Here is a 55137-nt window from a genome sequence, read left to right on the forward strand (position 1 = left end):
GAGCGCCTCAGACGGAGGCGACACCCAGGCCCGTCGCCACACCGGAGGCGACGGGCCAGGCCCCGCCGGAGGCGACGGACCGCCGCCAGACTCCCCGCCGGGCGACAGCCCCAACCGCCCCCGGCACCCGCCCACTCGGCCGTCAGCCTCCACCGACCCCGGGCAGTCCCAGCCGCCCGGCGCCACAGCACCGGGCACCGCCGGAGGCGACGGGCCAGGCCCCGCCGTCAAGCGCCCCGCCCGACCGACCACCTCATCCCACCCCGCCGTCCAACACCCACCGCCACTCAGCCACAGCAACCGCCGAAACCGGACCGCCCCCAGCCCTCCGGGCAGACCCCACCCCCGACAACCGCCCTAGCCGACCTCGGCGTCCAGTGCCCGCCGCCACTCGGCCACGGCCGCCGCCGAAACCGGTCGGTCCCAGCCGTCCGGGCGAGCCGCGCCTCCGATGTGGAAGGCGTCGACGCCGGCGGCGTGGAGGGTCGGTACGTGGGTGAGGCGGAGGCCGCCGCCGACCAGGATGCGCGGTTCGTAGCCGGGCTCGCCGGCCCGGCGGGCCTCGGCGAGGAGGGTGGGGAGGCCGTCGTCGACGCCGGTCGGGGCGCCTGCGGTGAGGAAGGTGTCGAGGCCGGGGAGGCCGTCGAGCTGCTTGCGCAGGGCGTCGCGGTCGGCGCAGTGGTCGATCGCGCGGTGGAAGGTCCAGCGGCAGCCGTCCAGTGCGGTCGCCACGCGCCCCACAGCCGTCAGGTCCACTCCGCCGTCCGTGTCGAGGAACCCGAGGACGAACTCCTCGGCGCCCGCGGCCCGCATCTCCCCGGCGAGCCGGACCAGCCGGTCGACGTCACCGGCCGCGAACCCGGCGGCCGGCCGCAGCATCACGCGCAGCGGGATGTCGACGGCGGCCCGGATCACGGCCACCGTGCCGGGCGAGGGGGTGAGCCCGTCGGCGGCGATGTCGGTGACCAGTTCCAGCCGGTCCGCGCCTCCGGCCTGGGCGGCGACCGCGTCCTCGACGCCGAGGGCGATCACCTCCAGGACTGCACGCTCGCTCATGGGACCCCATTCGTCGTCGGGCGCCTACAGGTCTAGTCCAATCTAAGCCTACGCCGACCACGCCTGTACGGGGCACCGATGCGGCATCCATACACCCGTACACCAGGGGTCCCACCCCTCCCCCTCCCCCTCCCCCCTCCCCGATCCCTCCGGAGGAGAGACCGGGCCCCGGCGAGACAATGGGCCCATGGCCGACCTCGACGCCCTCCGTACCCGTTTCGCCCGCGCCCTCGAAGGCGCCCGGGGCCCCGAGACCGCCGGTCCCGGCCCCGACCCGACCCCCTACGCCGACAACCTCCTCACCCGCTGGCAGGAGCCCCAGCGCCGCTATCACACCCTCACCCACCTCACCGCGGTCCTCGACCACGTCGACGTACTCGAACGGCACGCCGCCGACCCGGACGTGGTCCGCCTCGCCGCCTGGTTCCACGACGCGGTCTACCTGCCCGACCGCTCGGAGAACGAGGAGCGCTCGGCCCGGCTCGCCGAGCGGGCCCTCCCCGAGGCCGGGGTCGGGGCGGAGCGCACCGCCGAGGTGGCCCGTCTGGTCCGGCTCACCGTCACCCACGATCCGGCGGACGACGACCCCGACGGCAAGGTCCTGTGCGACGCGGACCTGGCGATCCTCGCCGCGCCCCCGTCCGGGTACGCCGCGTACACGGCCGCGGTGCGCGAGGAGTACGGCTTCGTCCCCCCGGACGCGTTCCGCACGGGCCGCGCCGCCGTACTGCGCCAACTCCTCGCTCTCCCCCGCCTGTTCAGGACCCCGTACGGGGAGCGGGAGTGGGAGGCGACGGCCCGCTACAACCTCGCCGCCGAGCTGGAAATCCTGTCGCCCTGAGACACCGGCCGCCCTACCCTGCAGGGCATGCGAGACATGGGCGGGGAACGGGTGGAAGAGGCGGTCGCGGGCGCCGTGGCGCTGCTGCGGACGGCGACGGACCGGGACTGGGCGGGGGTGCGGGCGGGGCGCCTGGACTGGGACTGCCACGGCGCCGCGCTGCACATCGCCTCGGACCTCCTCGCCTACGCGGGCCAGCTGGCCGGACGCGCACGCGCGCAGCAGGCGTGGGTCCCCTTCGAGATCACCCTCGACGAGGGCACCGACCAGGACGGTCTGCTGGACGTCGTCGAGACGACCGGCGCGCTGCTCGCCGCCGCCGTCCGCACCGCACCGCGGGAGGCGCGCGCCTTCCACCCGTTCCCCTTCCGCAGCGCGAACCGGGAGGGCTTCGCCGCGATGGGCGTGGCCGAGGTGCTGCTGCACACGCACGACATCGCCGAGGGGCTGAACCTGGCGTACGAGCCGTCCGCCGAACTCGCCGAGTACGTCCTCACCCGCCTCTTCCCGCACGTCCGCCCCGGCCCCGACCACTGGCGCACCCTGCTGTGGGCCACCGGCCGCGGCGAGCTGCCCGGCCGGGTCCCCGTCACGGAGTGGCAGTGGTCCAACGATCTCGTCGTCCCCACCGGCCGGCTCACCCTGCGAGGCGTCACACCCGCGGCCGCCGCCGACCTGCGCGACGGGGGCGACGGCGGCTTCGACTGGTCGGCGGGCGGCCCCTTCGAGGGCACGCTGGAAGCCGCCGGGATGACGCTGAAGGCCTACGAGGCGGGGGTGCATCGCCCGGAGTTCGGGCTGTTCGTCCTCGTCCGGCGGGAGGACGGCCGCGCGGTCGGCGGCATGGGCTTCCACGGCGCCCCCGACGAGGACGGCCGTGCGGAGATCGGCTACGACCTGGTGGAGGTCGCCCGCGGCAATGGCTACGCCACGGAGGCGCTGCGCGCGCTGGCCGACTGGGCGCTGGCCCGGGAGGACGTACGGTCCCTGTTCGCGACCGTCGAGGGCGACAACGCGCCCTCGCAGGCGGTGCTCGCGCGCGTCGGGTTCACGCAGGTGAGCGAGGAACTCGACGAGGAGGGGCTGTTGGCCTACGAACTGCGCGGCTGACTCCACCTCTTCGGCCTGCGCAACCCCGCCCCGTACAGCAGCCGCACCACCTCGCGGCTGCTGACCTCCACCGCGCCCGCGGCCACCGCGTCGGCGTAGTGGTGCGAGGGAAGGTCGTAGTGGTCCCGCTCGAAGGCCCGCCGGGGGATGCCCAACTCCTCGGCGAACACGTGCAGTTCGGCGAACGAGACATCGCTCACGAGGTGGGACCACAGACGCCCGTGGCCCGGCCAGGTGGGCGGGTCTATGTAGACCGTCATGAGGACGGCGTCCCGCCGGTCTCCGGCCCGTCGGCCGTGGAGCCACCCGCCGTCGAACCGCCCGTCGCCGAGCCGAGCGAGCCCACCGCGGCGACCTTCACCCCCGCCTTGTGGCACACCCAGTGCGGGTCGGGGCCGAGCTCCGGCTCGATCTCCAGCGCGTGCGGGTCGCCGGCGCCGCACACCGGGCACAGCGGCCAGCGGCCGTACCGCTCCAGCAGCGCGTCCTGGACGTCCTGGGCGACCAGCCCCGACACGAAGGCCACGCCGTCCGGCCACTGCTCGACCCACCAGCGCCGCTGCACGACGGAGTCCTCGACCATGGACACCACGTCCGGGGCGGCCACCTCGCTCGCGGCCAGGTCGGCGAGCACGAGGGCGCGGGCCGCGTGCAGCGCCTGTTCCAGGGGGCTGACGGGGTCGCCGGTGGGATCGCCGACGGGATCACTGGTGGGGGCCATGCACCCATTGTGCGCACTCTTGACCACCACACCGAAACGAAAATATCTTTCACAAGTGACTCTGAAAGTGAAGGAAATTTTCGTGCAGGAAATTTTCGGGAACAGCCTCGCCGCCAAGGTGCGCACCCTCGGCCCCTCGATGACCCGTTCCATGCAGCGCGTCGCCGAGGCCGTGGCGAGCGACCCCGCGGGCTGCGCCGCCCTCACGGTCACCGGCCTCGCCGAGCTCACCGGCACCAGCGAGGCCACGGTCGTGCGCACCTCCCGCATCCTGGGCTACCCCGGCTACCGCGACCTCCGCCTCGCCCTCGCCGGCCTCGCCGCGCAGCAGCAGTCCGGCCGCGCGCCCGCGATCACCACGGACATCGCGGTGGACGACCCCATCGCCGACGTCGTGACGAAACTCGCCTACGACGAGCAGCAGACCCTCGCCGACACGGCGGCCGGTCTCGACACCGTGCAGCTCGGCGCGGCGGTGTCCGCGCTGGCGGGGGCGCGGCGCACGGATGTGTACGGGGTCGGGGCGAGCGGGCTGGTCGCCCAGGACCTCACCCAGAAGCTGCTGCGGATAGGGCTCATAGCCCACGCCCACAGCGATCCTCACCTCGCCGTCACCAACGCCGTGCAGCTGCGGGCGGGGGACGTGGCGATAGCGATCACCCACTCCGGGTCCACCGGGGACGTCATCGAGCCGCTCCGGGTCGCCTTCGAGCGCGGGGCCACGACGGTGGCGATCACCGGGCGGCCGGACGGGGCGGTGGCGCAGTACGCCGACCATGTGCTGACCACGTCCACGGCTCGGGAGAGTGAACTTCGACCGGCGGCGATGTCCTCGCGGACGAGTCAGCTGCTGGTGGTGGACTGTTTGTTCGTGGGGGTGGCGCAGCGGACGTACGAGACGGCGGCTCCGGCGTTGTCGGCGTCGTACGAGGCGTTGGCCCATCGGCACCGGCGATAGAAGCCCTCCAGGTACGACAACACACGCACATCGGAAAGAGCCGCCTCTCACCATGACCTCCACCTCCGATCCCCGTGATCTCCAGGCCCAGTTGGAATCCCTCACCACCGAGGCCTTCCGGCCGGAGCTCGCCGATATCGATCAGTTGGACACGCTCGACATCGCCCGGCTGATGAACTCCGAGGATGCCGCCGTGCCGACGGCCATCACGCAGCAACTCCCCGTCATCGCCGCCGCCATCGACGCCGTCGCCGAGCGGATGGGCCGCGGTGGGCGGCTGGTCTACGCGGGCGCGGGCACCGCCGGGCGGCTCGGTGTGCTGGACGCGTCCGAGTGTCCGCCGACGTTCAACACGGACCCCTCCCAGGTGGTCGGGCTGATCGCGGGCGGCCGGGAGGCCATGGTCACGTCGGTCGAGGGGGCCGAGGACTCGGCGGAGCTGGCGCGGGCCGACCTCGACGCACTCGCGCTGACACCGGAGGACACGGTGGTCGGCGTCTCCGCCTCGGGACGCACCCCGTACGCCATCGGGGCGGTGGAACACGCCCGTGCGCGGGGCGCGTTGACGATCGGGCTGGCCTGCAACGCGGGCAGTGCGCTCGCGGCGGCGGCCGAGCACGGCATCGAGATCGTCGTCGGCCCCGAACTGCTCACCGGCTCGACCCGGCTGAAGGCGGGCACGGCACAGAAGCTGGTCCTGAACATGCTGTCGACGATCACGATGATCCGGCTGGGCAAGACGTACGGGAACCTGATGGTCGACGTGCGCGCCTCCAACGAGAAGCTGCGCGCCCGGTCCCGCCGTATCGTCGCGCTCGCCACCGGCGCGGCGGACGACGAGATCGAGCGGGCCCTCGCCGCCACCGACGGCGAGGTGAAGAACGCCATCCTGACCCTCCTCACCGGGGTCGACGGCCCCACGGCCGCACGCCTCCTGGCAGACGCCGACGGCCACCTGCGCGCGGCACTCGCGGCGGCAGCCCGGTAGCCGCCTCTCCGCTCCCGCCAACTGGGGCTGTTAGCTTGGGCGTTCGGCCATGGGGAGGAAGCGGATGAAGGTCTCGACCACGTTCCGGATCGGCGGGGACCTGGAGGTACGGCGGCTCGGGTTCGGGGCGATGCGGCTGCCGACCGAACCGGCGGCGGACCGGGCCGCGTCCGTCGCGGTGGCCCGGCGGGCCGTGGAACTGGGCGTCACCCTCATCGACACCGCCCACCTCTACGGCTGGGGGGCCAACGAGGAACTCGTCGCCGAGGCCCTCCACCCCTACCCGGCCGACCTCCTCGTCACCACCAAGGTCGGCGTCCGCCAGACGGAGTCGGGCGACTTCTCCTACGACGCCCGCCCGGACTCCCTGCGCACCCAGGTGGACGAGGCCCTGCGCCGGCTCCGCGTCGACCGCGTCGAACTCCTCCAACTGCACCGCATCGACCCGGACACCCCGCTCGCCGACCAGCTCGGCACCCTGGCCGACCTCCGCGCGGAAGGCAAGGTGGGCAGGATCGGCCTGTCCGAGGTGACGGCCGCCGAGCTGGACGAAGCCCGGTCCATCACGGACATCGCGAGCGTCCAGAACCGCTACAACGTCCTCGACCGCGAACACGAGCCCGTGCTCAGGGCGTGTGAGGCGGCCGACATCGCGTTCCTGCCGTGGCGCCCGCTGGCCCCGGGGGCGGCCGGGAAGGAGCCCGTGATCGCGGCGGTGGCGGCCGAGTTGGAGGCGACCCCGACCCAGGTCGCCCTGGCCTGGCTGCTCGCCCACTCACCGGTGATCGTGCCGATCCCGGGCACGGCGAGCATCGGTCACCTGGAGGAGAACGTGGCCTCGGCGGACCTACGACTGGCCCCGGACCAACGTGCCCGCCTGGACGCCCTGTTCACGGCGAACGAGGGGAGCCAGGAGGACCGAGGGGACCGAGGGGACCAGACGAACTAGGCGGTCGACCCGGTCAACAGGGCAGCCGGCCCTCCTTGTTCACTCTCCGCACCCGCGCCCGCAGAACCTCCTCCTGCGGCGCGGGCCCCGTCGAATCCGGCGGACAGTCCCACTCCCGCCCTCCGGCGACGGGCCGCAGCTGTACGTTCCCGCCGACGTGCCCCATCACCTCGCCGAGCCTCCCGTCCCGTACGTCCCGCACATGCATCCCGATCGCGGGCCGCTCCCCGTGCAGCACGGAGGCCAGCCGCTCGGCCGTACGGACATTGCAGCGCCCCAGCTCGACCAGGGCGAACGGCTCGTCGCTCGCGCCGGTCACCGGATCGACGCGCAGGGACGGCAGGACGATGCCGACGCCCACGAGAGCGTCCCGCAGCAACTCCAGGACTTCTTCGGTCGGCCGTACCGTCATCTCTCTCTACCTCCACACAGAGTTGGTGATTTACAACACAGCGTGGCGGCTAGCTCTCTAGCCTGGCCATACCGGACGACCCAACATCGCGATCCTCCGAATGGGAGTGGCCATGACAGGAGCGAAGGACCTGGACCCCTCTTCGTCACCCCGCGCCCTGCTCGGCGCGGAACTCCGTCACTCCAGGGAGAAGGCCGGGCTGAGCCAGGAGGAACTGGGAGCACGGCTGTTCGTGAGCGGCTCGTTCATCGGCCAGCTGGAGGCGGCAACACGGCGTCTGTTGCCGGAGTACGCGCGGCTGCTGGATGAGGCGCTGGGGACGAAGGACTTCTTCCTGCGGAACTGCGGGGCGTCGGCCAAGTCCCGTTATCCCGAGCACTTCGCCCAGGCGGTGGAGGCAGAGGCCCTTGCAACAACGATCCGCCAGTACATGCCGTCACTGATCCCCGGGCTGCTCCAGACTCCCGCGTACGCCCGGGCTGTATGCCGCGCATACGACCCGACGGGATCGGAGCAAAACATCGACAAGTTGGTGGCAGACCGGCTGGAGCGGACCCGTCTACTCGACGACCCAACAGGGCCGATGTTGTGGATGGTGCTTGACGAGGCGGCGCTGCGCAGGGAGACCGGCGGCCGGGCGGTGATGGCGGAAGCTCTGCGCCACATCATCAAACTGATCAACCGGAATCGGGTCATCGTGCAGGTGCTGCCGTTCAGCTCGGGTGCGCACACGTTGATGGCGGGCTCGCTGAAGCTGATGGAGTTCGATGACGCCCCTCCGCTGGTCTACTACGAAGGGGTCGGCTCTGGACGGTTGGAGGACGACCCGGCAACCATCGCCCGCCACCGGCTGCTTTTCGAACTCGTCGCAGCCGCCGCTCTTCGGCCAGAGAAGTCCCTGGCTCTGATCGAGACGCTGGCGCAGGATTACGCCCATGAGGAACTTCCCTGATTACGACCTGGACGCGGCGACCTGGCACAAGTCGAGCTACAGCGATGGCACCGGCGGCGACTGCCTCGAAGTAGCCCGCTGGCGGAAGTCGACGTACAGCGGCGGCAGCGGCGACAACTGCCTCGAAGTCGCCGACGGCAACCCCACCCTCGTCCCCGTCCGCGACTCCAAGAACCCCCACGGCCCGAAGCTCGTGTTCCGGGCGGAGCCCTGGGCGGCATTCGTCGCGGCGGTCATCGAGGTCAGGATCTGACCTATATCGCTCCTAGCGTGCCCCCATGACCGACACCACGCATGACACGACCCACGACACCGCCCACGACCTCGCCGCCGACGAGCGCACCGACCTCCTGGAAGCGCTGGCCCATCACCGGCACTTCCTGCGCTTCACCACCCGCGATCTCTCCGACGAGCAGGCCGGGCAGCGGACCACCGTCAGCGCGCTGTGCCTCGGCGGCCTGGTCAAGCACGTCACGTCGGTGGAGCGGAACTGGGCGGGCTTCATCCTCAACGGCCCCTCGGCCATGGGCGACTTCACGGCCATGACCGAGGCCGACTGGGCCCGGCGGGCCGACGAGTTCCGGATGCTGCCCGGCGAGACGCTGGCCGGCGTGCTCGCCGACTACGACGAGACGGCCCGCCGAACCGACGAACTGGTCGCCTCCCTGGCCGACCTGAACGTCACCCACCCGCTGCCCAAGGCCCCGTGGAACAAGCCCGGCGGTCGGTGGTCGGCCCGCAGGGTGCTGCTACACATCGTCGCCGAGACCGCCCAGCACGCCGGTCACGCCGACATCATCCGCGAGTCCCTGGACGGCGCCAAGAGCATGGGCTGACCGGTCCCGAAGCTCAAGCCACCAGCCCCGAGCCCTCATTGCTTGGAATGGGTGGAGGGCCTCAACCCACCCTCCCACCCAGCGTGTTGACTTGACGCGTCCGGCTTGCCACGCAGAGTCACGATCGTCTAGCGTGCCCGGATAACGAGACAGAACAGCCCCCGCCAGGTGCAGCAACACCTGGCGGGGGCTTGACCAACGCGATCGAAGGCTGGTCCGATCCCATGGCTGACGCCAATCCTAGTGCTGCCGCCCCGCCCGCGCACGCCCTCTCCCACCCCTCGGCCAACCCGGGCTACGGCAAACGCTCCGCCCCCGGCCAACGCCCCCGCACCGCGTACGACTTCGCCGACCTCCCGCCCCGCGAAGCCGCGATCGCCGCGTACGTCGACCGCTTGCCCGACGGCGCCGACATCTCCGTAAAGACGCTGGCCAAGCACCTGCCGTACGGACAGTGCGCGTTACGCGCGGCCCTCAACCGGCTTCAGGGGGCAGGGCACTTGCGCCGAGGCCGCGAAACCCTGGCCGCGTCCGACGGCAGCACCCGCTGGATCACTCGATCGTGGTTCTCCCGGACCGCACGCGACGATGACTGGTGGGCGGGCTTCACGCGGGGCGACGTACCGCGGGAGCGGCAACCGGACCCGCCCCGCCGGACCCGTTCCCGCGTCCACATCCTGCTGGCCGCCCTCGGCCGTACGAACCCCGCGCTGTCGCTCTCGCAGGCCGACTGCGCGAACCTGGCGCCGCTGGTGACGGAGTGGTTCGCGCGAGGGGCCACGGACGAGGCGGTCGTCCAGGCCATGACGGCAGGCCTGCCCACCCCGGTCCACCACCCGGCCGGCCTCCTCCACAGGCGCCTGACCACGAAACTCCCAGCCGAGCCCGCGCCACCGTCCCGCCCTCCCCTGCGCGTCCTGGAGTGCGCGAAGTGCGGCATCCCGGACCGCCCGGAGGCCCTGCCGGGCGGTGTCTGCGGCGCGTGCCGGGGCCAGGCTGCGCCCGCCCGGCCCACCGGGCGTGGGCCGGCCCCGACGGTCCGCACACACGCCGCCGCGGTCCGCGCGGCGATGGTTCCCCGCTCGGAACGGCCACGCGTATGACGACGACTCACCGCACACAGTCGCAGGTCTGTACAGTTTTACTCATGGAGACGTATCCACTCGTGGAAGCCCGCAACCAGCTCGGCCAACTGGTCGGCCGGGTCCGGCACGGCCAGGAGCACATCCTGATCACCGAGTACGGCAAGCCCGCCGCCGCGCTCATCCCGATAAGCGAGCTGGAAGAGTTGCAGCGGCTGCGCGACGAGGCGGACATCGCCGAAGCACAGGCCCGTGAGGCGGCTGCGTCCGGTCCTGCCCTGACCCACGACGAGTTCATGGCTCAGCTGGAGGCAGCGGATCGGCAGGAAGCCGCCTCGTGACGCATACGGTGGTCTGGGAACACCACGCCATGAGCGAGTTCCGGCAGCTCCGTGCCGTCGATCCCGTGGGCGCCAAAGCGACCGCCTCGGCGGTGAGCGCACTCGCCGACGATCCCCGTCCGGAGGTGGCCCGAGCCCTCGGTGGTTCCGGCTGTTACCGGCTGCACATCGGAAGTCGGCGCGTGTTGTACCGACCGGACGGCGACACCGTGACCGTGTACGTACTGAAGGTCGGCCGCAGCAGCTGATGCATCCGCCGCCTCAAGGCCCCCGCGACAACCGGAGCCGCACCCCATGAACCACGCCCAGCGCACCGCCCTAGGCCGCGCCCTCCGGGTCCTCGGAGAGCACGGTGACGCCCTCACCGGCGACACCCCCGACGCCCGGCTGCACGAGGTCAAGGCCGACCTCAAGCGGGCCCTGGACCTGCTGGACGACAGCGTCAGCGGCGCCGCGCCCACCACCCGGTGCCACGAGCACCCGAACGGCCCGGTCGACGAGAACGCGCCCGACCTGTGCCTGCTGTGCGAGACCCGGCGGCGGGCGGCCCGGCGTTCCGAGATCAACGGGCCCGCGCACACCCGGCCCGCCGACACCACCCCCTCCCGGTACGGCGTACGGGAGGACCGGCCGCAGCCCCAGCAGCGGTGGCTGCCGGAACTGTGGAACGGCCAGGTGTGGCAGCTGTGCGGAACCCCGCGCCGGGACCGGCACGAGGCCGAGCTGTACATCGCCGCCCAGCGGCGCGGCCCCCGCCCCGCCATGGCCTACCGGCTGGTGCACGAGTTCACCGACTACGAGGTGCTGCGGGTCTGGGGCACCCCGGTTCGCGTCGACATCGAACCGCTCGGGAACCTGTAGGACGCCCATGGCCTCTTAGCTCAACTGGCCTTGAAAAAGGCAGGAGTTACCTGAGGTTCGGCTAAGACGGAACCCGGACATTCACAGGATCGTTCGAGGACCGAACCCGACCTAGTCTCCTCGATGTCAGCGGGAAACACCCCGCACCCGACAGTTGATGGAGACCCGATGCGCTCGCGACTCGCCACCCGTTCCGCCCGTCTCGCCCTGGCCGCCGCAGCCGTGACCGCGCTCGCCGTCACCACCACCGCCTGCGGCCCCGGCGACGTGGCCGCCACCAGCCCCACCCCCGACGCCACCGCCTCCGGCGGCTCGGGCTCCACGACCGGCGGCTCCGCCCCCGACTCCACTCCGGGCTCCACCACGGGCGGCTCGTCCGGCGACCAGGCCTCCGCCGACAAGGCCGCCGACACCGGCGCCGACACCGACGCCACCGTCGACACCGATGACGCCAAGAAGGACTACTACGGGCAGTCCTGCGGCTCCAGCGACCTGACCTTCACCCTGAGCTCGAAGGACCAGAAGGGCGGCTACCTGCTCATCACCGCCAAGGCCAGGCCGGGCATCACCTGCTACCTGGAAGGCACCTACGCCGAGGCCCAGTTCGGCTCCGACGTCGATGCCGTGGCCGTCCCCGAAGCGCGGTCCGTCACCGGCACCGTCAAGGTCTCCGGCTCCACCGTCGCCTACATCGGCATCAACCCCAAGACCACCAACACCGACTACGGCAAGGAGTTCAGCACGCTCTCCCTCGGCATCCTCGACGACACGAACGACCCCGCCGGTCTCGACGTCCCCGCCGGGATCCTCGTCGACAAGCCCTCCATCACCAACTGGACCGCCAACGCCGCCGCGGCCGTCCCCGCCGGCTGACCGGTCACTTCAACAACGGCAGCGCGGCGAACTCGTACCCCTCCCACAGCCGCCTCGACGCCTCCTCCGGATACGCCCTGACCTGCGGATCCGCGTCCAGCACCTGCACGAGCCGGGCCTCGGTGCCATAGGCCGGCCAGCCCGGGTCGCCGGTCCTCGCGAACGCCGTCCATGACTGCCGGAACCGGGCCGACAGCGCCTCCGCCTCCGGCGTGACCGCCCCGCCCGCGAACAGCAGCAGGCCGAGATCGGCGCCGAACGTGCCGAAGAGCAGCGGGATGTCCAGGCCGTGACAGGCGCCCAGGACACCGCCGTCGGCCGGCGCGGGCCAGGTCAGTTCGTAGACGTGGGCCCGGCCGCCGCCCGCGACCTGTGCCTCGGCGAGATGGAGGGTCGGCATGCCGAACAGCCAGTCGGTCTGGACCCGCTCGAACAGCTCACCCGGCGTGGCGCCCGGGAAGGCCGCACGGTAGCCGTCCGCTCCCGCCGCACCCGGCGCGAACATCCGCAACGCCCCCTGCGCCTGCTCCTCCGTGATCTTGCCGAGCATCCCGCCCAGGGCGAGGAAGAGCCGGAACTCGTCCCGGTTGTGGCCGACGACCAGCTCCACGTCCCGGCCCGCCCCGGCCTTCAGCGCCTCCCAGGGCGTGACCGGCAGGACCTCGCCGTCGACGACCGGGGAGAACGGGGTGACCGTGGGCGCCGCCCGGCCCCACCGGTCGGTGTACTGGCGCATCTTCGCGCCCAGCGCCTCGCCCGCGGAGGTCAGCGTGCGGGGGTCGATCGCGGACAGGTCGGCGACCGTCGGACGCAGGCCCGCCTCCGCCGCGATGGCCGCCCCGATGTCCCGGGCCAGCGCGTCGGAGAAGTACGTGCCCGGCACGCTCTGCGCGATGGCCCGCCGGAACAGTCCGGAGGCCCTCGGCATGGCCATGAGGGCCGCCACCGATCCCGCGCCGGCCGACTCCCCGAAGACGGTCACCTGACCGGGGTCGCCGCCGAACGCCGTGACGTTCTCCCGTACCCACTCCAGGGCGGCCACCTGGTCGAGCAGGCCCCGGTTGGCGGGCGCGCCCTCGATGCTCGCGAAGCCCTCGATGCCGACCCGGTAGTTGAGGGTGACGACCACGACATCGCCGTCCCGCGCGATGCGGTGGGCGTCGTAGCCGGGGCTGCCCGTGTGACCGAGCTTGTAGGCGCCACCGTAGATCCACACCATGACCGGGCGGAGCGCGGCCGGGTCCGGGGCGGGCGTCCAGACGTTGACCGTCAGCCAGTCGTCGCCCAGCGCGCCCGGCAGCGGGCCGCCGCCCAGGCCGCCCGTGTCCTGCGGGGGCGGCGGACCGAAGGCGTACGCCTCACGCGTGCCGTCCCACGCCTCGGCCGGGCGCGGCGCCTGGAACCGGGCCTCCCCGACCGGCGGGGCGGCGAACGGGATACCGCGGAAGACGGTCAGACCGTCCTCCCGGCGCCCGCGCACCGCGCCGGCCGCGGTGCGGACCACAGGGTCTCGGGGCTCGGTTGTCGTCACAGGGGCACTCCTCGCCTGACGGTCGATACTTGCGTAGCTTAATCATTGCTTTCGCCTACGAATTTGTCAGCCGTGACGTTCCAGAAGGGTCCGCACCCGCTCCTCCCCCAGCTCGTACACCGTCTCGTGCGCCCGTGGGTCCGGGGCGTGGAGGGTGTGGAAGAGCGGGCCCGTCGGTCCGCCCAGCTCCACCAGGGACGCCGAGGCGCCGCGCACGGCCCGTTCCGTGCCGGGTGCGGTCGTCAGGTCGATGCGGTTGACCACGCCGGGGGTCACCCAGACCGGCACGGACGCCAGGAACCCGAAGAGCTGGAGATGGAAGTGGCCGGTGAGGACGGCCTTGACGTCACTCCCCCGGATCACCGCCGCGAGGTCGTCCGGGTCGCGCAGGCCGAAGGCTCGCTGGGTCGGGACGTCCAGCGTGATCGGGGGGTGGTGGAAGGCGAGGATCGTGCCCTGCGGGGCGGGGTGCCTCAACAGGGTCCGCAGCCAGTTCAGTTGGGTCTCGCCGAGACGGCCGTACACCTTCCCCGGCACCAGTGAGTCCAGCGTGATGAGACGCCATCCGCCGACCGTGCTCACCGCCGCCCGCTCACCCGCCCCGGAATCCTCCGGCTCCAGGACCCCATCGGGCGCGGGATGCCCGCTGCCCAACACCTCGGCGAACGCCCGGCGTTCGTCGTGGTTGCCGGTCGTGTAGAAGACCGGGGCGCCCAGCGAGTCCGCGAAGTCGCCGATGAGCCGCCGCAGCGTCGTGTACGCCTCCACCGAACCGTCGTCGGCGAGATCGCCGGTGACCACGACCGCGTCGACGCCCTGCTGGTGGCGGAGCGCGGTGAGCATCAGACGCAGGGAGCCGGTGGCGTCGACGTCGTCCCGGCCGAGGTCGCCGGGGCGCTTCAGGTGAGTGTCCGAGAGATGAAGAATCCTCATCTCCCGGACACTACCGCCGCGTTGACGCCGAGCTGAAGACCGGCGTCAGCGCACGGTCAGCTCAGGGACTTCAGCGCCGCCGCGTCGTACGGCTTCAGCTCCTCGAAGCGGTCAGCGAGGACCTTGGCCGCCCACTCCGGGTCCTGGAGCAGGGCGCGGCCCACGGCGATCAGGTCGAACTCCTCGTCCTCCAGCCGGTCGAGCAGGTCGTCGATGCCCTTGGTCGGGGCGCCCTCGCCCTGGAAGCCCTTGAGGAAGTCGCCGTCGAGGCCGACCGATCCGACGGTGATGACGGGCTTGCCGGTGAGCTTCTTGGTCCAGCCGGCCAGGTTGAGGTCGGAGCCGTCGAACTCGGGGAGCCAGTAACGGCGGGTGGAGGCGTGGAAGGAGTCGACACCGGCCGCGGCGAGCGGGGCGAGGATCGCCTCCAGCTCCCCGGGGGTCTCGGCGAGCCGGGCCCGGTAGGCCTCCTGCTTCCACTGCGAGTAGCGGAAGATGATCGGGAAGTCGGCGGAGACGGTCTCGCGGACCGCCGCCACGATCTCCTCGGCGAACCGGGCACGGGCCACCGGGTCGCCGCCGTAGGCGTCGGTACGGCGGTTGGTGCCCTCCCACAGGAACTGGTCGACCAGGTAGCCGTGGGCGCCGTGGATCTCCACACCGTCGAAGCCGATGCGCTCGGCCGCCGCGGCGGCCTCGGCGAACGCGCCGATCACGTCGTCCAGGTCGCGCTGGGTCATCGCCCTGCCGGTCGCCTCGTCCGCGCCGATGCGCAGACCCGAGGGGCCGACCGCGGGGGCGTCGGCGTAGGGCGGCTGGCCCTGCTCCCGGACCATGCCGATGTGCCACAGCTGCGGCACGATGGTGCCGCCCGCCGCGTGCACGTCCGCCGCGACCTTCGCCCAGCCCGCGAGCTGCTCCTCACCGTGGAAGCGCGGGATGTCGTCGCTCTGCCCGGCCGACTCGTGGCCCACATAGGTGCCCTCGGTGACGATCAGGCCGACACCCGCGGCGGCCCGGCGCGCGTAGTACGACGCCACGTCCGTGCCGGGGATGCCCCCCGGGGAGAACTGGCGGGTCATCGGCGCCATCGCGATGCGGTTGGGCACGGTGAGGCCGTTGATCGCGATCGGCCGGGAAAGAATGCGGGCCGCGCGGGAGGTGGACTCGACGGATGTGGCGGTCACGTGGGGGACTCCTAGGGATGGACCGGTCGGTATGTGCATACGCATATACGGTACGTAGGTCTCAACCGGCCCACCGGCCACGGCATTCCGCCCCTATTCCGGCCCCGCTGTGATCCCGAACACGCCCGAGGGCGGTACCCCCTGTTTCCAGGGGGTACCGCCCTCGGTCAAGAACCCTCGATCAACCCTGAGGTCGATCAGAAGTCCATGTCACCGCCCGGCATGCCGCCCGGAGCGCCGCCGCCACCGGCGTTCTTCTCCGGCTTGTCGGCGATGACGGCCTCGGTGGTGAGGAACAGCGCGGCGATGGAGGCGGCGTTCTGCAGCGCGGAACGGGTCACCTTCGCCGGGTCGATGATGCCCTCGGCGATCATGTCGACGTACTCGCCCGTCGCGGCGTTCAGGCCCCAACCCACGGTGAGGTTGCGGACCTTCTCCACGACGACGCCACCCTCAAGACCACCGTTGACGGCGATCTGCTTGAGCGGAGCCTCCAGGGCGAGCTTCACGGCGTTGGCGCCGGTCGCCTCGTCACCCGTCAGTTCGAGCTTCTCGAACACCGCGGAGGCCTGGAGCAGAGCCACGCCGCCACCGGCGACGATGCCCTCCTCGACGGCCGCCTTCGCGTTGCGAACGGCGTCCTCGATGCGGTGCTTGCGCTCCTTGAGCTCGACCTCGGTCGCGGCACCGGCCTTGATGACGGCCACGCCGCCCGCGAGCTTCGCCAGGCGCTCCTGGAGCTTCTCGCGGTCGTAGTCCGAGTCGCTGTTCTCGATCTCGGCGCGGATCTGGTTGACCCGGCCCTGAACCTGCTCGGAAGAGCCGGCACCGTCGACGATGGTGGTCTCGTCCTTGGTGATGACGACCTTGCGGGCCTTGCCCAGGAGGTCCAGGGAGGTGTTCTCCAGCTTGAGACCGACCTCCTCGGAGATGACCTCGCCACCGGTGAGGATGGCGATGTCGTTCAGCATCGCCTTGCGGCGGTCACCGAAGCCCGGGGCCTTGACCGCGACGGACTTGAAGGTCCCGCGGATCTTGTTGACGACCAGGGTCGACAGGGCCTCGCCCTCGACGTCCTCGGCGATGATCAGCAGCGGCTTGCCCGACTGCATGACCTTCTCCAGGAGCGGGAGCAGGTCCTTGACGGAACCGATCTTGGAGTTGGCGATCAGGATGTACGGGTCGTCGAGCGACGCCTCCATACGCTCCATGTCGGTGGCGAAGTACGCCGAGATGTAGCCCTTGTCGAAGCGCATACCCTCGGTGAGTTCCAGCTCCAGACCGAAGGTCTGGGACTCCTCGACGGTGATGACGCCTTCCTTGCCGACCTTGTCCATCGCCTCGGCGATGAGCTCGCCGATCTGGGTGTCGGCGGCGGAGATGGAGGCCGTGGAAGCGATCTGCTCCTTGGTCTCGACATCCTTGGCCTGCTCAAGAAGGGCACCGGAGACGGCCTCGACGGCCTTCTCGATACCACGCTTGAGGGCCATCGGGTTGGCGCCGGCGGCTACGTTGCGCAGGCCCTCCTTGACGAGAGCCTGGGCGAGCACGGTCGCCGTGGTCGTTCCGTCGCCGGCGACGTCGTCCGTCTTCTTGGCGACTTCCTTGACCAGCTCTGCGCCGATCTTCTCGTACGGGTCCTCGAGCTCGATCTCCTTGGCGATGGAAACACCATCGTTGGTGATCGTGGGCGCGCCCCACTTCTTCTCTAGGACGACGTTGCGGCCCTTGGGGCCAAGGGTGACCTTGACGGCGTCGGCGAGCTGGTTCATCCCGCGCTCGAGACCGCGCCGTGCCTCCTCGTCGAACGCGATGATCTTGGCCATGTGAAGTGGTCCTCCCGGACAGGGGGTGGATTTCTCCGGACCGCGCTGGCGCCCGCGACGGACGGCCTGCCTGCCTCGTGGTTCCTTGCCCCACCCGGCCTGCGGGCCTCACCGACCCGGTCCTCGTTGTCACTCTCACCTTCAGAGTGCTAACGCCAATGATTAGCACTCGCCCCTGCCGAGTGCAAGCGCCTCTCGAAGGTCGGGCCCCCACCACAGGCCTGTCACAGGCCGGGCGCGGACCGGGCGCGGGCCGCATTCAGACCGGGCGCAGGCCGGGCGCGGGCCGCGTTCGGACCGGGCGCAGGCCGGGCACGGGCCGCGTTCGAACCGGGCGCAGGCCGGGCACGGGCCGCGTTCGAACCGGGCGCAGGCCGGGCACGGGCCGCGTTCGAACCGGGCCCCGACGGGGTTCGGACCGGGGTCAGACCGGGCGCAGGCCATGTTCAGGCCGGGCGCGATCCGTGTTCGGACCGGCTTCGGACCGGGGTCAGACCGGGCGCGGGCCGTGTTCAGGCCGGGCGCGATCCGTGTTCGGACCGGCTTCGGACCGGGGTCAGACCGGGCGCGGGCCGTGTTCAGGCCGGGCACGGGCCGCGTTCGGACCGGGGTCAGGCCGGGCACGGGCCGCGTTCAGGCCGGGCACGGAAGGGGCGCGGACCGTCTTCAAGCCGGGCACGGGCCGCGTTCGGACCGGTCCCGACGGGGTTCGCACCGGGATCAGACCGGGCGCAGGCCATGTTCAAGCCGGGCGCGAACCGTGTTCGGACCGGGTCCCGACGGGTTCGGACCGGGGTCAGACCGTGTTCGGACCAGGGTCAGACCAGGCGCAGGCCGGGCTCGGAGCGGGCGCAGACCTGGGGCAGACCCGGGTTCGGGCCGGGCTCGGACCGGGTTCGGGCATGACGGAGGGCTCGTAACCCATGACTCCCCATGGGATACGAGCCCTCCGGTATTGAACAGAAGAACGTCGCTGTCAGTCGGCGCGTGCTTCAGCCGGCCGCGAGCCGGACCATATCCGCCTGCGGCCCCTTCTGGCCCTGCGAGATCTCGAAATCAACTCGCTGACCCTCTTCCAGGGTGCGGTAGCCGTCCATCTGAATCGCGCTGTAGTGGACGAAAACATCCGCACCACCGTCGACCGCGATGAAGCCGTACCCCTTCTCCGCGTTGAACCACTTGACGGTGCCCTGAGCCATGCCTAACTCCCCTATTACTGGCCCTTGCACAGATCCGCACTTCGCGGATCCGGGTCAGACCTCACCCCCCACATGGTTGGGGGCGTGCGCCGGAACGCGTCGACCGCGGCCGAATGTATCTGCCCAACTGCCGTCTGCAACAGGTCAATCGGACGAGAATTCTGGACGCGCAGGGTCCGGAATGTAGCGAGAATTCGCCAGAATTGGGGGCAAGTCGGGCCCCACAAAAACCACAAAAGCCGCGAAAGAAGCGCACACTTTGGCCACTTCTTATCGGGCGCACGGTGGAAACAAGGGCATCCGACCCGGAGATCGGCATCGCGTTCCCCAACTGTACCGCGCTCAACCACATTGAATTGCCCCCTCCGCTTCTCTCACGGAGGGGGCAATTCGATGAACGCTCGGTAACCGCCGTTACCGAAGGTAATGATCAGCCGCCGGCAACGGCCGGAATGATGGACACACCGGCCCCCTCGGGGGTCGCGGTCTCCAGTCCCTGCTCGAAGCGCACATCGTCGTCGTTCACATACACGTTGACGAACCGACGCAGCTTGCCCTGATCGTCGAGAACCCGGGCGGCGATCCCGGTGTGGTTCTTCTCCAGATCGGCGATGACGTCGGCGAGGGTCGCGCCCTCGGCGGTCACTTCGGCCTGGCCGCCCGTGTAGGTGCGGAGAATGGTGGGGATGCGGACGTTGACGCTCACGATGGAACCTCCGGTCGGGTAAGGCGTTTCAGGGGCGCGCGGGGCTGTGCGGGATGTGCGGGCGCCGCCGCGTGGGCGCGACCGGCCCCCACCGGCCCGCGGACGAGAACGGCTACGCGAGGCCGGCCTCGTGGAACGAGTCGAGGTTGGGGCGGATGGTCGCGGAAAGACCCGTACCCGCCACCGCGTCCAGCGTCTTCAGCCCGTCGCCGGTGTTCAGCACCACGGTGGTCTTCGTCGGGTCGAGCAGCCCGCTCTCGATCAGCTTCTTCGTGACACCGACCGTCACGCCACCCGCGGTCTCCGCGAAGATGCCCTCGGTCCGGGCGAGGAGCCTGATCGCGTCCACGACCTGCTCGTCGTTCACGTCCTCCACCGCACCGCCGGTCCGACGGGCGATGTCCAGGACATAGGGCCCGTCCGCCGGGTTGCCGATCGCCAGCGACTTGGCGATCGTGTTCGGCTTCTGCGGCCGGACCACGTCATGTCCCGCCTTGTACGCGACGGACACCGGCGAGCACCCCTCGGCCTGCGCGCCGAAGATCTTGTAGGGCTTGTCCTCGACGAGCCCGAGCTTGATCAGCTCCTGCAGCCCCTTGTCGATCTTCGTGAGCTGTGAACCCGAGGCGATCGGAACGACCAGCTGGTCCGGCAGCCGCCACCCCAGCTGCTCGCAGATCTCGTACGCCAGCGTCTTGGAGCCCTCGGCGTAGTACGGCCGCAGGTTGACGTTGACGAAGCCCCAGCCCTCGCCGGCCGGGTCGCCGATCAGCTCGGAGCAGAAACGGTTCACGTCGTCGTAGTTGCCCTCGATGCCGACGAGCTCGCCGCCGTAGACGGCCGCCATGACGACCTTGCCCTGCTCCAGGTCGTGCGGGATGAACACGCAGGAACGGAAGCCGGCCCGGGCGGCGGCGGCGCCGACGGCACCGGCCAGGTTCCCGGTCGAGGAGCAGGACAGGGTGGTGAAGCCGAAGACCCGGGCGGCCTCGATGGCCTGGGCGACGACCCGGTCCTTGAAGGAGTGCGTCGGGTTGCCGGAGTCGTCCTTCACGAAGAGCTTGCCGGCGTCGACGCCCAGCTCGCGCGCGAGGTTGTCGGCCTGGACGAGCTTGGTCCAGCCGGGGTTGATGTTCGGCTTGTCGGCCACGTCCGCGGGGACGGGCAGCAGCGGGGCGTAACGCCAGATGTTCGCGGGGCCCGCTTCGATCTGCTTGCGGAGTTCCTCGGTGTCGTAGCCCGAGAAGTCGTAGGCGATCTCCAGCGGGCCGAAACACTCCTGGCAGGCGAAGACCGGGCCGAGGGGCACGCGGTGGCCGCACTCGCGGCAGGAGAGGGCGGCGGCGGGACCGAGGTCCACGGTGGATCCGGTGATGCTTGCAGCGGTCTGCACAGCCATGAGAGGCGAGGCCCTTCCTCATCTTCCTCACGACGCATCTCGCCGTGAGACGGATTTGGCACCTTCCCGAGTCGGGAGCCTCGCGCGTACGAGTACCGACTGGAGGGTTGCCGGGGCTTCATCGGGCCGTATCCCTCTGCCCCTCTGGATGAGCGGTATGAAGTTGTGAGCGGCGGGCCACCCAGGACATGCGATGGTCATCCGCGTTGTTCAAGACTGTAACCGAAGGCCAGGACAGTTGAGAGAGTCGTCCGAACCGCGAGATGACTGTATCCATAGCCGCTTCCGCGGCGGGCACGCAGAGGAGCCGCGCACTGTGCTGAACGAAGTCGAGCGTTGGCTGAGCACCCGCTCCTGGTCCAAGACCGACCGCCCGCTCCACCGGATCATGGCCGCGAAACGGGCCACGGGCCAGTCGGTGAGCGTGGTACTGCCCGCGCTCAACGAGGAGGAGACGGTCGGTGACATCGTCTCCGTGATCCGTCACGACCTCATGCGACAGGTCCCGCTCGTCGACGAGATCGTCGTCGTCGACTCGGGATCCACCGACCGCACGTCCGAGGTGGCCGCCGCGGCCGGGGCCACGGTCGTCCACCGCGACGACATCCTCCCCCGCGTCCCGACCGTCCCCGGCAAGGGCGAAGTCCTGTGGCGCTCCCTCCTCGCCACCAGCGGGGACATCGTCTGCTTCATCGACGCCGACCTCAAGGAGTTCTCCTCGGACTTCGTCTCCGGGATCGTGGGTCCTCTGCTCACCGACCCCGGGGTCGACCTGGTCAAGGGGATGTACGACCGTCCCCTCGGCGGCGCCGCCGGTCAGGGCGGCCGGGTCACCGAGCTGATGGCCCGCCCACTGCTGAACATGCACTGGCCGCAGCTGGCCGGTTTCGTGCAGCCGCTCGGCGGCGAGTACGCGGCCCGCCGCTCGCTCCTGGAACAGCTCCCCTTCCCGGTGGGCTACGGCGTGGAGCTGGGCATGCTGATCGACGCCCTCCACCTGGTGGGGCTCGACGCGCTCGCCCAGGTCGACGTCGGGGTGCGCAAGCACCGCCACCAGGACGGCCAGGCGCTCGGCCGGATGTCCGCCGCGATCTACCGCACGGCCCAGCTGCGGCTGGCCCGCGGGCACCTCATCCGCCCCTCCCTCACCCAGTTCGAACGGGGCCGGGACGGCTTCGAGCCGCGCACCTACTCCGTGGACACGGAGGAACGGCCGCCGATGGTGGAGATCACGGAGTACGCGCGGCGAAAGGCCGCGTAAGGCCGGCGCCCCCGGCCGGTTACCGGCGACGCACCGGTACGCGTACCGAGGATGCACTGGCCGCGTACCGGTGACGCCCCGGCCGCGTACCAGTGACGCGCTGCCGGCCGCGTACCGGGAATGCACCGGCCGTATCCGGTCGTGTACCGGCCGTGCCGGCTCTGTCCGGCCGCACGGCTGCCGCAGACCGCATCCGGCCGGTACACGGGTGCTCACGGAGCGCGTCCGTACGTTTGAGCGTTTCCGGGCCGGGCTAGGTTGTGGCGTATGGCTCCCATGGCTCGTACGGCTCGTATGGCTTCACCGCAGGCGGCAGGCAGTGCCGAGGTACTGGTCGCGTCCAACCGCGGCCCGGTCTCGTACACCGTCCGCGAGGACGGCTCGCTCCACGCCAAGCGGGGTGGCGGCGGGCTGGTCTCGGGCCTGTCCGCCATCGGGCCGGACGCGGGCGCCCTGTGGGTGTGCTCGGCGCTGTCCGACGGCGACCGGGAGGCGGTCCGGCGCGGGATCGGCGAGGACGGCGTCCGGATGCTCGACATCCCGGCCGACGTGCACGCCGAGGCGTACAACGGCATCGCCAACTCCGTGCTGTGGTTCGTCCACCACATGCTGTACCAGACCCCGCTGGAGCCGGTCTTCGACGCGGAGTTCCGGCGCCAGTGGGCGTCGTACGAGACGTACAACCGCGCGTTCGCCGAGGCGCTGGCCGAGGAGGCCGCCGAGGGCGCGGCGGTCGTGGTGCAGGACTACCACCTCACGCTGGTCCCCGGCCTGCTCCGCGAGCTGCGGCCCGACCTGAGGATCGGCCACTTCTCGCACACGCCGTGGGCGCCGCCGGAGTACTTCCGGATGCTGCCGGACGACATCGCCGGGCAGGTGCTGCGCGGCATGCTCGGCGCCGACCGGCTCGGCTTCCTCACCCACCGCTGGGCGGACGCGTTCACCGCCTGCGCCACGGAGTTCGCCGACGGCCTCGGGGACACCCTGATCGGGGTGCACGGACTGGGCGCGGACGCCGACTTCCTGCGCGAGCGGGCCCACGAGCCCGACGTCGAGGAGCGGATGACGGCCCTGCGGGCCGAGATCGGCGAGGGCCGCCGGACCATCGTGCGCGTCGACCGCACCGAGCTGTCGAAGAACATCGTCCGGGGCCTGCTGGCGTACCGGCACCTGCTCGACGACCACCCCGAGTGGCGCGAGCGGGTGGTGCACGTGGCGTTCGCCTACCCCTCCCGCCAGGACCTCGCCGTCTACCGCGACTACACGGCCGAGGTCCAGCGGCTGGCCGACGAGATCAACTCCGCTTACGGCACACCGGGGTGGACCCCGGTCGTCCTGCACGTCAAGGACGACTTCGCCCGCTCCCTGGCCGCGTACCGCCTCGCCGACGTGGCGCTGGTCAACCCCATCCGGGACGGCATGAACCTCGTCGCGAAGGAGATCCCGGTGGTCTCCGACGAGGGGTGCGTGCTGGTGCTGTCGCGGGAGGCGGGCGCCTTCGAGGAACTGGGCGAGGACGCCGTCGCCGTGAACCCGTACGACGTCGTCGGCACGGCGAACGCCCTGCACGAGGCCCTGACCGTGCCGGCCGGCGAGCGCGCCGAGCGCACCAAGCGACTGATCGCGGCGGCGACCGCCCTGCCCCCGGCCCAGTGGTTCCTGGAGCAGCTGACCGCGCTGAAGGAGGAGTGACCGCGGCCGGCGGCCTTCGTCAGCCGAGCCGTGCCGCCAGGGCCCCCAGCAGGCCTACGACCCCCTCCGGGCCGTCCACCACCAGGTCCGCGCGCTCCCGCAGCTCGGTGACCTCGTCGCTGCCGCTGCAGACCAGCAGCCCCGGTGTGCCGTCGGAGCGGAGCTTGTCGACGGCGGCGAAGGCGGGGAGGTCGCCGAGGTCGTCACCGGCGTAGAGGACGGACGTGGCGCCGACCTCGCGGACGTACTCAAGGAGGGCGACGCCCTTGTCCATGCCGGGCGGGCGCAACTCCAGGACCAGACGGCCGGGTTCGACGATCAGGCCGTGCCGGGTGGCCAGGTCGGTGAGGGGTGCGCGCAGCGCCTCGAACGCGGCCTGCGGATCGGCGGCCCGCCGCGTGTGTACGGCGACCGCCCGCCCCTTCTCCTCGACCCACGTCCCCTGCCACACACCCGCCCCGTCGAGCACCCCCGGCAACTCGGCCCGGACGGCGGCGACACCGGGGTGCGGGGCGGGGGCGTCGACGGTGCCCGTACGGGCGTCCCAGCGCTCGGCGCCGTAGTGCCCGAGGACGACGAGGTGTTCGAGCCCCGCGACCCCGGCGAAGCCGCCGTTGCGCACGGCCACCCCGGCCGGGCGCCCGGTGACCACGGCGACGGCGGCCAGCTTCGGAGTGAGCGCCGCCAGCACGTCCACCGCGTCCGGATGCGCTCTGGCCTGCTCCGGATCCGCCACGATCGGCGCGAGCGTCCCGTCGAAGTCGAGCGCGACGACCGCCCGGCGCGGCTGGGCGAGCAGGGCGTCGAGTCCCTCACGCCCTGCCGGGGTCGAGGGCGTCGGCAGAAAGTCGGTGACCATGCCCCCGAGCCTATGCCCCTGTGGGCTCCGCCCCCAGCCCCGGCCTGTGCCCACCCACCGCCCGACTCGCCTGGCTGAAGGGTGGGCCAAGCCCCCACGGGTTACGCCCGCCTTGTGAGGGACCGAGCCGGGTAGTGGGTGGGCACAGCGGGGGGCCAGAAGGCGGAGCCCCTGGGACGCAAGCCAAGAGGGCTGCGCCCCTACCGCTCGGACCGCCGTGCGTCCCGCACTCTTCGTAGCCGGTTCACCGTCACCGGGTCGAAGGCCAGCGCCCGGGTGTCGTCGAGCAACGCGTTCAGGAGCTGGAAATAGCGCACCGGCGCCAACCCCAGTTCCTCCCGGATCGCCCGCTCCTTCAGTCCTGGCCCGCTGAACCCCCGCCGTTCCAACGCGAGGATCTCCCGTTCCCGGCGGTCCAGCCCCTGCTCCTCGTCCATGCCCGCACGCTAGCCGCCGCCACCGACAGCGACCAGCGCGCGGCTGCCCGGGCTACTCGGTGGTCTGTGCCGCCGCGGCCGTCGACTGGAGCCGGCTCAGCACGGAGGCCGGGCTGCCGCCGGAGGCCACGGCCTGCCCGATGTCCTTCTTCACGGCCGCGCTGACCTGCGCCCAGGAGGTCTCGCCCACCGGGTACGTCTCGGACAGCGGCAGTTCGTCGAGGAACGGCTTGAGGTCGGCGTCCTGCTTCGCCGTGCTCATCACCTCGGACGCGGAGCTGGTGACCGGCAGCAGGTCGTACTCACGGGAGAAGGCGAGGACGTTCTTCTCGCTGTACACGAAGTTGAGCAAGTCGCCGACCTGGTCGGCGTGCCCGTTCTTCTTGAAGGCGGTCATCCAGTCGGCGACACCCATGGAGATCTTCTTGGGGCCGTCCTCGCCGGGCATCGGCACCATGCCGAACTTCACGCCCTTGTCGTCGGCCATCTTCATCAGGGAGGGGTGCCCGTTGAGCATGCCGACGTCCCCGGAGGCGAACGCGGCGAACGCACCGGCCCGGTTGAGCTTCCCGGGCGCGACCGGCCCGGTCAGCCCCTTGGCGACGAGGTCGTCCCGGAGCCAGTCGAAGGTGTGGGTGTTCTCCGAGGAGTCGATGCTGTAGGTGCCGAGCGTGTCGGTGTACCCGCCCCCGCCGCTGAGCAGCCACTGCATGGTCTCGGCCTGCGCCTCCTCGGGCCCGAGCGGCAGCGCGTACGGGTACTTCACGCCCTCCGCCTTCAGCGCCTCGGCGTCCGCGGCGAGCTCTTTCCAGGTGGTCGGCGGGGTGAGGCCGGCCTCGGTGAAGAGGGTCTTGTTGTAGAAGAGCAGCCGGGTGGAGGCGGCGAACGGCATGCCGTACTGGATGCCGTTGACCTCGCCCGCGTCGGAGAGCTGGGCGATCCAGTCGGCCTGCACGGGGATGGAGACCAGGTCGTCGGCCGTGTAGAGCAGGTCCTCGTGGGCGTAGTCGGCGTACGCGCCGATCTGTGCCATGTCGGGTGCCTTGCCGGCGTCGACCAGTTCCTTGACCTCGCGGTCGACATCGCTCCAGGAGTACACGGTCACCTCGACCTGTACGCCGTCGTGCTGGGCCTCGTACTCCTTGACCAGGGTGTCCCAGTACTTCTTCGAGCTGTTCGCCGAGGAGTCCCCGTAGTCGGCGGCGACCAGTCTCAGCGTCACCTCGCCGGATTCGCCGCCGAGTCCACAGCCGCCCAGGACTGTCGTCAGACCCAGCGCGGACACCGCCGCGAGCGTTTTCGCCCTATACCCCTGCACTGCCATAGCCCCAACATCGTCGATCATCGAGAATCTCGAAAGGTCATACATATTGCTCGCACAAGGTCTACACCACGTGAGTGGACTAGACCTCTTACGGGTCCACGGGCCACACTGTCCCCCGTGAGACACGTCATCGCCCTCGATGTGGGCGGCACCGGGATGAAGGCCGCCCTGGCCGGAGCGCACGGCGAACTGCTCCACCGGGCCCGCCGCGCCACCGGACGGGACCGCGGGCCGGACGCCGTCGTCGAGGCCATCCTCGACTTCGCCGCCGAGCTGCGCGCGTACGGCATCGAGCACTTCGGCGAACCCGCCGCAGCGGCCGGCGTCGCCGTCCCCGGCATCGTCGACGAGGACCGCGGCACCGCCGTCTACGCGGCCAACCTCGGCTGGCGGGACGTACCCCTGCGCGACCTGCTCGGCCAACGGCTCGGCGGCATCCCGGTCGCCCTCGGCCACGACGTCCGCACCGGCGGCCTCGCGGAGGGCCGGATCGGCGCGGGCCGGGGCGCCGACCGCTTCCTGTTCGTGCCGCTCGGCACCGGTATCGCGGGCGCCATCGGCATCGGCGGGCGGGTGGAGGCGGGCGCCCACGGCGTCGCCGGTGAGATCGGCCACATCGTCGTACGGCCCGGAGGGACCCCGTGTCCCTGCGGGCAGCGCGGCTGCCTGGAGCGGTACGCGTCCGCGTCCGCGGTGAGCGAGGCGTGGGCGACGGCCACCGGGGACCCGGGAGCGGACGCGGCTCACTGCGCCAAGGCCGTCATGTCCGGCGACCCGAGCGCCGTACGAGTGTGGCAGGACGCCGTCGACGCGCTCGCCGACGGCCTGGTCACCGCACTCACCCTGCTGGACCCGCGCACCCTGATCATCGGTGGCGGCCTCGCCGAGGCGGGGGAAACCTTGTTCACACCCCTGCGGGACGCCGTCCGGCAACGGGTCACCTTCCAGAAGCCGCCGACGATCGTCCCCGCGGCCCTGGGAGACACGGCGGGCTGCCTGGGCGCGGGACTGATGGCCTGGGACCTGCTCGACACCACACCTACGACGCCGGAGGAACCCACGTGACGGCAACCCCCCAAGGGGCGCGGGACAGCGTCGACATGCGGCTCCGCCACGGGGCGCGACCGGCCACGACGGACCCGCGGCCCGCCACCGGCGAGGCGCCCCTGATCCTCTCCGGCGCCCACGTGGTCCTGCCCACGGGAACCGTCGAGGGCGGCCGGGTGATCGTCGACGGCACCCGCATCACCGGCACCGCCCCGGAGAACGCCCGCCTCCTCGACGTATCGGGCCATTGGCTCGTCCCCGGCTTCGTGGACCTCCACAACCACGGCGGCGGCGGCGCCTCGTTCACCTCCGGCACGACCGACGAGGTCCTCCACGGCATCCACACCCACCGCCTGCACGGCACCACCACCCTCGTCGCCTCCACGGTCACCGGCGAGATGGACTTCCTGGCGCAGCGGGCCGGCATGCTCTCGGAGCTGGCCGAGCAGGGCGACATCGCCGGAATCCACTTCGAGGGGCCGTTCATCTCGCCGTGCCGCAAGGGCGCGCACTCCGAGGCGCTGCTGCGCGACCCGGATCCGGCCGAGGTCCGCAAGCTGGTCGACGCGGCACGCGGCCACGCCAGCATGGTCACGCTCGCCACCGAACTCCCCGGCGGCATCGACTCCGTCAGGCTCCTCGCCGAACACGGCGTGATCGCGGCGATCGGGCACACGGACGCGACGTACGAGCAGACCGTGGAGGCCATCGACGCGGGTGCGACCGTCGCCACCCACCTCTTCAACGCGATGCCGGCCCTCGGCCACCGCACGCCGGGCCCGATCACCGCCCTCCTGGAGGACGAGCGGATCACCGTCGAGCTGATCAACGACGGGACGCACCTGCACCCGGCCGCCCTCCAGCTGGCCTTCCACCACGCGGGCGCGGACCGGGTGGCGTTCATCACGGACGCGATGGACGCGGCCGGTTTCGGCGACGGCCGCTACATGCTCGGCCCGCTGGAGGTCGAGGTCAGCGAGGGCGTGGCCCGGCTGGTGGAGGGCGGCTCGATCGCCGGCTCCACCCTCACCCTGGACCGCGCGTTCCAGCGGGCCGTGACGGTCGACGGACTGTCGGTCGGGGACGCGGTCGCCGCCCTCTGCGCCAACCCGGCCCGGCTGCTGGGCATGGCCGACACGATCGGATCCCTGGAACCCGGCAAGGACGCCGACCTGGTCCTGCTGGACGCCGACTTCGGCCTCAAGGGCGTGATGCGCCGGGGCGAATGGGTGGTCGATCCCCAACTGGGGTGATCTGTCCTGCTGTTGGAGGCGGCGGTTGTCCTGTCAAACTGGGAGAGCCGCCGTTCCGTTTGGCATGATCGGCTCTCCGAAACAGACGGGGGAGGTCGACCCAGATGATCCTCACGGTCACGCTGAACACCGCGCTCGACCTCACCTATCGGGTACGGTCCCTGCGCCCGCACACCTCCCACCGGGTCACGGACGTGGCCGAACGCCCGGGCGGCAAGGGTGTGAACGTGGCGCGGGTGCTGGCGGCCCTCGGCCACGAGGTGGCGGTCACCGGCTTCGTCGGCGGCGCCACGGGACGGGTCGTGCAGGACCACCTCACCGCCGTACCGGCGCTGGTGGACGCGCTCGTCCCGGTCACCGGCGCCACCCGCCGCACGATCGCCGTCGTGGACCAACAGAGCGGCGACACGACCCAGTTGAACGAACCGGGCCCCACGATCACCCCGGCCGAGTGGTCCGCCTTCCAGGAGGCGTACGAGGATCTGCTGCCGTCCGTCTCCGCGGTCGCCCTGTGCGGCAGCCTGCCACCGGGGGTGCCGGTGGGGGCGTACGCGGGGCTGATCCGTACGGCGAAGGCGGCCGGCGTACCCGTCCTCCTCGACACCAGCGGGGAGGCCCTGCGCCGCGGGGTGGCGGCCCGGCCCGACATCGTGAAACCCAACACCGACGAACTGGCCGAACTCACCGGCTCCCACGACCCGTTGCGCGCCACCCAGGACGCCCGTCGGCGTGGCGCCCGCGCGGTCGTCGCCTCCCTGGGCCCGGCGGGCCTCCTGGCCCTCACCCCGGAAGGCCGCTGGCAGGCCACCCCACCGGCGCACCTCCACGGCAACCCCACCGGAGCCGGCGACTCCGCGACAGCCGGCCTCCTGTCGGCCCTGGCCGACCAACTCCCCTGGCCCACCCGCCTGACCCGAGCGGTGGCCCTCGCCGCGGCGACGGTACTGGCACCGACAGCGGGCGAGTTCGACCGGGAGGCCTACGAGGAACTGGTGGGGCGGGTCACGGTGACGGGGGAGGCCGACGCGGCCTGAATCCCTAGTCCTTGACCTGTCCGGCCTTCACCCACAGCTGGTCCAGCAGGACGTTGCACTTGTCGCCGTCCGCGCAGGAGATCGAGATCGTGTTGGTGCCCTTGTTCAGGGAGGGCCAGGCGTAGGTCTTCGTCCAGCCCTTGGCGAAGTCGCCGTCCTTGGCACCGGCGAAGTTGCCGAAGTTCAGCTTGCTGCCGAACTCCTTGCCGTTGACGGTGAGCGTCATCGACTGATCGTCGTCGGCCGTGCTGTAGTGCGCGAAGAGGGTGTAGACGCCCCCCTTGGGGATGCCGTTGACGGTCCAGGTGACGGAGGCACCCGTCTGGTTGAGACCCGTGACGTAGATGCCGCCGTCTGAACTCGCACCCTTGACGTCCGACGTCGTGCTCACACCGGACCCGAGGTTCAGCGCCTTCGCGTCGACCGTGGGCAGCTCCTCGGCGACGGCACTCCCGCTGCTCGACGCGCTCGGCTCCGAGTTCTGGGACGTCGTCGGGGACGCCGCCGCTCCGCCGTCGCCCGCCTTGTCGCCCTCGTCGCCGCCCGCCATCGCGACGCCGATGCCGATGACGACCGCGGCGACCACCGCGATCGCGCCGATCAGCAGGCCCTTGGTGTTGGGGCCCCGGCCGCGACCGCTGCCGCCGCTGTACGACGTGTGCGAGTGCTGGACGGTGGAGGGGCCGCCCGGGAACGTCTCGGGGGCCTGGTAGTGGGCGTTCTGCTGGCCCGGGGCACCCTGCTGCTGGGGGACCTGGCCGTAGGGCGCGGTCGCGGCGGCCTGGCCCTGCTGGCCGCCGTACTGCCGCTGGCCGACCGCGCGCACCCGGTTGACTGAGCCCGGGTAGCCGTAGCCACCGGACGGCGGCTGGGCCCCGTTGGCTTGCCCGTCCTCGTAGAGATAGCCGAACGGGTCGTCGTCCTCGGGCGTGCTCGCGCCGTTGTTGCCGGCCGTCATCCCTTGGTCTCCTCAACAGGTGCGTGCGGATGCGATTCATGTGGTGAGAAGGGCGAGCCTACCCGCTCCTGATGGCCCAAACGGGTGACTCAGATCGCATCAGCTCACTGACCTGGGACTCATCCCGCGCGTCTGTGTTGTTTGGGACGAGATCGTTTCTCGACGTACATCCGCTCGTCGGCCGACTTCAACACTTCGTCCGCCGTCATGCCGCAGTGCGCCCACCCGATGCCGAAACTGGCGCCGACCCGCATGGCCCGGCCGTCCACCCGGATGGGCTGGATGATCTCGTTCCGGAGCCGTACGGCGAGGTCCTGGGCGTCGGCCCGGCCGAGCCCGTCGGCCAGCACCACGAACTCGTCGCCGCCGAGCCGCGCCACGGTGTCGCCGTCGCGCACCTGGCGCGAGAGCCGCCGGGCGACCTCGATGAGCACCGCGTCACCCGCGTTGTGCCCGAACCGGTCGTTGATCGACTTGAAGCCGTCGAGGTCGCAGAAGAGCACCGCGAGCCCCTTGGTGCCGTCGTCGAGTTCACCCTCGGGGGCGACGGTGTGGACATGGTGGTCGTAGCCGTCGTACGTCTCGGCACCGCCCGGCCGGTAGTCGAAGCCGTGACCGTTGGCGTCGAAGGCGGGATGTCCGAAGGCCGCGTCCACCGGTTCGAGGGCGCCCGTGTGGCCGTCGGAGCGCTGGCACAGGCGGGCGGAGAGCCGGGAGCGCAGCTCGGCGGAGTTCGGCAGTCCGGTGAGGGAGTCGTGGGAGGCGCGGTGGGCGAGCTGGAGCTCGCGGCGCTTGCGCTCCTCTATCTCCTCGACGTGGGTGAGGAGAAAGCGGGGGCCGTCCGCGGCGTCGGCGACGACGGAGTTGCGCAGGGAGACCCAGACGTAGGTGCCGTCGCGGCGGGCGAGGCGGAGCTCGGCGCGACCGCCCTCGGCGGAGGTGCGCAGCAGGGTGCCTATGTCCTCGGGGTGGACGAGGTCGGAGAAGGCGTAGCGGCGCATCGCGGAGGCGGGGCGGCCCAGGACGCGGCACAGGGCGTCGTTGGTGCGCAGGATCCGGCCGTGCTGGTCGCCGCCCATCTCGGCGATGGCCATGCCGGAGGGGGCGTACTCGAAGGCCTGCCGGAAGCTCTCCTCGCTGGCCCGCAGAGCCTGCTGCTCTCTTTCGAGTCTGACCAGTGCGCGCTGCATATTGGCACGTAGACGCGCGTTGCTGATCGCGATGGCGGCCTGGAACGCGTACATCTGGAGCGCCTCGCGCCCCCACGCGCCCGGACGTCGCCCGTTGCGCGGCCGGTCCACCGAGAGCACGCCGATCAGTTCGCCGCAGGAGCCGCCACCGGAGGGGGCGGGGGTGTACATGGGGGCGAAGAGCCGGTCCGAGGGATGCCACTCGTCCTCGAAGCGGGGCGCGGGCCCGTCGGTGTACCACTGCGGTACGTCGTCGTCGTCGAGGACCCAGCCCTCGGTGTGCGGGATGAAGACCAGGTCACCCCAGTGTTCGCCCATGCCGAGCCGGCGCTCCCAGGACTCGCGGGAGCCGACGCGACCGGTGATCAGTGCCTCGGCCGCCGCGTTGCCGGCGAAGGCGGCGGCGACGAGGTCCCCGTCGGGGCGCACGAGGTTCACGCACGCCAGCTCGTACCCGAGGGCCTGGACCACGCCGTCGGCGACGGTCTGCAGGGTGTCCGCGAGGCTGCGGGCCGTGTTCATGTCGGCCATCACCTGATGCAGCTGTCTCAAGGACGCCAGGCGGACGTAGGGTTCCGACTCGGTCTCCATGCTCGCCCTCCCCCCGAGACCTCGCAGCGAATCAAGGGTTCTCATCGGCGTTTCGTCCTGGCAGCTTCCCCGCCACTGAATCACAGCGCGCTGCCCACTCGGTACACAGGGTCAACAATTAATGCCTCTTGTGACTCAAGTCACAGCAGAAGATGAACATTTGAGGGGGGTTTCTGCGATTTCCCTGTGCGTTTCCTGAACGCAAACTTTGTACGAGTGTGGAGGCCGTACAGATAGGCACAGGACCGGACACAAGGAAACTCGTCCCCGAGTCCTAGGACCGATCTCGGCCAGAGGCCCGATGCGGCGCGTTCACCGCCGAGATTAGCGTTCCGGGCGTGCCGAACATTCCCCCCGCCCCGTCCGCCACCCTTCCCTCCCCCGCCCCCGGGCATCCTGTGGGGGTGAGCAACGACGAGTTCCGCGCCGCCCTGTCCCGGCTGGCCGCCGGCGTGGTCCTGGTGACCGCGCAGGAGCCTCCGCTCGACCCCGACGACCCCACGGCGCCGAAGGGCGAGGACGTCGGCATGACGGCGACGGCGTTCCTGTCGGTCTCCCTCGACCCGCCGCTGGTGCTGGTCAGCGTGCGCGAGGGCTCCCGCATGGACGACCTGCTCGACGAGCAGCCCCTGTGGGCGGTGTCCGTCCTCTCCGAGAGCCAGCGGCACATCGCCGGCCGTTTCGCCATGAAGGGCCGCATCAGCGACCGCCTCCTCTTCGCGGACATCCCCTACGTCCGCGGCGAGGCCAGCGGCTCCCCCCTGGTGGGCGGTGCCCTCGCCACCCTGGAGTGCCGCACCGAGCAACGTCTGCCGGCCGGCGACCACACCCTGGTGATCGGCCGCGTCCTGACGGCGAGCGCACCGCACGCGGAGGGCGGACCACTGACGTACTTCCGGGGGCGCTACCGGCAGTTGGGGTGAGCCGGGCGTCCGGGCGGGCCGACAGCCGGGGCGCCCGGAATTCGCTCGCCTCCGGCGATCACACGACCTACGGTGCCGGGATGACACCGACTCCCGCTCCGGCTCCCACTCCCACTCCCACACCGGCTGCGGCTCCCGCGCCCCGCCTCGAAGAGGTCACCCCCCGGAACTTCGAGGCCTCGACCGGCATCAAGGTCCTCCCGGAGCAGGAGTTCGCCGTCTCCCCGGTGATGCAGTCCCTCGCCGAGGCCTACGTCCACCCCGCCGGCGTCGCCTGGCCCCGCCTGATCGTCGACGGCGACCGGCCCGTCGGCTTCCTGATGGCCTTCCTGGACATCGACTGGAAGGCGGACGGCACCCTCTTCCGCTCCGGCCTGTGGCGCCTCAACATCGCCGCCGGGGAACAGGGCCGGGGCTACGGCCGGTTCGCCGTCGAGTCGGTGGCGGCCGAGATCCGCCGACGCGGCGGCAAGGAGCTCTACGTCACCTGGCACGCCGGACCGGACGGCCCCGAGAACTTCTATCTGCGGCTCGGCTTCCGGCCGAACGGCGAGATGAGCGAGGGAGAGACCGTCGGAGTGCTGGAGCTGGCCTAGGGGCCGGGCCGGTCGGGCTACGACCAGTCGCGGCCGTTGCGCCCCCGCTTGGTGTCCGAGCGCTGCTTCTTCTCCCGCAGCCGGCGTTCGTTGATGCCCCGGGGGACCCGGGTGGCCCGGCGCGGCTTGGGCGGCGGAGCCGTCGCCTCGGCGAGCAGGGAGGCCAGGCGTACGGCGGCCGTCTCGCGGTTGCGCCACTGGGAGCGGTGCTCGGAGGAGCGCACGGTGACGACGCCGTCGACGAGCCGGCCGGCCAGCTTGGCCAGCGCCCGCTGCTTCCACACCTCGGGCAGCGCCTCGGTGCGGGCGAGGTCGAAACGGAGCTCCACCTGCGAGTCGCTGGTGTTGACGTGCTGTCCGCCCGGGCCGGAGGACCGCGAGAAACGCCACATGAGCTCGGCCTCGGGAAGCGAGACGGAGCCGCGGATACTGAGATTTCTGGGGGACATACCCCCAGACCCCAGGCGAGGACCGGACATGAGGTCCATGTTCCCTCGTCTGTCCGGTCCACGTCACCCGAATATCCCGGGTAAAGAAAGTAAAGAGAGCTGGAACCTCTGGTACCTCTCTCCACGTTCATACGGGTAGCTGTAGCTTCATGCCGTACGTCTGACTAGGGAAGGACTCCCAACCATGGCTGTAAGCCTGTCCAAGGGTGGCAACGTCTCGCTTACCAAGGAGGCTCCGGGCCTGACCGCCGTCACCGTGGGCCTCGGCTGGGACGTCCGCACCACCACCGGCACGGACTTCGACCTCGACGCCTCGGCGATCGCGGTCAACCCGCAGGGCAAGGTCTACTCGGACGGCCACTTCGTCTTCTTCAACAACAAGCAGACGCCGGACCAGACCATCGTCCACACCGGTGACAACCGCACCGGCGAGGGCGCGGGCGACGACGAGGCGATCAAGGTCAACCTCGCCGGCCTCCCGGCCGACATCGAGAAGATCGTCTTCCCGGTCTCGATCTACGACGCCGAGAACCGTTCGCAGAACTTCGGCCAGGTCCGCAACGCCTACATCCGCATCCTGAACGAGGCGGGTGGCGCCGAGATCGCGCGCTACGACCTGTCGGAGGACGCGGCCACGGAGACGGCCATGGTCTTCGGCGAGCTGTACCGCAACGGCGCCGAGTGGAAGTTCCGCGCCGTCGGCCAGGGCTACGCCTCGGGCCTGGTGGGCATCGCCCAGGACTTCGGCGTCAGCGTCTGACCCGTCCCACCCGTCTGATCTGACTGATCCGGCTGATCCGACCGGCTCGGTCCGATCCGACGTCGCACCACCGCCGTACGGAGCCCCCGACCGTCACCACGACGGCCGGGGGCTCCGGCGTTCCCGCCCTCTTTGCCGGTCGTTCCCGCCCCCTCTTGCCCGGGCGTTCCCGTCACCCCGCCCCGGGCGCCCGATAGTTTGCCCGCGTGATGCTCACCCCCCTCCCCCTCACACCCGACCGCGCCGTCCCGGGCCCGCTGCTCACCGAACTCACCGCGCTCTACGCCGCCCACCGCGACTTCCACGCCCTCAGCGGCGACTTCCCCGACCCGGACGACATCCGCCCGGACCAGGTGGCGTCCGCGCTGGCCGAGGAGGCGGTGCGCCCCGGAGTGGAGGTGTCGCTCGCCCGCAGCGAGGGACGGCTCGTCGGGATCGTCGTCACCCTCGACCGGCACCCCGACCCGGCCGACCCGGACCCGTGGATCGGCTTCCTGATGGTCGCCGTGGACGTCCAACGCCGGGGCCACGGACGCCGGTTGGCCGGTCTCGTCGAGGACCGTTTCCGCGCGGCGGGCCGCCAGGCCGTACGCCTGGCCGTGCTCGACACCAACCCCAAGGGCCTCGCCTTCTGGACGGCCCTCGGCTACGAGCCGATCGGCCACCGCGCCGAACGCCAACGCGGACGCCCCTGCACGGTGCTCCGCAAGCCGCTGCGCACCCCCCGCGCCGCGGCCCGGACCGCCGTCCTCGCCCCCGACGGCTCGGTCTTCCTCTTCCGCTACGACAACGACGAGATCGGCTTCCACTGGGCCCTGCCCGGCGGCGGTCTGGAGCCCGGCGAGAGCCCACGCGAGGGCGCCCGGCGCGAACTCGCCGAGGAGACCGGCTGGACGGACCTCGAACCCGGCCCCCTGCTGTGCACCTGGGAACACGACTTCACCCGCGCCGACATCCCCGTCCGCCAGCACGAGACCATCTACGTCACCCACGGCCCCCACCGCCCCCCGACCGGCGCCCACCTGACCGCCCACCACACCGAGGAGGGCATCCTCACCTGGCGCTGGTGGACCCGGCAGGAACTCGCCGAGCCGGCGGAGCCGGTGTGGCCACCGGAACTGGGGCGGCTGCTGGACGAGTCGGACCAGGGCGGCCCCGAGACCTGACCGGTCTCAGACGGGCGCCGGTCTCCCCTCCCCGTACAGCCAGTCCGCCCAGATCCGGTCGAGGGCCTCGTCCTGGCCGGGCGCCCGCCGCTCGACGTACGCCGTGAAGTCGGCCGTGTCCGCGTTGCCGTGGCGGTGGGTGGTGGCCCAGTCGCGGAGGAGGGACCGGAAGGCGGTGTCGCCGATCGTGCGGCGGATCCGGTGGAGGACCATCGCGCCGCGCTGGTAGACGGGGCTGTCGGAGAGGTGCGCGGCACTCGTCGGCCGCGCGGGCGGGAAGGACCAGAGGTCCCCGTAGGTCCGGTCGCCGTGGTCGTACAGCGCGTCGAAGGTCCGCTGGGCGCTGTCGCCGCCGTGGTCCTCCCGCCACAGCCACTCCGCGTACGTGGCGAAGCCCTCGTTGAGCCACATGTCCCGCCAGGTCTTCGGGGTGACCGAGTTGCCGTACCACTGGTGGGCGAGTTCGTGGACGAGGAGCCCGGTGTCGGGCACGCCGGGGAAGACGGGCCGGTTCTGGGTCTCCAGGGCGTACCCGGCGTCGCCGTCACGGTCGACGATCGCTCCGGTGGAGGAGAAGGGGTACGGCCCGAAGGTGTCCGTGGCCCACTCGACGATGCCGGAGATCTGCGCCGGCACCTTCCGGCTCGCCCCGGCCACGCTCGGGTCGACGGCGACGTACACGGGCAGGCCGTCGGCGGTGGTGGAGCGGCGGATGTCGTAGTCGCCGACGGCGACCGTGGCGACGTGACTCGCCACGGGCTCGGCGGTCCGCCAGGTGAAGGCCGTACGGTCCCCGGTGGCGCGCTCGCTCACCAACTCGCCGTTGGACACGGCCCGCAGGCCCTTCGGCACGGTCATGGTGAGCTCGTACGACGCCTTGTCGGAGGGGTGGTGGTTGCCGGGGAACCACGCCATCGACCCCGTCGGCTCGCCGAGCGCGAGCGCCCCGTCGGCCGTGCGCAGCCAGCCCTCCTCGGAGCCGTCCGGATCGGTGATCGTCACCGGGGTGCCGGAGTAGCGGACGGTCACACGGAACGTCCTGCCGGTGTCGAGACCGTCCCGCGGGCGCACGGTCAGCTCCTGCCCGGAACGGTTCCAGCGCGCGGCCCTCCCGTCGACCGTGACCCCGCCGACGTCGAGCCCCTCGAAGTCGAGGTCGAAGGCGGAGAGGTTCCGGGTGGCGCGGGCGGTGATCGTCGCGGTGCCGGCGAGGTGGCCGGTGCCGGTATCCGTGCCGGTGCCTGTATGGGTATCGGTGCCGGTATCCGTATCGGTGTCAGCGTCCGTGCCCGCGCCCGTGCCGGTACCCGCTCCGGGCTCGTAGGCGAGGTCCAGGTCGTAGTGCGTGACGTCGTACCCGCCGTTGCCCGCCTCGGGAAAGTACGGGTCGTCCACGCCGGAGCTGCCGGGGCTCCCGTCCACCGCTCCCCCGCCGCCGCACCCGGCGATCAGGGTGAGGGCCAGGAACAGGGACGCGCAGGTCGGGACAACCGTCACGGATCGGGACACCCGGCGATCCTATGAGAAGGCGCGTGACACCATCACGTACGTGCTCGACATCGGCTACGCCCTCTCCAACCGGTTCCCGGACCCCCCGCAGACCGACTACCGCCGCGCGGACGTCCACGCCCTGCGCCACGACCTGTTCTGCGGTGACGTCTACCTCGCCGACTCCAAGGCGGACCGGGAACTGTCCACAGCCTGGGGATGGGTCCCGGTGCTCGACTTCGCGTGGGCCCTGTGCGACATCGTCGAGCGCATCGACCGCGACCCGGCGGGCTCCCGCGCCTCCCGTCCCCAGCACGCGGAGCTCGACTTCACCGAGTCCACCGACCGCATGCTCTTCGAGCGCCGCTTCGGCTGGGTGGACATCGAGTCCGACTGGATGCCGGCCGAGGAGCCCCCGCTGAACTTCTCCCACACCGAACTCCGCAAGGAGGCCCGGGACTTCCTGCACGACCTGATCGCCGACCTGACCGACCTGCACGAGGACCTGGGCGAGAACCCGGCGATCTGGACACTCCAGGCCCAGTTCCCCCGGGTCCGCTGAACCCACGGCGACCGCACGGTCGGGCAGACGACCTCCCGGTCCAGGAAAAGCGGCCTCCCGGCCGGGAAGCGGCACCCCGCCCCCTCAGCCCTCCACCCGGATTCCCAGTTCCGCCGCCAGCACCGGTGCCAGGTCCAGCAGTTGGGCCGGGCTGATCACCGCCCCCGTCAGCCGGTCGATGCCCCGCGCGATCTCCAGCGAGGCGGCTCCGCGCAGGTCGACGTCCTTCAGGGTGGCGGCGCTGAGGTCCGCCCCCTTCAGTTCGCAGTCCACGAACTCGACCCGCTCCAGCCTGGCGCCCCCGAAGTCCGGCTCGACCAGGACGCAGCCCTGGAAGACGACGTCCTTGAGGCGGGCCGTGCGCAGGTTCAGGTAGTCGATCTTGCCGCCGCGGATCAGGACCCTCTCCAGGACCGCTCCGTGCATCTGTGTCCCGCCGAGCCGGGCGTCGACCAACTGAACGTCTCTCAGGGTCGATTCGGCCAGGTCGGTGCCGACCCCGCGGATGCCGGTGAGGACGGAGTCCAGGACGCGCGCGTGGTGCAGCCGGGTCTCGTCCAGCGCGCACCCCGTCAGCGCGCAGTCCATGAAACGGGCCCCCCGCCCGTCCTGTCCGGCGAAGTCCGCCGCCACGAACTCCAGCCCGTCATAGTCCCCGTCCGGCTCCAGCAACCCCCCGTCGTACGGCTCCAGCGGCGGCAGCCGCACCTCCGGCCGCCGCGCCGCCTTCACACCGGCCCCGGCCTTCCCGCCCGTCCCGCCCAGCACTTTCCTCGCCATGCCCCCATGCTGCACCCCGCCACTGACAATCACCCTGACCTGCGCAGACACCGGCGATGTCACATTCCGGGCCTCAGATCAGTCCTCTTCAACGACGTCTCATCAACGAAAACGACGTCGCACGCACCACAGTCGACCGAGGGAGACCCCAGCCATGCACCGCATCACCGTCATCGGCGGCGGCTTCGCCGGACTCACCGCGGCCGTCACCGCGGCCGAAGCGGGCGCCAAGGTCACCGTGTACGAGGCCCACCACACCCTCGGCGGGCGGGCACGGACCGCCGAGGGGCCGTACAAGACCAACGAGGGACCGCACGCCCTCTACAGCGGCGGCCCGCACTGGGCCTGGCTCCGGCAGCGCGACCTCGTCGGCCCGCTCGCCCCGGTCCCGCCCCTGGAGGCCGCCCGGCTGCGGCTGCGCCACCACGGGGTCCTGCGCCGCACCCCGCCCTTCGCGATGCTCAAGCTGCTGCGCCGCGACGCCCGGCAGGCCCCCGTCGACGTCGACTTCCTGACGTGGGCGACCGACCAGGCCGGCGAGGAGGGCGCCCGCGCCGCCGCCCACTACTCCGCCGTCGCGCTCTTCCACCACGACCCCGGGTCGCTGTCCGCCGCGTTCGTGCAGGAACGTCTGCGCCGCGCCACCAAGCTCCCACCGGAGGCCCACTATCCGCGCGGCGGCTGGGCGAGTGTCATCGACCGGATGGCCGCCCGGGCCTGGAACCTGGGCGTCCGGATGGAGACGCTCTCCCGGGTCGACACCCTCCCCACCGACTCCCCGGTCGTCGTGGCCACCTCCCTGGACGCCGCCCGCAGGCTCCTCGGCGACGACTCGCTGACCTGGACCGGCGGCCGTACCGCGCTGATCGACCTCGCCGTACGCACCCGGCGCGGCGACGCGTTCGCCGTCTCCGACCTGGACGCCCCCGGCTGGCTCGAACGCTTCACCGCTCAGGACCGCTCCCTCGCCCCCGCCGGCGAGCAGCTCCTCCAGGGGCAGTTCCCGATCGCCCCGCACGAGACGAAGGCCGCCGGCATCACCCGTGCCGAGCAACTCCTCGACCTGGCCTTCGAGGGCTGGCGCGGGCGTGTCACCTGGCGGCGCGATTCCGTGGCGAACGGCCGTACCGGCGCCGTCGACCTGCCCGGCACCAGCTGGCGCGACCGGCCGGCCATCGACCGCGGCGACGACGTCTATCTCACGGGCGACCAGGTCGCCGCCCCGGGTGTGCTGTCCGAGGTCTCCTTCAACAGTGCCCTGACCGCGATCTCCCTCGCCCTCGGCCGGAACACCCTTGACCTCAAGCATGCTTGAGGTTGAAGAGTGGGGCTCCGACGGGGACAAGCGACACAGACACCCAAGGGAGCTGCTCCATGCACGCCATCCGCCTGCACACCTTCGGCCCGGCCGAGAACCTCACCCACGAACAGGTCGCCGACCCCGTTCCCGGTCCCGGGCAGGTCCGTATCGCCGTGGCGGCGGCCGGAGTGCACCTCCTGGACACCGCCCTGCGCGAGGGCCTCAAGGGCCCCCTGCCCGAGCCGCCGGTCCTGCCGACCATCCCCGGCCGCGAGGTCGCCGGAGTCGTCGAGTCCCTCGGCGAGGGCGTCGCCGCACTCTGGCTCGGCCGGCGTGTGGTCGCCCACCTCGGCTTCGCCCCCGGCGGATATGCCGAACTCGCCGTCACCGAGGTCGAACGCGTCCACGAGATCCCCGAGAACCTGGACTTCGCGCAGGCCGTCGCCATGATCGGCACGGGCCGTACGACGATGGGGATCCTGCAGTTCACCGAGCTCGGCCCCGACTCGGTCGCCGTGATCCCGGCCGCCGCCGGCGGGATCGGCACCCTCCTCGTCCAGTACGCCCGACAGGCCGGCGCCACCGTCATCGGCCTCGCCGGCGGTCCCGGGAAGACGGCCCTCGTGGAGGCGAACGGCGCCGATCTCGCCGTCGACTACAAGGACCCGTCCTGGCCCGACAAGGTCCGCGCCCACCTGGGCGGACGCACGGCCACGGTCGTCTTCGACGGCGTCGGCGGCGAGGTGGCCCGCGAGGCCGTCGCCCTGCTCGGTCCCGGCGGCACCCACCTCGTCTTCGGCTGGTCCGGCGACGGACTGCACGACGGGGCGCCGTACCTCGTCGACGGGGTCTCCGAGCAGGTCCTCGGCCCCGTGATGATGCGGAAGGCCGGCGGCCCCGACCCTGTGCGCACCCTCGAACTGCGTGCCCTCACCCTGGCCGCCGAGGGCCGCCTCACCCCCGCCGTCCAACGCTTCCCGCTCGCCGAGGCAGCCGCCGCGCACCGCGCCCTGGAAACCCGCGGCACCACCGGAAAGGTGGTCCTGGAACCATGACGTCCGACCTCAACCCCGCGGAGGCGACCCACCCGGCCCACGGCCCGCCGCCCGGATGAGCGTCCCCCCGACGAGCGCCCCTGGCGGTCCCGGTGCTCCCCGTACCCCCGGTGGCCCCCGTACCCCTGGTCGTCCCGGTGCCGCCAGTGCTCCCGAGGTACCGGAACCGCCGGCCCGAACAGCCGGGAGATGTCCTCGCCCGCTAGTGCCGCCCCGCCACCCGGTCCGCGACGCGCGCCAGCCGCGACGACACGGCGCTGTGGCGCGCGGTCTCCCGCCGGTCCGCCGCCCGATAGGTCGCGTACATTCCCTGCACGCCCAGCCACCGCAACGGCTCCGGCTCCCACTTGCGCACCTTGTGCCCCACCCACGGCAGCTCCGTCAGCTCCGTACGGCCGCCCTGCCCCGAGTCCTGCCGCACCAGATCCCGCAGCGTCCGCGCCGCCAGGTTCGCGGTGGCGACGCCCGAGCCGACGTAGCCGCCCGCCCAGCCGAGCCCCGTCGACCGGTCCAGGGTGACCGACGCACACCAGTCGCGCGGCACCCCGAGCACGCCCGACCAGGCGTGCTCGATCCGCACCCCGGCCAGCGACGGGAAGAACCGCACCAGGATCTCCCGCAGCGCCCGGACGGTCGCGTCCTGGGTCCGCCCGTCGTTGTCGGTCCGCGAGCCGAAGCGGTACGGCACCCCGCGTCCGCCCAGCGCGATCCGCCCGTCCGCGGTCCGCTGCGCGTACATGTACGCGTGCGCCATGTCGCCCAGCGCCTCCCGCCCGTCCCAGCCGACGGTCTCCCACTGCGCGTCGGTCAGCGGCGCGGTCGCGATCATCGAGGAGTTCATCGGCAGCCAGGTCCGCCGCCCGCCCCTGAGCCCGGCCGTGAAGCCCTCCGTGCAGCGCAGGACGTAGGGCGCGCGGACGGTCCCGTACGGCGTCACCGCGTGCCGGGCCCGGATCTCCGTCACCGGCGTCCGCTCGTGGATCGTCACGCCCAGCGCCTCGACGGTCGCCGCCAGCCCCTTCACCAGCTTCACCGGATGCACCCGCGCCCCGTGCGGGGTCCAGGCCGACCCGACCGCGTCCGCCACCCGGACCCGCTCGGCGGTCTCCCGGGCGCCGTACAGCTCACGGTCGTCCTCGCCGTACGACAGCTCGTGCGCGTGGAACGCCTTCAGCCTCGCCAACTGGGCGGGAGAACAGGCGACTTCGAGTACCCCGCCGCGATGGACGTCGGCGTCGATCCCTTCCGCGGCGGCGACCTCGACGACCTCGTCGACGGTGTCGTTCATGGCTTTCTGCAGCCGTACGGCCGCCTCGTGCCCGTGCAGGGTCGCGTACCGGTCGCGGCCCGCGACGCCGTTGTAGAGCCAGCCGCCGTTGCGGCCGGAGGCGCCGTAGCCGCAGAACTTCTGCTCCAGGACGGTGATCCGCAGAAAGGGCGCGGCCTTCTTCAGGTAGTACGCGGTCCACAGCCCCGTGTAGCCGCCGCCCACGATCACGACGTCGGCGCTCGTGTCGCCGTCGAGCGGATCCCGCATCGCGGGGAGGCCGTCGTGGGCGTACCAGAAGGAGATCCCGCCGTTGACGACGGCGCTTGCCGGGCTGCTCATGGCCCGGACGCTAGCCCTTCACAGCGGGCGCTGTCTCCTTCGGATTCCGCACCTTTGCCCGCCCCCTGACCAGCGGCCGGCACCCGAATCCGATCAGCACGGAGACGACATGTCCCAGATCGGTGAAGGTCCGGCCGGTGACCAGCGGCACCCCGTACACGAGCAGGACGGCGGCCCCGTACCCGTACCGCCAGGGCGAGGGGATCAGATGGGCCAGCACGGCGACGACCCCCGCGAGCGCGTAACTCACCCCGATGTCCAGCGTGTTGACCGCCGACTCCGGCGCCATCCCGTGCCGGATCCCCCACAGCAGCGCCCCCTCGCCGATCAGCGAGGCCAGCACGTGCGCGGCCACGCACACCCCGAGCCAGCGCGCGGTCCCGAGCCGGCGTTCGACCGGTGCGTGGAAGACGGAGTAGAGGACGGCATACGGCAGCCAGTGGCCGCCCTCGATCCACATCGCGCTGGCGAACAGCACCCGCACCGGGTTGCCGGACAGCTCGTGGATGTTGGTGGAGCGCTGCCGCAGGAACGCGTCCTCGAACTGCGGGGACATGTGGTGCAGGGCGACCGTGGTGACGAACAGGACGGTCAGCCAGAGGTAGGTGCCGGGGGCGGTGCGGACGTACGTCCACACCCTGTGGACAGCCAGGCCACCCCAGCCGCCCCGGCCACCCCGGCAAATTCGCATGAGCCGATTCACGCACGCGGGTAGGGTCCGCGTCGTGATCGACATCCCGGACGAGCTGGCCGCATCGCAGGAGAAGTTCAACGGGGAGGCGGGCCGCGCGTTCATCGCGGGCCTGCCGGAGCTGACGGCCGACTTCCTGGACCGCTGGGGTCTGACGGCCGACGGCGCCCCGATGCACGGAGTGTCGGCCCTGGTCCTCCCCGTGGCCGTCCGCGCGGACGCCACCCGGGCGGTCCTCAAGCTCCAACTCCTCGACGAGGAGAGCGAGGGCGAGCCGGTCGCGCTGCGCGTCTGGAACGGCGAGCGGGCGGTCCGCCTCCTCGACCACGACGAGGCCACCGGCACCATGCTCCTCGAACGCCTCGACCCCACCCGCATGCTGTCCCACCTCGGCGACACCCGCGAGGCCGTCCAGGTCATCGCCCGCCTGCTGGCCCACCTCACCGCCGGCCCCGCCCCGCAGGGCATGCGCCGCCTCGGCGACATCGCCCAGGCCATGCTGGACGAGACCCCCAGGGCGCTGACCCACGTCACGGACCCGGAGACCCGCCGTCTGATCGCGGACTGCGCGGCGGCCGTACGGGAGGTCGTCGACGAACCGGGCGACCGGCTCCTGCACTGGGACCTCCACGACGAGAACGTCCTCGCCTCCGACCGTGCCCCCTGGCTCGCCATCGACCCCAAGCCGCTCGCCGGCGACCCCGGCTTCGACCTCTGGCCCGCCCTCGACAACCGCTTCGACGCCGACGAGATCCGCTGGCGCTTCGACGCCATGACCGACATCCTCGCCCTCGACCGCGCCCGAGCCCGCGCCTGGACCCTCGGCCGTCTCCTCCAGAACACCCTGTGGGACATCGAGGACGGCCGAACCCCCGAACCCCGCCAACTGGAGATCGCGAGGCGCCTGCGGAACCACGCGACCTGAGGCCTGCCCGGCGGATCAGACCCCAGGACGCGGCCGGGACGCCTCATGCACGCCGGTGAACGGGGCAGAGCCGGCGTCTGCGGCACGACCCGCCCGACGGGCCCTAACCTCGCCGCATGATCCGCACCGCGACCCCCGCCGACATCCCCGTCATCCACACCCTGATCCGCGAGCTGGCCGCGTACGAGAAGGCCGCACACGAGGCCAGGGCCACCCCGGGCCAGCTCCACGAGGCCCTCTTCGGCCCCCACCCCGCCGCCTACGCCCACCTCGCCACCGACGACACCACCGGCGAGCCCGTCGGCTTCGCCCTGTGGTTCCTCAACTTCTCCACCTGGCGCGGCGTCCACGGCATCTACCTGGAGGACCTCTACGTCCGCCCCGGGTCCCGCGGCGGCGGCCACGGCAAGGCCCTGCTCACCGAGTTGGCCCGCCTCTGCGTGACCCGCGGCTACGAACGCCTGGAGTGGTCCGTCCTCAACTGGAACACCCCGTCCATCGCCTTCTACGAGTCCCTCGGCGCCCTCCCCCAGGACGAGTGGACGGTCTACCGCCTGACGGACGACGCCCTGCGCACCCTGGGAGGCGGCGACCGGGCCTGACGAGGGCCGGGATCTCCGCCCGCCGCCCTGGCCGCCGACCACGACCGCCGACGACGGCCTCTGCGGGCCGGCTACGGCTGGCAGAGGTTCCTGCCGATGGCCAGGAAGACGTAGAGATTCACGACGCCGCTGACCGGGACACTGAACCAGGGGTTGGACACGCCGGACCTCATGACGCGGACGTAGCCCTCACCGACCCGGAGCTCCTGGACGTCGGACCACGGCAGAGCGGCCTTCCCGGTGGCCGCCACGCCCGTGCGGGACACCGAGAGACCGCCGAAGTCGCCCTTCCCGCCCGCCAGGACGGCCTCCAGGACCTTCTGCCCCTGAGCGCGGAGTATCGCCTCCTGCATCCACGGACCCCACGTCTCGGGCCTCTCGTAGAACTCCGTGATCTCCGCGCCGCCGAAGCTGGGGGCGGAGACGGAGTAGACGTACTTGGTGGGGGTGGGGGCGCCGTTGACGAACAGCTGGGTGATGTCCTGGTAGAGCCTCGCGGAATCCCAGCGGAGGGCGGTCATGCCGTCCCCGAACTGCGGTTGCACGATCATGCCGTGCTCGAACAGGTGGAGACGCTTGGCGGCCTGCCTCCTGCTGAAGTTCGGGAAGCGGCGCAGCCACCAGAAGTACAGCACCCCGGGAACCAGGAAGAACGCCGAGAGCGAGACGAGCGCGTTGAGGTAGACGACGAACATCAGCTTGCCGAGCCGCTTGGGGGCGAACGAGCCCTCCAGCGCGCCGAGTCGATGACGGGCGGCCAGCTCCGCGACCTCGGAGGACTGGTACGTCGGTGTGGTCATGGGCCTCTGCTCCTCGTGGGAGTGACAGGGGCCGGGCCGCCTCCCGGGTTCCCGGCCCAACCGCCGCCGAGGCCCCGAGACACCACGCCTCCCCCTCGGATCGGCGACACCACAAGACGTTACGAAGCCGCAAGGCATTCCACCAGCGACTGGATTGCATGGAAGCCATACGCTGAAAGCATGCGTCCAGAGAAGCCACTGGACGAGAGGCAGGGGGGAATGTGTTCGAGACCGACGCGCTGCGTCTCCTCGTGACCGTGGCCGACACCGGGTCCTTCACCGGCGCCGCGGCCCGGCTCAACTACACGCAGTCCGCGGTGTCCCGGCGGATCGCCTCACTGGAACAGCAGGCAGGTGGGCCGCTGTTCGAACGACTCCCCCGGGGAGTACGGCTGAATCCCGCCGGCCGGGCACTGCACCGCCACGCCGTGGACGTGCTGGACCGGCTGTCGCGGGCGGAGCAGGAGTTGACCGTGATCCACGCGGGCCACGGCGGGATGCTCCGCGTGGGGGCTTTCGCGACCGCGAATATCTCGTTGGTACCCACCGCCCTGCGGGAGTTCAGGCGGGCCAGGCCGGACGTCACGGTCGTCTCCGTCGAGGGCCGGAGCGCCGCGCTGATGGAGGGCCTCATGGAGGGGGCGCTCGACCTCGCCGTGGTCAGCGACTACCCCTCCGGCCTGCCTTCGGCCGACGGCGTCACCACGTCCGTCCTCCTGGAGGACGAGCTGTTCGTCGCCCTCCGGCACGAACACCCCCTGGCCAAGGCCGGGTCGATCGACCTGCGCGACCTGCGCGACGAGGCCTGGCTCCAGGACGCGTACGGCGACCGCCCCACGATGCTCGCCGACGCCTGCGCCCGGGCCGGCTTCAGCCCCAGGAAGATCATCAGGATCGCGGAGTGGACGGGCAAGTTCGGATACGTGGCCGCCGGGCTGGGAGTGGCGCTCGTCCCCTCCCTCGCCGCCTGGGCGGTCCCGGCCGAACTCACCCTGTGCCGCCTCGACGACCCCGCCCTGCGCCGCACGGTCCACCTGGCGCTGCCCACCACCCCGCTGCCGGCGGCACTGACACTGCGGGACCTGCTGCGCGACACCACCGCCTGAACGACCACCCACCCCGCACCCCGGCACCACCGATGCGCGCCCGAACGACGAAAAACCCCAGATCAGACGTCTCTGACCTGGGGTTTTCCAGCGTGAGCCCCCTGTCGGATTCGAACCGACGACCTACGCATTACAAGTGCGTTGCTCTGGCCAACTGAGCTAAGGAGGCCTGCGGACGCGTGAGGCGCGTGCGTGCCCGAGCAGTGTACCCAGGTCGCAGGGTGCCCCTCTCGAAAATTTCGGCGAAGTTCACACTCTCCGAGGTACTGACAGAAACGTGAACGCCGGGTACCGTCCTGACCCAGTTCACTGATGTGGACTACACCACCTCGGCATCGCCCGGGGCGGCTCACCACCTTCCTACAACGGATCGTCCGGCACGTTCCTGCCGGTAGAAGGGGGCCCTGTAACCATGGCCACTGTCTCGTTCGACAAGGCGACCCGGATCTACCCGGGTTCCACCAAGCCCGCGGTCGACGCTCTGGAGATCGACATCGAGGACGGCGAGTTCCTCGTCCTCGTCGGTCCCTCCGGCTGCGGCAAGTCCACCTCGCTCCGCATGCTCGCGGGGCTTGAGGACGTGAACGGCGGCGCCATCCGCATCGGTGACCGTGACGTCACGCACCTGCCGCCGAAGGACCGGGACATCGCCATGGTGTTCCAGAACTACGCGCTCTACCCGCACATGTCCGTCGCCGACAACATGGGCTTCGCGCTCAAGATCGCCGGCGTCAACAAGGCGGAGATCCGGCAGAAGGTCGAGGAGGCCGCGAAGATCCTCGACCTGACCGAGTACCTGGACCGCAAGCCGAAGGCGCTCTCCGGCGGTCAGCGCCAGCGTGTCGCCATGGGTCGCGCCATCGTGCGTGAGCCCCAGGTGTTCCTCATGGACGAGCCGCTGTCCAACCTGGACGCCAAGCTCCGTGTGTCCACGCGTACGCAGATCGCCTCGCTGCAGCGCCGCCTCGGCATCACCACCGTCTACGTCACCCACGACCAGGTCGAGGCCATGACGATGGGCGACCGGGTGGCCGTCCTCAAGGACGGCCTGCTCCAGCAGGTCGACACCCCGCGCAACATGTACGACCGCCCCAACAACCTCTTCGTGGCCGGCTTCATCGGCTCCCCGGCGATGAACCTCGTCGAGGTCCCGATCACCGACGGCGGCGTGAAGTTCGGCAACTCCGTGGTGCCGGTCAACCGCGACGCTCTCAAGGCCGCCACCGACAAGGGTGACACCACCGTCACCGTCGGCGTCCGCCCGGAGCACTTCGACATCGTCGAGCACAACAGCGCCGCCGCCGCCTCGCTGTCGAAGGACACCGAGGACGCCCCGGCCGGTCTCGCGGTCTCCGTGAACGTGGTCGAGGAGCTCGGCGCCGACGGCTACGTCTACGGCTCCGCCACGGTCGACGGCGAGCTCAAGGACCTGGTCGTCCGCGTCAGCGGCCGTGCCGTCCCGGACAAGGGCGCCACGCTGCACGTCGTGCCGCGCCCGGGCGAGACCCACGTGTTCTCGACCTCCACGGGCGAGCGCCTCACCGACTGAGGACATTCCCCGCACATTCACCCGCGTTGACGAAGAGGGCCCCGCAGAGCGTTGCGGGGCCCTTCTCGTTGGCGACGAATACCCCGGCAGACCGGTCATTTCGAGCAGTGTGCGTCAACGCGTTACCCAAAGAGAGGCACCACTTCATCCCCCGAACCGGTGACTAAATGTCGCCAAATCATTACCCCGCGCTACCCTCACACGCGTGAAGCACTCCACTAACCAACAGACACGACGCGGCCGGGGCTCCGCCCGCCGGATCGGCCGCTCCCTCGCCCTCGTCCTGCCCGTCGTCCTGGTGCTGTCCGGGACGCTCGCGGTCACCCGGGTCAACTGGTCGGGAGATCCCTCCGGCTCGGTGCTCACGGCATCGGACGCCTCCCTGTCGGACGCGAAGCCTCGTGCCGTGCGCGCACCGCACGACGTGCTGCGTGACCATCTCCTGACCGAACTCCAGGAGAAGAACCCCGGCATCGCGCTCACCCACCTCCAGGAGGCCGTGAACGGCCGTCCCTCGCTCGCCAGGCACTGCGTGTCCATCGCGCGTGCCCTGGGCAAGGCGGCGGTCCGTGTGTACGGGCCCACGCGTGCGCAGTCGTACGCCCGCCCGGTCTGTGACACGTCCTTCGCGACGGGTGTCGCGGCGGCGCACGGCTGAGACCGGTCCGGACAGGCATCAGGGGGAGGGTGGTAACGGCTGATTGAGGAACGGTTGCCGGGCCCGGTCGCGGGCGGGACGCCACGTACAGTTCGGTCATGACCGATCCGAACGCCGCGTCCCGCCCTGTTCAAGCCGTCGTACTGGCCGGCGGCCAGGGCTCCCGGCTGCGCCCGTACACCGACGACCGGCCCAAGCCGATGGTCGAGATCCCCGGCACGGGGACTCCGATCATCGGCCATCAGCTTGTCTGGCTGGCGGAGGAGGGCGTGACGGACGTGGTGGTCAGCTGCGGCCATCTCGCCGATGTCCTGCAGAAGTGGCTGGAGACCGCGGATCTGCCGGTGAACGTCACGACGGTCGTCGAGCCGGAGCCGCTCGGGCGCGGTGGCGGTCTGAAGTACGCCGCCGCGCGTCTCCCCCACCCGGACCAGCCCTGGTACGCCACCAACGGCGACATCTGGACCCGGTTCTCGCTGCGTGACATGGCGGACTTCCACGCCGAGCGGGACGCGGTGGCGACCCTCGCGTTGGCGCGTCCGCGGATTCCCTGGGGTGCGGTGAAGACGGACGGCTTCGGGCGGGTCACGGACTTCATCGAGGCGCCGCCGACGACGTACGAGATCAATGCGGGCGTCTACGTCTTCTCGCCGGAGTTCGCGGGGCTGCTGCCGGAACGTGGTGATCATGAGCGGACCACTTTCCCTCACCTTGCCCGCAGTCGCCGTCTGGCCGGGTTCCCCATTCCTCAGGGGGCGTACTGGCGGGCCATCGACACGGCGAAGGATCTGACGGAGGCCGCGAAGGAGCTGGCCGCTCTGGGGCGGTAGAGGTCGCCTCCACGGTGGCGGCCCGGTGAGGGCCTGTCGCGCCCACGCGGCGGAGCCGCATATCGACACAGCCCCGCGCCCCTTGAGGGCGTCGCCCTGGCCGCATGACGAAGGGTCCCGCACGGACACCGTGCGGGACCCTTCGTCGTATGGGCCAAGGTGTTCAGCCGGCGGGCTTGCCCAGGATCTCGCCCACCGGCTCCGTTACCCCAACAGGCCGCCTACCAGGCCCGGTCGGCCGGAGGACGTGCCTCCGCCGCTGGAGCCGCCCGAGGCGTCGCCGCCGGTGCTGCCGCCCGAGGTCGGGCCGGTGGTGGTGCTGGGTGCCTGCTCGACCGGGGCGGACTGCTGGGGCGGCGCCTGGCCGGTGCCCTGGGTCTGGCTGGGCGAGCCGCCGGTGGTGCTGGTGTCCCGGGTGGCGCCCGGGGTGGTGGCACCGGTGGTCGGGTCGGCCGCGCCGGCCGTGGCGCCCTGAGTGGGCGAACTGGAGGCCGACGGGGTCCGCTTCTGCCGCTTGGCGGGGTCCTGCGGGAGCGGCGAGCCGGGCAGCTCGTTGCGCGGGGCCTCGCCGGGGCCGGGGACGACCACGCGGTCGGCGTCCCGGACGGCGCCGCCGAGCAGCGAGCCGAGGAGCAGGGTGAGGCCGGTGACGATGGCGGTGATGAGGACGCCGCGACGCAGGACGTAGCGGCGCAGGTCCCACAGGTCGGCGCGGGGGCCCAGACGCCGCCAGGCACTGCCGGCGAGGCGGCCGTCGATGGAGTAGACGGGCGCCCCGGCGATGATCAGCGGGGACCAGGCGGCCAGGTAGATGATGTCGGGGGTGTCGTAGGCGGGGACGCTCTTCCAGCTGACGGTGACCAGCAGCGCGGCGGAGAGGGCGGCGCCGACGATCGCGGCGACCCGCTGCCAGAGACCCAGGATCGTGAGAACGCCCACGATGACCTGGAGGAAGGCGATGACGAGTCCGGCGCCGACCGGGTGCTGGAGGGCGAACTGCCGCAGCGGCTCGGCCGCTTCCCACGGGTGCAGGGTGTTGAGCCACTTCACCATGGAGCCGCGTTCGCCGCCGTCGAAGTAGACGGGGTCGCAGAGCTTGCCCATGCCGGCGTAGATCGAGATGAAGCCGAGGAAGATCCGCAGCGGGAGCAGGACGACGCCGAGGTTCATGCGGCGGCCCGGGTAATAGGCGTGCCGCGCGGGCTCGTCGCCGTGACGCTTGGCGGAGCGGCCGGGGCCGGTGTCCCGGCCGTTGTCGGCGTAGTCGTCGAACTGCTCGCCGCCGTAGGCGGGTTCGTCGTAGGCGCTGCCCACGGGCCGCATGTTCGGCAGGAGTCGGGTGCCGTCGGAATCGTGGGTGCGCTGGGCGCCGACCACGGGCGTCTCGACGGTCTGGTCGAGGTCGTCGTAGCCGTCGTCGGCGTAACCACCCTTGCCGTAGCCGCCGTTGACGTCGACGCGGGGGATGACCTGGGTGGCTCCGGCGTCCGAGGACGGGGCGGGCTCCTCGCCGTGGCGGACGCTGCCGCCCCGCACGGCCTGGAGCAGGCGGTGGGCGCCCGTGTCGTCCGGATCGGACTTGCCGCTCCAGACGACGGGCCGCCGGCGCGTGCCCGCGCCCGGTCTGCCGGCCGCGGCGCCGACGGGAGGGATCCGGGTCGTGTCGTCGGTGGCGCTCAAGTGCCGTGCGATCCGCGGGGATTGGGCGGCGCGCCGCGTCGACGCGCCCAACTGCACGCGGAAGCTCGCATGATTGACGATGATCTGCGCCGGATCGCTCGGCACCTTCACCATGCTCAGCGCGGGAGCGTCGTCGAAGCCCGACGGGCCGTCCCCCGTGGGTGTGCGGGGTGTTCTGGTGTCCACACTCATCTAACCGAGTGACGTGTGTTTAGGACACTGCTTTGACTGGGCGGATCTGTCCGGACCCCGTCAAGGTTGTCCTCGACGCCAGGAATACCCCGTGTGGGTGACTACGTCGAACAGTCGCTCAGGTCCGTCGGCGTGCCGTCTCGTACAGCACGATGCCCGCCGCGACACCGGCGTTCAGCGACTCGGTGCCACCCGGCATGGGGATCCGCACCCGGTGGTCGCAGGTCTCGCCGACCAGCCGGGACAGGCCCTTGCCCTCGCTGCCGACGACGATGACGACCGGGCCCGACAGGGCCTGGAGATCACCGAGTTCGGACTCGCCGTCGGCGGCCAGGCCGACGACCGTGATGCCGGCCTTCTTGTACGCCTCCAGGGCGCGCGTCAGGTTGGTGGCGCGGGCGACGGGCGTACGGGCGGCCGCACCGGCGGACGTCTTCCAGGCACCGGCGGTCATGCCGGCCGCGCGCCGCTCGGGCACGACGACGCCGTGGCCGCCGAACGCGGAGACGGACCGGACGACGGCGCCGAGGTTGCGCGGGTCGGTGACACCGTCGAGGGCGACGATGAGCGGGTCCTCGCCCTTGTCGTAGGCGGCGTTCGCGAGGTCCTCGGGGTGCGCGTACTCGTACGGCGGGACCTGGAGGACGAGGCCCTGGTGGTTGAGGCCGTTGGTCATGCGGTCCAGCTCGGGGCGGGGGGCCTCCATGAGGTGGATGCCACCGCGCTCGGCGGCGAGCTGGAGCGCCTCGCGCACCCGCTCGTCGTTGTCGATGAACTGCTGGACGTAGAGCGTCACCGCGGGCACGCCCTCGCGCAGCGCCTCGGCGACGGGGTTGCGGCCGACGACCATCTCGGACGTGCCCTTGCCGCCCCGGCCGCGCGCGGTGGGACGGCGTACCGCCTGCTTCGCCTTGGCGTTGGAGATGCGGTTCTTCTTGTGTCCCTTGCGCGCCTCGGCGGGCGGGGTCGGACCCTTGCCCTCCAGGCCCTTGCGCCGCTGGCCGCCACTGCCGACCTGCGCGCCCTTCTTGCCGGACATGCGGCGGTTGTTGGCTGCCATGACCTACCTGTCTTTTCTCAGCGTACGTACGTGCGTATATGCAGTGTGCCGCCCGGATGGCCGGGCGGCACAATCGATCAAGGAAGGGTCAGCGCGGGCCGAGGCTCCAGCGCGGCCCCTGCGGGCCGTCCTCGATGACCAGCCCGGACTGGTTGAGCTGGTCGCGGATGGCGTCCGCGGTGCCCCAGTCCTTCCGGCCGCGGGCCGCCTCGCGCTGGTCCAGGACCAGGCGTACGAGACTGTCGACCACCCCATGGAGATCGTCGCCGCGGTCGGTCTCGCCGGCCCAGTGCGGGTGGAGCGGGTCGAGGCCGAGGACACCGAGCATCGCCCGGACCTCGGCGAGGCGGGCCACGGCGGCTTCCTTGTCGTCGGCGGCCAGCGCGGAGTTTCCCTGCCGGACGGTGGTGTGCACGATGGCGAGGGCCTGCGGGACACCCAGGTCGTCGTCCATCGCCTCGGCGAAGGCGGGCGGGACCTCGGCGGAGGGCTCGACGGCTCCCCCGGCCTTCTCCACCACGCGCTGCACGAACCCCTCGATCCGCGCGAACGCGGACTCGGCCTCGCGCAGGGCCTCCTCGCTGTACTCGATCATCGAGCGGTAGTGCGGGGTGCCGAGGTAGTAGCGCAGCACGATCGGTCGCCAACGCTGGACCATCTCGGAGACCAGGACCGAGTTGCCGAGCGACTTGGACATCTTCTCGCCGCTCATGGTGACCCAGGCGTTGTGCACCCAGTACCGGGCGAACTCGTCGCCGTAGGCCTTGGCCTGGGCGATCTCGTTCTCGTGGTGCGGGAAGATCAGGTCCAGGCCGCCGCCGTGGATGTCGAAGACGGAGCCCAGGTACTTGTGGGCCATCGCCGAGCACTCCAGGTGCCAGCCGGGCCGGCCGCGGCCCCACGGCGTCTCCCAGCTCGGCTCGCCGGGCTTGACGGCCTTCCACATGGCGAAGTCGCGCGGGTCCCGTTTGCCGGTCTCGCCCTCGCCGGAGGGCTGGAGCAGGTTGTCCAGCTCCTGGTTGGACAGGCTCAGGTACTCCGGGAAGGACTTCACGTCGAAGTAGACGTTGCCCTCGGCCTCGTAGGCGTGGCCGCGCTCGATGAGGCCGCGCATCATCTCGACCATCTCGGTGACATGGCCGGTGGCGCGCGGCTCGTACGTCGGCGGCAGGCAACCGAGGGCGGTGTAGCCGTCGTTGAAGGCGCGCTCGTTCTCGTAGCCGATCGACCACCAGGGGCGGCCCTGGTCGGCCGCCTTGACGATGATCTTGTCGTCGATGTCGGTGACGTTCCGGATGAAGGTGACGTCGTAGCCGCGGTAGGCGAACCAGCGGCGCATGATGTCGAAGTTCAGACCCGAGCGGATGTGCCCGATGTGCGGTGCCGCCTGCACGGTGGCGCCACAGAGGTAGATCGAGACACAACCCGGCTGGAGCGGGGCGAAGTCACGGATCTGCCGGGCACTGGTGTCGTACAGGCGAATGGTCACGAGTCCAGGGTAGTAGGCGTGGGGCAGTGCCCTGTGCCCGTTCCGGACAAGGGGCACACATTCGTGACACCGGGCGGCTCCGCGCGGCGCACCGCCTGGTCAGCCGGTGCGCACCACGAGTGCCGTGGCCACCGCCATGAGGCCCTCGTCGCGGCCGGGGAATCCGAGGCCGTCGGTGGTCGCCCCGGACACCGACACCGGGGCCCCGGCCGCCTCCGAGAGCAGCTTCTGCGCCTCGTCCCGCCGCTTGCCGATCTTCGGACGCGGGCCCACGACCTGTACGGCGATGTTGCCGACGGCGAAGCCGGCCTCGCGGACGATCCGGGCGGCCTCCGTCAGCAGGGTCACCCCGGAGGCGCCGGACCACTCGGGGCGCCCGGTGCCGAAGTGCTGGCCGAGGTCGCCGAGCCCGGCCGCCGAGAACAGCGCGTTGCAGGCGGCGTGGGCGACGACGTCGGCG

General features: G+C 71.5%; 57 protein-coding genes, 1 tRNA gene and 1 riboswitch (1 of these 59 running past the window's edge). Of the genes, 31 read left to right on the forward strand and 27 right to left on the reverse strand.

The features are described 5' to 3' along the window. Positions 1-357: 357 nt before the first annotated feature. Complete coding sequence (locus tag ACZ5VD_RS20180) at positions 358-1056, reverse strand: copper homeostasis protein CutC (RefSeq protein WP_468682847.1); 699 nt, start codon at positions 1054-1056, stop codon at positions 358-360. A 187-nt stretch (positions 1057-1243) separates the two neighbouring features. Here ACZ5VD_RS20180 and ACZ5VD_RS20185 point away from each other — a divergent pair, with 187 nt between their 5' ends. Together ACZ5VD_RS20185 and ACZ5VD_RS20190 are read left to right on the forward strand one after the other, a co-directional pair. Then, positions 1244-1897 carry an HD domain-containing protein gene (locus ACZ5VD_RS20185; protein WP_468549164.1) on the forward strand — a complete coding sequence of 218 codons (654 nt, stop codon included), beginning with the start codon at positions 1244-1246 and terminating at the stop codon, positions 1895-1897. A 27-nt stretch (positions 1898-1924) separates the two neighbouring features. Further along, on the forward strand, positions 1925-3007 hold the full coding sequence (locus tag ACZ5VD_RS20190; RefSeq protein ID WP_468682848.1) for a GNAT family N-acetyltransferase: 1083 nt from the start codon (positions 1925-1927) through the stop codon (positions 3005-3007). On the opposite strand, the gene ACZ5VD_RS20195 is transcribed toward ACZ5VD_RS20190, so the two are convergent. Beyond that, positions 2989-3267 (reverse strand): DUF4031 domain-containing protein, encoded by a 279-nt coding sequence (locus tag ACZ5VD_RS20195; protein WP_468549166.1) that lies wholly within the window; start codon positions 3265-3267, stop codon positions 2989-2991. The genes ACZ5VD_RS20190 and ACZ5VD_RS20195 overlap by 19 nt on opposite strands. Then, positions 3264-3728, reverse strand: a complete 465-nt coding sequence (locus tag ACZ5VD_RS20200; protein WP_468682849.1) for a hypothetical protein — start codon at positions 3726-3728, stop codon at positions 3264-3266. The genes ACZ5VD_RS20195 and ACZ5VD_RS20200 overlap by 4 nt, the downstream gene beginning before the upstream one ends. 55 nt (positions 3729-3783) lie before the next feature. Here ACZ5VD_RS20200 and ACZ5VD_RS20205 point away from each other — a divergent pair, with 55 nt between their 5' ends. The 3 genes from ACZ5VD_RS20205 to ACZ5VD_RS20215 all read left to right on the forward strand — a co-directional run bounded on the left by ACZ5VD_RS20205 (position 3784) and on the right by ACZ5VD_RS20215 (position 6623). Beyond that, positions 3784-4686 (forward strand): MurR/RpiR family transcriptional regulator, encoded by a 903-nt coding sequence (locus tag ACZ5VD_RS20205; protein ID WP_468682850.1) that lies wholly within the window; start codon positions 3784-3786, stop codon positions 4684-4686. A 52-nt stretch (positions 4687-4738) separates the two neighbouring features. Next, on the forward strand, positions 4739-5674 hold the full coding sequence (gene murQ / locus ACZ5VD_RS20210; protein WP_468549169.1) for an N-acetylmuramic acid 6-phosphate etherase: 936 nt from the start codon (positions 4739-4741) through the stop codon (positions 5672-5674). Between the two features lie 64 nt (positions 5675-5738). Further along, positions 5739-6623 (forward strand): aldo/keto reductase, encoded by an 885-nt coding sequence (locus ACZ5VD_RS20215; protein ID WP_468682851.1) that lies wholly within the window; start codon positions 5739-5741, stop codon positions 6621-6623. Between the two features lie 13 nt (positions 6624-6636). Here ACZ5VD_RS20215 and ACZ5VD_RS20220 read toward each other — a convergent pair whose 3' ends face one another. Further along, the gene (locus ACZ5VD_RS20220) at positions 6637-7035 is read right to left on the reverse strand and encodes a hypothetical protein (protein ID WP_468682852.1); all 399 of its coding nucleotides are present in this window, start codon (positions 7033-7035) and stop codon (positions 6637-6639) included. 112 nt (positions 7036-7147) lie between these two features. On the opposite strand from ACZ5VD_RS20220, the gene ACZ5VD_RS20225 reads away from it, so the two are divergent. The 8 genes from ACZ5VD_RS20225 (at position 7148) to ACZ5VD_RS20260 (ending at position 11980) form a co-directional block, all read left to right on the forward strand. Then, the gene (locus ACZ5VD_RS20225) at positions 7148-7987 is read left to right on the forward strand and encodes a helix-turn-helix domain-containing protein (RefSeq protein ID WP_468549172.1); all 840 of its coding nucleotides are present in this window, start codon (positions 7148-7150) and stop codon (positions 7985-7987) included. Continuing rightward, complete coding sequence (locus tag ACZ5VD_RS20230; protein WP_468682853.1) at positions 7971-8240, forward strand: DUF397 domain-containing protein; 270 nt, start codon at positions 7971-7973, stop codon at positions 8238-8240. The genes ACZ5VD_RS20225 and ACZ5VD_RS20230 overlap by 17 nt, the downstream gene beginning before the upstream one ends. 25 nt (positions 8241-8265) lie before the next feature. Next, positions 8266-8823, forward strand: coding sequence for a DinB family protein (locus ACZ5VD_RS20235; RefSeq protein WP_468682854.1), 558 nt, complete (start codon positions 8266-8268; stop codon positions 8821-8823). Between the two features lie 224 nt (positions 8824-9047). Continuing rightward, on the forward strand, positions 9048-9926 hold the full coding sequence (locus ACZ5VD_RS20240; RefSeq protein ID WP_468682855.1) for a hypothetical protein: 879 nt from the start codon (positions 9048-9050) through the stop codon (positions 9924-9926). A 44-nt stretch (positions 9927-9970) separates the two neighbouring features. Then, on the forward strand, positions 9971-10246 hold the full coding sequence (locus tag ACZ5VD_RS20245) for a type II toxin-antitoxin system Phd/YefM family antitoxin (protein ID WP_468549176.1): 276 nt from the start codon (positions 9971-9973) through the stop codon (positions 10244-10246). Further along, positions 10243-10494 carry a type II toxin-antitoxin system RelE family toxin gene (locus tag ACZ5VD_RS20250; protein ID WP_468682856.1) on the forward strand — a complete coding sequence of 84 codons (252 nt, stop codon included), beginning with the start codon at positions 10243-10245 and terminating at the stop codon, positions 10492-10494. The genes ACZ5VD_RS20245 and ACZ5VD_RS20250 overlap by 4 nt, the downstream gene beginning before the upstream one ends. A gap of 46 nt (positions 10495-10540) precedes the next feature. Further along, positions 10541-11107: a hypothetical protein gene (locus ACZ5VD_RS20255; protein WP_468549178.1), complete on the forward strand. Its 567-nt coding sequence runs from the start codon at positions 10541-10543 to the stop codon at positions 11105-11107. A gap of 168 nt (positions 11108-11275) precedes the next feature. After that, positions 11276-11980, forward strand: a complete 705-nt coding sequence (locus ACZ5VD_RS20260; protein ID WP_468682857.1) for a hypothetical protein — start codon at positions 11276-11278, stop codon at positions 11978-11980. A 4-nt stretch (positions 11981-11984) separates the two neighbouring features. Here the strand turns inward: ACZ5VD_RS20260 and ACZ5VD_RS20265 are convergent, their stop codons facing one another. The 7 genes from ACZ5VD_RS20265 to thrC form a co-directional block, all read right to left on the reverse strand. Further along, positions 11985-13511, reverse strand: coding sequence for a carboxylesterase/lipase family protein (locus ACZ5VD_RS20265; protein WP_468682858.1), 1527 nt, complete (start codon positions 13509-13511; stop codon positions 11985-11987). A gap of 66 nt (positions 13512-13577) precedes the next feature. After that, on the reverse strand, positions 13578-14444 hold the full coding sequence (locus tag ACZ5VD_RS20270) for a metallophosphoesterase (RefSeq protein ID WP_468682859.1): 867 nt from the start codon (positions 14442-14444) through the stop codon (positions 13578-13580). A 56-nt stretch (positions 14445-14500) separates the two neighbouring features. Continuing rightward, positions 14501-15670 (reverse strand): NADH:flavin oxidoreductase, encoded by a 1170-nt coding sequence (locus ACZ5VD_RS20275; RefSeq protein ID WP_468682860.1) that lies wholly within the window; start codon positions 15668-15670, stop codon positions 14501-14503. A gap of 158 nt (positions 15671-15828) precedes the next feature. Continuing rightward, positions 15829-17457 carry a chaperonin GroEL gene (gene groL, locus ACZ5VD_RS20280; protein ID WP_468549183.1) on the reverse strand — a complete coding sequence of 543 codons (1629 nt, stop codon included), beginning with the start codon at positions 17455-17457 and terminating at the stop codon, positions 15829-15831. A 992-nt stretch (positions 17458-18449) separates the two neighbouring features. Next, positions 18450-18656 (reverse strand): cold-shock protein, encoded by a 207-nt coding sequence (locus ACZ5VD_RS20285; protein WP_016436693.1) that lies wholly within the window; start codon positions 18654-18656, stop codon positions 18450-18452. A 430-nt stretch (positions 18657-19086) separates the two neighbouring features. After that, the gene (locus ACZ5VD_RS20290) at positions 19087-19362 is read right to left on the reverse strand and encodes a ubiquitin-like small modifier protein 1 (protein ID WP_468549184.1); all 276 of its coding nucleotides are present in this window, start codon (positions 19360-19362) and stop codon (positions 19087-19089) included. Positions 19363-19474: 112 nt separating this feature from the next. Continuing rightward, on the reverse strand, positions 19475-20761 hold the full coding sequence (gene thrC, locus ACZ5VD_RS20295) for a threonine synthase (RefSeq protein WP_468549185.1): 1287 nt from the start codon (positions 20759-20761) through the stop codon (positions 19475-19477). A 15-nt stretch (positions 20762-20776) separates the two neighbouring features. Next, positions 20777-20916: riboswitch (SAM riboswitch) on the reverse strand. 161 nt (positions 20917-21077) lie between these two features. Here thrC and ACZ5VD_RS20300 point away from each other — a divergent pair. Both ACZ5VD_RS20300 and ACZ5VD_RS20305 read left to right on the forward strand, forming a co-directional pair. Next, complete coding sequence (locus ACZ5VD_RS20300; RefSeq protein WP_468549186.1) at positions 21078-22022, forward strand: glucosyl-3-phosphoglycerate synthase; 945 nt, start codon at positions 21078-21080, stop codon at positions 22020-22022. A 267-nt stretch (positions 22023-22289) separates the two neighbouring features. Then, positions 22290-23714 (forward strand): alpha,alpha-trehalose-phosphate synthase (UDP-forming), encoded by a 1425-nt coding sequence (locus ACZ5VD_RS20305; RefSeq protein ID WP_468682861.1) that lies wholly within the window; start codon positions 22290-22292, stop codon positions 23712-23714. Between the two features lie 19 nt (positions 23715-23733). Here ACZ5VD_RS20305 and otsB read toward each other — a convergent pair whose 3' ends face one another. The 3 genes from otsB to ACZ5VD_RS20320 form a co-directional block, all read right to left on the reverse strand. Further along, positions 23734-24573 carry a trehalose-phosphatase gene (gene otsB / locus ACZ5VD_RS20310; RefSeq protein ID WP_468549188.1) on the reverse strand — a complete coding sequence of 280 codons (840 nt, stop codon included), beginning with the start codon at positions 24571-24573 and terminating at the stop codon, positions 23734-23736. A 200-nt stretch (positions 24574-24773) separates the two neighbouring features. Further along, complete coding sequence (locus tag ACZ5VD_RS20315; protein WP_468549189.1) at positions 24774-25010, reverse strand: DUF3263 domain-containing protein; 237 nt, start codon at positions 25008-25010, stop codon at positions 24774-24776. Between the two features lie 52 nt (positions 25011-25062). Then, complete coding sequence (locus tag ACZ5VD_RS20320; protein ID WP_468682885.1) at positions 25063-26334, reverse strand: extracellular solute-binding protein; 1272 nt, start codon at positions 26332-26334, stop codon at positions 25063-25065. 117 nt (positions 26335-26451) lie between these two features. Here ACZ5VD_RS20320 and ACZ5VD_RS20325 point away from each other — a divergent pair, with 117 nt between their 5' ends. From ACZ5VD_RS20325 to ACZ5VD_RS20335, 3 genes are all read left to right on the forward strand, one after another. Then, positions 26452-27399 carry an ROK family protein gene (locus ACZ5VD_RS20325; protein WP_468682862.1) on the forward strand — a complete coding sequence of 316 codons (948 nt, stop codon included), beginning with the start codon at positions 26452-26454 and terminating at the stop codon, positions 27397-27399. Between the two features lie 104 nt (positions 27400-27503). After that, entirely contained in the window at positions 27504-28634 is a 1131-nt protein-coding gene (gene nagA, locus ACZ5VD_RS20330) for an N-acetylglucosamine-6-phosphate deacetylase (protein WP_468682886.1), read from the forward strand. Positions 28635-28738: 104 nt separating this feature from the next. After that, the gene (locus tag ACZ5VD_RS20335; RefSeq protein ID WP_468682863.1) at positions 28739-29668 is read left to right on the forward strand and encodes a 1-phosphofructokinase family hexose kinase; all 930 of its coding nucleotides are present in this window, start codon (positions 28739-28741) and stop codon (positions 29666-29668) included. A gap of 4 nt (positions 29669-29672) precedes the next feature. Here the strand turns inward: ACZ5VD_RS20335 and ACZ5VD_RS20340 are convergent, their stop codons facing one another. Both ACZ5VD_RS20340 and cdgB read right to left on the reverse strand, forming a co-directional pair. Then, positions 29673-30626 (reverse strand): carbohydrate-binding protein, encoded by a 954-nt coding sequence (locus ACZ5VD_RS20340; RefSeq protein WP_468682864.1) that lies wholly within the window; start codon positions 30624-30626, stop codon positions 29673-29675. Between the two features lie 119 nt (positions 30627-30745). Further along, positions 30746-32407: a diguanylate cyclase CdgB gene (gene cdgB / locus ACZ5VD_RS20345; RefSeq protein WP_468549193.1), complete on the reverse strand. Its 1662-nt coding sequence runs from the start codon at positions 32405-32407 to the stop codon at positions 30746-30748. A gap of 338 nt (positions 32408-32745) precedes the next feature. On the opposite strand from cdgB, the gene ACZ5VD_RS20350 reads away from it, so the two are divergent. Continuing rightward, entirely contained in the window at positions 32746-33330 is a 585-nt protein-coding gene (locus ACZ5VD_RS20350; RefSeq protein WP_468549194.1) for a flavin reductase family protein, read from the forward strand. Between the two features lie 80 nt (positions 33331-33410). Then, positions 33411-33926 carry a GNAT family N-acetyltransferase gene (locus ACZ5VD_RS20355; protein ID WP_468682865.1) on the forward strand — a complete coding sequence of 172 codons (516 nt, stop codon included), beginning with the start codon at positions 33411-33413 and terminating at the stop codon, positions 33924-33926. A 17-nt stretch (positions 33927-33943) separates the two neighbouring features. Here the strand turns inward: ACZ5VD_RS20355 and arfB are convergent, their stop codons facing one another. Then, the gene (gene arfB / locus ACZ5VD_RS20360; protein ID WP_468682866.1) at positions 33944-34414 is read right to left on the reverse strand and encodes an alternative ribosome rescue aminoacyl-tRNA hydrolase ArfB; all 471 of its coding nucleotides are present in this window, start codon (positions 34412-34414) and stop codon (positions 33944-33946) included. Positions 34415-34559: 145 nt separating this feature from the next. Between arfB and ACZ5VD_RS20365 the strand changes: the two genes are divergently transcribed. Together ACZ5VD_RS20365 and ACZ5VD_RS20370 are read left to right on the forward strand one after the other, a co-directional pair. Further along, on the forward strand, positions 34560-35135 hold the full coding sequence (locus tag ACZ5VD_RS20365; protein WP_468549197.1) for a TerD family protein: 576 nt from the start codon (positions 34560-34562) through the stop codon (positions 35133-35135). A gap of 206 nt (positions 35136-35341) precedes the next feature. After that, positions 35342-36301, forward strand: coding sequence for a bifunctional GNAT family N-acetyltransferase/NUDIX hydrolase (locus ACZ5VD_RS20370; RefSeq protein ID WP_468682867.1), 960 nt, complete (start codon positions 35342-35344; stop codon positions 36299-36301). A 6-nt stretch (positions 36302-36307) separates the two neighbouring features. Here ACZ5VD_RS20370 and ACZ5VD_RS20375 read toward each other — a convergent pair whose 3' ends face one another. Next, entirely contained in the window at positions 36308-37810 is a 1503-nt protein-coding gene (locus ACZ5VD_RS20375) for a M1 family metallopeptidase (protein WP_468682868.1), read from the reverse strand. 40 nt (positions 37811-37850) lie between these two features. On the opposite strand from ACZ5VD_RS20375, the gene ACZ5VD_RS20380 reads away from it, so the two are divergent. Beyond that, on the forward strand, positions 37851-38351 hold the full coding sequence (locus tag ACZ5VD_RS20380) for a hypothetical protein (RefSeq protein ID WP_468549200.1): 501 nt from the start codon (positions 37851-37853) through the stop codon (positions 38349-38351). An 84-nt stretch (positions 38352-38435) separates the two neighbouring features. Here the strand turns inward: ACZ5VD_RS20380 and ACZ5VD_RS20385 are convergent, their stop codons facing one another. Continuing rightward, entirely contained in the window at positions 38436-39131 is a 696-nt protein-coding gene (locus ACZ5VD_RS20385; protein WP_468553104.1) for a pentapeptide repeat-containing protein, read from the reverse strand. Positions 39132-39285: 154 nt separating this feature from the next. Between ACZ5VD_RS20385 and ACZ5VD_RS20390 the strand changes: the two genes are divergently transcribed. Together ACZ5VD_RS20390 and ACZ5VD_RS20395 are read left to right on the forward strand one after the other, a co-directional pair. Continuing rightward, complete coding sequence (locus ACZ5VD_RS20390; RefSeq protein WP_468553105.1) at positions 39286-40446, forward strand: FAD-dependent oxidoreductase; 1161 nt, start codon at positions 39286-39288, stop codon at positions 40444-40446. A 59-nt stretch (positions 40447-40505) separates the two neighbouring features. Next, a complete protein-coding gene (locus tag ACZ5VD_RS20395) occupies positions 40506-41486 on the forward strand; it encodes a zinc-binding dehydrogenase (RefSeq protein ID WP_468682869.1) in 981 nt (326 codons plus the stop codon). 202 nt (positions 41487-41688) lie between these two features. Here ACZ5VD_RS20395 and ACZ5VD_RS20400 read toward each other — a convergent pair whose 3' ends face one another. Together ACZ5VD_RS20400 and ACZ5VD_RS20405 are read right to left on the reverse strand one after the other, a co-directional pair. Then, a complete protein-coding gene (locus tag ACZ5VD_RS20400; protein ID WP_468553107.1) occupies positions 41689-43095 on the reverse strand; it encodes an NAD(P)/FAD-dependent oxidoreductase in 1407 nt (468 codons plus the stop codon). Between the two features lie 10 nt (positions 43096-43105). Beyond that, on the reverse strand, positions 43106-43786 hold the full coding sequence (locus ACZ5VD_RS20405; RefSeq protein ID WP_468682870.1) for a rhomboid-like protein: 681 nt from the start codon (positions 43784-43786) through the stop codon (positions 43106-43108). On the opposite strand from ACZ5VD_RS20405, the gene ACZ5VD_RS20410 reads away from it, so the two are divergent. Both ACZ5VD_RS20410 and ACZ5VD_RS20415 read left to right on the forward strand, forming a co-directional pair. Beyond that, complete coding sequence (locus ACZ5VD_RS20410) at positions 43785-44711, forward strand: aminoglycoside phosphotransferase family protein (RefSeq protein WP_468682871.1); 927 nt, start codon at positions 43785-43787, stop codon at positions 44709-44711. The two genes, ACZ5VD_RS20405 and ACZ5VD_RS20410, sit on opposite strands and share 2 nt — an antisense overlap. A 116-nt stretch (positions 44712-44827) precedes the next feature. After that, positions 44828-45313 (forward strand): GNAT family N-acetyltransferase, encoded by a 486-nt coding sequence (locus ACZ5VD_RS20415; RefSeq protein ID WP_468682872.1) that lies wholly within the window; start codon positions 44828-44830, stop codon positions 45311-45313. Positions 45314-45384: 71 nt separating this feature from the next. Here ACZ5VD_RS20415 and ACZ5VD_RS20420 read toward each other — a convergent pair whose 3' ends face one another. Beyond that, on the reverse strand, positions 45385-46113 hold the full coding sequence (locus ACZ5VD_RS20420; RefSeq protein ID WP_468553111.1) for a DUF6585 family protein: 729 nt from the start codon (positions 46111-46113) through the stop codon (positions 45385-45387). Positions 46114-46334: 221 nt separating this feature from the next. Here ACZ5VD_RS20420 and ACZ5VD_RS20425 point away from each other — a divergent pair, with 221 nt between their 5' ends. Next, positions 46335-47219 (forward strand): LysR family transcriptional regulator, encoded by an 885-nt coding sequence (locus ACZ5VD_RS20425; protein WP_468682873.1) that lies wholly within the window; start codon positions 46335-46337, stop codon positions 47217-47219. A 95-nt stretch (positions 47220-47314) separates the two neighbouring features. Here ACZ5VD_RS20425 and ACZ5VD_RS20430 read toward each other — a convergent pair. Then, positions 47315-47388: transfer RNA gene (locus ACZ5VD_RS20430), tRNA-Thr, on the reverse strand. 243 nt (positions 47389-47631) lie between these two features. Between ACZ5VD_RS20430 and ACZ5VD_RS20435 the strand changes: the two genes are divergently transcribed. The 3 genes from ACZ5VD_RS20435 to ACZ5VD_RS20445 all read left to right on the forward strand — a co-directional run bounded on the left by ACZ5VD_RS20435 (position 47632) and on the right by ACZ5VD_RS20445 (position 50256). Next, a complete protein-coding gene (locus ACZ5VD_RS20435; protein WP_468553113.1) occupies positions 47632-48768 on the forward strand; it encodes an ABC transporter ATP-binding protein in 1137 nt (378 codons plus the stop codon). Between the two features lie 205 nt (positions 48769-48973). Beyond that, entirely contained in the window at positions 48974-49426 is a 453-nt protein-coding gene (locus ACZ5VD_RS20440) for a hypothetical protein (RefSeq protein WP_468553114.1), read from the forward strand. A gap of 98 nt (positions 49427-49524) precedes the next feature. Next, positions 49525-50256, forward strand: coding sequence for a nucleotidyltransferase family protein (locus ACZ5VD_RS20445; RefSeq protein ID WP_468553115.1), 732 nt, complete (start codon positions 49525-49527; stop codon positions 50254-50256). A gap of 204 nt (positions 50257-50460) precedes the next feature. Here ACZ5VD_RS20445 and ACZ5VD_RS20450 read toward each other — a convergent pair whose 3' ends face one another. From ACZ5VD_RS20450 to ispF, 4 genes are all read right to left on the reverse strand, one after another. Next, positions 50461-52128, reverse strand: coding sequence for a DoxX family protein (locus ACZ5VD_RS20450; RefSeq protein WP_468553116.1), 1668 nt, complete (start codon positions 52126-52128; stop codon positions 50461-50463). A 118-nt stretch (positions 52129-52246) separates the two neighbouring features. Beyond that, positions 52247-53188, reverse strand: coding sequence for a 23S rRNA (guanosine(2251)-2'-O)-methyltransferase RlmB (gene rlmB, locus ACZ5VD_RS20455; protein ID WP_468553117.1), 942 nt, complete (start codon positions 53186-53188; stop codon positions 52247-52249). Between the two features lie 88 nt (positions 53189-53276). Beyond that, positions 53277-54677, reverse strand: coding sequence for a cysteine--tRNA ligase (cysS, locus tag ACZ5VD_RS20460; protein ID WP_468553118.1), 1401 nt, complete (start codon positions 54675-54677; stop codon positions 53277-53279). Between the two features lie 99 nt (positions 54678-54776). Then, positions 54777-55137, reverse strand: partial view of a 2-C-methyl-D-erythritol 2,4-cyclodiphosphate synthase gene (gene ispF / locus ACZ5VD_RS20465; RefSeq protein WP_468553119.1) — the 3' portion only. Its footprint extends 134 nt past the window's final position; the window shows 361 of its 495 coding nt (coding positions 135-495); the start codon falls outside the window, past its right edge — the gene reads right to left on this strand; its stop codon occupies positions 54777-54779.

The sequence above is a fragment of the Streptomyces sp. NPDC032822 genome (assembly GCF_055578825.1).

Coding starts and splice junctions, on each gene's coding strand:
- ACZ5VD_RS20400 (WP_468553107.1), bottom strand. CDS start 43,095: ATGAGCAGCCCGGCAAGCGCCGTCGTCAACGGCGGGATCTCCTTCTGG.
- thrC (WP_468549185.1), bottom strand. CDS start 20,761: ATGGCTGTGCAGACCGCTGCAAGCATCACCGGATCCACCGTGGACCTC.
- ACZ5VD_RS20235 (WP_468682854.1), top strand. CDS start 8,266: ATGACCGACACCACGCATGACACGACCCACGACACCGCCCACGACCTC.
- ACZ5VD_RS20220 (WP_468682852.1), bottom strand. CDS start 7,035: ATGACGGTACGGCCGACCGAAGAAGTCCTGGAGTTGCTGCGGGACGCT.
- ACZ5VD_RS20260 (WP_468682857.1), top strand. CDS start 11,276: ATGCGCTCGCGACTCGCCACCCGTTCCGCCCGTCTCGCCCTGGCCGCC.
- ACZ5VD_RS20305 (WP_468682861.1), top strand. CDS start 22,290: ATGGCTCCCATGGCTCGTACGGCTCGTATGGCTTCACCGCAGGCGGCA.
- ACZ5VD_RS20275 (WP_468682860.1), bottom strand. CDS start 15,670: ATGCACATACCGACCGGTCCATCCCTAGGAGTCCCCCACGTGACCGCC.
- ACZ5VD_RS20415 (WP_468682872.1), top strand. CDS start 44,828: ATGATCCGCACCGCGACCCCCGCCGACATCCCCGTCATCCACACCCTG.
- ACZ5VD_RS20270 (WP_468682859.1), bottom strand. CDS start 14,444: ATGAGGATTCTTCATCTCTCGGACACTCACCTGAAGCGCCCCGGCGAC.
- ACZ5VD_RS20395 (WP_468682869.1), top strand. CDS start 40,506: ATGCACGCCATCCGCCTGCACACCTTCGGCCCGGCCGAGAACCTCACC.
- ACZ5VD_RS20190 (WP_468682848.1), top strand. CDS start 1,925: ATGCGAGACATGGGCGGGGAACGGGTGGAAGAGGCGGTCGCGGGCGCC.
- ACZ5VD_RS20410 (WP_468682871.1), top strand. CDS start 43,785: ATGAGCCGATTCACGCACGCGGGTAGGGTCCGCGTCGTGATCGACATC.
- ACZ5VD_RS20420 (WP_468553111.1), bottom strand. CDS start 46,113: ATGACCACACCGACGTACCAGTCCTCCGAGGTCGCGGAGCTGGCCGCC.
- rlmB (WP_468553117.1), bottom strand. CDS start 53,188: ATGGCAGCCAACAACCGCCGCATGTCCGGCAAGAAGGGCGCGCAGGTC.
- ACZ5VD_RS20225 (WP_468549172.1), top strand. CDS start 7,148: ATGACAGGAGCGAAGGACCTGGACCCCTCTTCGTCACCCCGCGCCCTG.
- ACZ5VD_RS20390 (WP_468553105.1), top strand. CDS start 39,286: ATGCACCGCATCACCGTCATCGGCGGCGGCTTCGCCGGACTCACCGCG.
- ACZ5VD_RS20195 (WP_468549166.1), bottom strand. CDS start 3,267: ATGACGGTCTACATAGACCCGCCCACCTGGCCGGGCCACGGGCGTCTG.
- ACZ5VD_RS20285 (WP_016436693.1), bottom strand. CDS start 18,656: ATGGCTCAGGGCACCGTCAAGTGGTTCAACGCGGAGAAGGGGTACGGC.
- ACZ5VD_RS20215 (WP_468682851.1), top strand. CDS start 5,739: ATGAAGGTCTCGACCACGTTCCGGATCGGCGGGGACCTGGAGGTACGG.
- ACZ5VD_RS20240 (WP_468682855.1), top strand. CDS start 9,048: ATGGCTGACGCCAATCCTAGTGCTGCCGCCCCGCCCGCGCACGCCCTC.
- ACZ5VD_RS20180 (WP_468682847.1), bottom strand. CDS start 1,056: ATGAGCGAGCGTGCAGTCCTGGAGGTGATCGCCCTCGGCGTCGAGGAC.
- ACZ5VD_RS20385 (WP_468553104.1), bottom strand. CDS start 39,131: ATGGCGAGGAAAGTGCTGGGCGGGACGGGCGGGAAGGCCGGGGCCGGT.
- ACZ5VD_RS20255 (WP_468549178.1), top strand. CDS start 10,541: ATGAACCACGCCCAGCGCACCGCCCTAGGCCGCGCCCTCCGGGTCCTC.
- ACZ5VD_RS20445 (WP_468553115.1), top strand. CDS start 49,525: ATGACCGATCCGAACGCCGCGTCCCGCCCTGTTCAAGCCGTCGTACTG.
- ACZ5VD_RS20405 (WP_468682870.1), bottom strand. CDS start 43,786: ATGCGAATTTGCCGGGGTGGCCGGGGCGGCTGGGGTGGCCTGGCTGTC.
- otsB (WP_468549188.1), bottom strand. CDS start 24,573: ATGGTCACCGACTTTCTGCCGACGCCCTCGACCCCGGCAGGGCGTGAG.
- ACZ5VD_RS20315 (WP_468549189.1), bottom strand. CDS start 25,010: ATGGACGAGGAGCAGGGGCTGGACCGCCGGGAACGGGAGATCCTCGCG.
- murQ (WP_468549169.1), top strand. CDS start 4,739: ATGACCTCCACCTCCGATCCCCGTGATCTCCAGGCCCAGTTGGAATCC.
- ACZ5VD_RS20230 (WP_468682853.1), top strand. CDS start 7,971: ATGAGGAACTTCCCTGATTACGACCTGGACGCGGCGACCTGGCACAAG.
- ACZ5VD_RS20245 (WP_468549176.1), top strand. CDS start 9,971: ATGGAGACGTATCCACTCGTGGAAGCCCGCAACCAGCTCGGCCAACTG.
- cdgB (WP_468549193.1), bottom strand. CDS start 32,407: ATGGAGACCGAGTCGGAACCCTACGTCCGCCTGGCGTCCTTGAGACAG.
- ACZ5VD_RS20450 (WP_468553116.1), bottom strand. CDS start 52,128: ATGAGTGTGGACACCAGAACACCCCGCACACCCACGGGGGACGGCCCG.
- ACZ5VD_RS20435 (WP_468553113.1), top strand. CDS start 47,632: ATGGCCACTGTCTCGTTCGACAAGGCGACCCGGATCTACCCGGGTTCC.
- ACZ5VD_RS20355 (WP_468682865.1), top strand. CDS start 33,411: ATGACACCGACTCCCGCTCCGGCTCCCACTCCCACTCCCACACCGGCT.
- ACZ5VD_RS20320 (WP_468682885.1), bottom strand. CDS start 26,334: ATGGCAGTGCAGGGGTATAGGGCGAAAACGCTCGCGGCGGTGTCCGCG.
- arfB (WP_468682866.1), bottom strand. CDS start 34,414: ATGGACCTCATGTCCGGTCCTCGCCTGGGGTCTGGGGGTATGTCCCCC.
- ACZ5VD_RS20185 (WP_468549164.1), top strand. CDS start 1,244: ATGGCCGACCTCGACGCCCTCCGTACCCGTTTCGCCCGCGCCCTCGAA.
- ACZ5VD_RS20335 (WP_468682863.1), top strand. CDS start 28,739: ATGATCCTCACGGTCACGCTGAACACCGCGCTCGACCTCACCTATCGG.
- ACZ5VD_RS20340 (WP_468682864.1), bottom strand. CDS start 30,626: ATGACGGCCGGCAACAACGGCGCGAGCACGCCCGAGGACGACGACCCG.
- groL (WP_468549183.1), bottom strand. CDS start 17,457: ATGGCCAAGATCATCGCGTTCGACGAGGAGGCACGGCGCGGTCTCGAG.
- ACZ5VD_RS20365 (WP_468549197.1), top strand. CDS start 34,560: ATGGCTGTAAGCCTGTCCAAGGGTGGCAACGTCTCGCTTACCAAGGAG.
- ACZ5VD_RS20200 (WP_468682849.1), bottom strand. CDS start 3,728: ATGGCCCCCACCAGTGATCCCGTCGGCGATCCCACCGGCGACCCCGTC.